Annotated in this window: 52 protein-coding genes (1 of these 52 running past the window's edge); 11 read left to right on the forward strand and 41 right to left on the reverse strand. The window is 43.8% G+C overall.

What is annotated here, in order from left to right:
• The 8 genes from hflC to citZ form a co-directional block, all read right to left on the reverse strand.
• Nucleotides 1–147 carry the 5' portion of a protease modulator HflC gene (gene hflC, locus ACUXV2_RS14435; RefSeq protein ID WP_446243879.1) on the reverse strand. Its footprint begins 789 nt before the window's first position, so 147 of the gene's 936 nt are visible here — the first part of the coding sequence; it begins with the start codon at nucleotides 145–147; its stop codon lies beyond the left edge, outside the window.
• Entirely contained in the window at nucleotides 147–1,103 is a 957-nt protein-coding gene (hflK, locus tag ACUXV2_RS14440) for an FtsH protease activity modulator HflK (RefSeq protein WP_446243880.1), read from the reverse strand. The genes hflC and hflK overlap by 1 nt, the downstream gene beginning before the upstream one ends.
• Before the next feature lie 286 nt (nucleotides 1,104–1,389).
• The gene (gene pnpS / locus ACUXV2_RS14445) at nucleotides 1,390–3,177 is read right to left on the reverse strand and encodes a two-component system histidine kinase PnpS (RefSeq protein ID WP_446243881.1); all 1,788 of its coding nucleotides are present in this window, start codon (nucleotides 3,175–3,177) and stop codon (nucleotides 1,390–1,392) included.
• The gene (locus ACUXV2_RS14450; RefSeq protein WP_446243882.1) at nucleotides 3,174–3,890 is read right to left on the reverse strand and encodes a response regulator transcription factor; all 717 of its coding nucleotides are present in this window, start codon (nucleotides 3,888–3,890) and stop codon (nucleotides 3,174–3,176) included. Before ACUXV2_RS14450 ends, pnpS begins: the two co-directional genes overlap by 4 nt.
• 176 nt (nucleotides 3,891–4,066) lie before the next feature.
• Entirely contained in the window at nucleotides 4,067–4,543 is a 477-nt protein-coding gene (locus ACUXV2_RS14455) for a MaoC/PaaZ C-terminal domain-containing protein (protein ID WP_446243883.1), read from the reverse strand.
• 489 nt (nucleotides 4,544–5,032) lie between these two features.
• Nucleotides 5,033–5,971 carry a malate dehydrogenase gene (gene mdh / locus ACUXV2_RS14460; protein WP_446243884.1) on the reverse strand — a complete coding sequence of 313 codons (939 nt, stop codon included), beginning with the start codon at nucleotides 5,969–5,971 and terminating at the stop codon, nucleotides 5,033–5,035.
• 70 nt (nucleotides 5,972–6,041) lie between these two features.
• On the reverse strand, nucleotides 6,042–7,313 hold the full coding sequence (icd, locus tag ACUXV2_RS14465; RefSeq protein WP_446243885.1) for an NADP-dependent isocitrate dehydrogenase: 1,272 nt from the start codon (nucleotides 7,311–7,313) through the stop codon (nucleotides 6,042–6,044).
• A 122-nt stretch (nucleotides 7,314–7,435) separates the two neighbouring features.
• Complete coding sequence (gene citZ, locus ACUXV2_RS14470; RefSeq protein WP_446243886.1) at nucleotides 7,436–8,554, reverse strand: citrate synthase; 1,119 nt, start codon at nucleotides 8,552–8,554, stop codon at nucleotides 7,436–7,438.
• A 468-nt stretch (nucleotides 8,555–9,022) separates the two neighbouring features.
• Between citZ and ytvI the strand changes: the two genes are divergently transcribed.
• Nucleotides 9,023–10,135, forward strand: a complete 1,113-nt coding sequence (gene ytvI, locus ACUXV2_RS14475; protein WP_446243887.1) for a sporulation integral membrane protein YtvI — start codon at nucleotides 9,023–9,025, stop codon at nucleotides 10,133–10,135.
• Between the two features lie 295 nt (nucleotides 10,136–10,430).
• Here ytvI and ACUXV2_RS14480 read toward each other — a convergent pair whose 3' ends face one another.
• The 8 genes from ACUXV2_RS14480 to dnaE all read right to left on the reverse strand — a co-directional run bounded on the left by ACUXV2_RS14480 (nucleotide 10,431) and on the right by dnaE (nucleotide 21,412).
• A complete protein-coding gene (locus ACUXV2_RS14480) occupies nucleotides 10,431–10,817 on the reverse strand; it encodes an FxsA family protein (protein ID WP_446243888.1) in 387 nt (128 codons plus the stop codon).
• A 134-nt stretch (nucleotides 10,818–10,951) separates the two neighbouring features.
• Nucleotides 10,952–12,712 carry a pyruvate kinase gene (gene pyk / locus ACUXV2_RS14485; RefSeq protein ID WP_446243889.1) on the reverse strand — a complete coding sequence of 587 codons (1,761 nt, stop codon included), beginning with the start codon at nucleotides 12,710–12,712 and terminating at the stop codon, nucleotides 10,952–10,954.
• Between the two features lie 31 nt (nucleotides 12,713–12,743).
• The gene (gene pfkA / locus ACUXV2_RS14490; RefSeq protein WP_446243890.1) at nucleotides 12,744–13,703 is read right to left on the reverse strand and encodes a 6-phosphofructokinase; all 960 of its coding nucleotides are present in this window, start codon (nucleotides 13,701–13,703) and stop codon (nucleotides 12,744–12,746) included.
• A 338-nt stretch (nucleotides 13,704–14,041) separates the two neighbouring features.
• Nucleotides 14,042–15,022, reverse strand: a complete 981-nt coding sequence (accA, locus tag ACUXV2_RS14495; protein ID WP_446243891.1) for an acetyl-CoA carboxylase carboxyl transferase subunit alpha — start codon at nucleotides 15,020–15,022, stop codon at nucleotides 14,042–14,044.
• Nucleotides 15,016–15,894 carry an acetyl-CoA carboxylase, carboxyltransferase subunit beta gene (accD, locus tag ACUXV2_RS14500; protein ID WP_446243892.1) on the reverse strand — a complete coding sequence of 293 codons (879 nt, stop codon included), beginning with the start codon at nucleotides 15,892–15,894 and terminating at the stop codon, nucleotides 15,016–15,018. The genes accA and accD overlap by 7 nt, the downstream gene beginning before the upstream one ends.
• 110 nt (nucleotides 15,895–16,004) lie before the next feature.
• On the reverse strand, nucleotides 16,005–16,670 hold the full coding sequence (locus ACUXV2_RS14505) for a FadR/GntR family transcriptional regulator (protein WP_446243893.1): 666 nt from the start codon (nucleotides 16,668–16,670) through the stop codon (nucleotides 16,005–16,007).
• Nucleotides 16,670–17,908 carry an NAD(P)-dependent malic enzyme gene (locus ACUXV2_RS14510; RefSeq protein ID WP_446243894.1) on the reverse strand — a complete coding sequence of 413 codons (1,239 nt, stop codon included), beginning with the start codon at nucleotides 17,906–17,908 and terminating at the stop codon, nucleotides 16,670–16,672. The genes ACUXV2_RS14505 and ACUXV2_RS14510 overlap by 1 nt, the downstream gene beginning before the upstream one ends.
• 150 nt (nucleotides 17,909–18,058) lie before the next feature.
• Entirely contained in the window at nucleotides 18,059–21,412 is a 3,354-nt protein-coding gene (gene dnaE / locus ACUXV2_RS14515) for a DNA polymerase III subunit alpha (protein WP_446243895.1), read from the reverse strand.
• 142 nt (nucleotides 21,413–21,554) lie between these two features.
• Between dnaE and ACUXV2_RS14520 the strand changes: the two genes are divergently transcribed.
• Together ACUXV2_RS14520 and ytrI are read left to right on the forward strand one after the other, a co-directional pair.
• Nucleotides 21,555–21,890 (forward strand): YtrH family sporulation protein, encoded by a 336-nt coding sequence (locus ACUXV2_RS14520; protein WP_446243896.1) that lies wholly within the window; start codon nucleotides 21,555–21,557, stop codon nucleotides 21,888–21,890.
• A complete protein-coding gene (ytrI, locus tag ACUXV2_RS14525) occupies nucleotides 21,887–22,390 on the forward strand; it encodes a sporulation membrane protein YtrI (RefSeq protein ID WP_446243897.1) in 504 nt (167 codons plus the stop codon). Before ACUXV2_RS14520 ends, ytrI begins: the two co-directional genes overlap by 4 nt.
• Before the next feature lie 339 nt (nucleotides 22,391–22,729).
• Here ytrI and ACUXV2_RS14530 read toward each other — a convergent pair whose 3' ends face one another.
• Nucleotides 22,730–23,668, reverse strand: coding sequence for a DHH family phosphoesterase (locus tag ACUXV2_RS14530; protein WP_446243898.1), 939 nt, complete (start codon nucleotides 23,666–23,668; stop codon nucleotides 22,730–22,732).
• Between the two features lie 94 nt (nucleotides 23,669–23,762).
• Here ACUXV2_RS14530 and ACUXV2_RS14535 point away from each other — a divergent pair, with 94 nt between their 5' ends.
• Entirely contained in the window at nucleotides 23,763–24,068 is a 306-nt protein-coding gene (locus ACUXV2_RS14535) for a YtpI family protein (RefSeq protein WP_446243899.1), read from the forward strand.
• 168 nt (nucleotides 24,069–24,236) lie between these two features.
• Here the strand turns inward: ACUXV2_RS14535 and ACUXV2_RS14540 are convergent, their stop codons facing one another.
• The 4 genes from ACUXV2_RS14540 to ald form a co-directional block, all read right to left on the reverse strand.
• Nucleotides 24,237–25,553 (reverse strand): DRTGG domain-containing protein, encoded by a 1,317-nt coding sequence (locus tag ACUXV2_RS14540; protein ID WP_446243900.1) that lies wholly within the window; start codon nucleotides 25,551–25,553, stop codon nucleotides 24,237–24,239.
• A 402-nt stretch (nucleotides 25,554–25,955) separates the two neighbouring features.
• The gene (locus ACUXV2_RS14545) at nucleotides 25,956–26,201 is read right to left on the reverse strand and encodes a hypothetical protein (protein WP_446243901.1); all 246 of its coding nucleotides are present in this window, start codon (nucleotides 26,199–26,201) and stop codon (nucleotides 25,956–25,958) included.
• Between the two features lie 123 nt (nucleotides 26,202–26,324).
• A complete protein-coding gene (locus ACUXV2_RS14550) occupies nucleotides 26,325–27,005 on the reverse strand; it encodes a metal-dependent hydrolase (RefSeq protein WP_446243902.1) in 681 nt (226 codons plus the stop codon).
• 215 nt (nucleotides 27,006–27,220) lie between these two features.
• The gene (gene ald / locus ACUXV2_RS14555) at nucleotides 27,221–28,339 is read right to left on the reverse strand and encodes an alanine dehydrogenase (RefSeq protein ID WP_446243903.1); all 1,119 of its coding nucleotides are present in this window, start codon (nucleotides 28,337–28,339) and stop codon (nucleotides 27,221–27,223) included.
• A 237-nt stretch (nucleotides 28,340–28,576) separates the two neighbouring features.
• Between ald and ACUXV2_RS14560 the strand changes: the two genes are divergently transcribed.
• Entirely contained in the window at nucleotides 28,577–29,920 is a 1,344-nt protein-coding gene (locus tag ACUXV2_RS14560; protein ID WP_446243904.1) for a purine-cytosine permease family protein, read from the forward strand.
• A gap of 43 nt (nucleotides 29,921–29,963) precedes the next feature.
• Here ACUXV2_RS14560 and ACUXV2_RS14565 read toward each other — a convergent pair whose 3' ends face one another.
• Complete coding sequence (locus ACUXV2_RS14565) at nucleotides 29,964–30,119, reverse strand: hypothetical protein (RefSeq protein WP_446243905.1); 156 nt, start codon at nucleotides 30,117–30,119, stop codon at nucleotides 29,964–29,966.
• A 106-nt stretch (nucleotides 30,120–30,225) separates the two neighbouring features.
• Here ACUXV2_RS14565 and ACUXV2_RS14570 point away from each other — a divergent pair, with 106 nt between their 5' ends.
• The gene (locus tag ACUXV2_RS14570; protein ID WP_446243906.1) at nucleotides 30,226–30,678 is read left to right on the forward strand and encodes a universal stress protein; all 453 of its coding nucleotides are present in this window, start codon (nucleotides 30,226–30,228) and stop codon (nucleotides 30,676–30,678) included.
• 62 nt (nucleotides 30,679–30,740) lie between these two features.
• Here ACUXV2_RS14570 and argH read toward each other — a convergent pair whose 3' ends face one another.
• Nucleotides 30,741–32,135, reverse strand: coding sequence for an argininosuccinate lyase (argH, locus tag ACUXV2_RS14575; RefSeq protein ID WP_446243907.1), 1,395 nt, complete (start codon nucleotides 32,133–32,135; stop codon nucleotides 30,741–30,743).
• Nucleotides 32,132–33,349: an argininosuccinate synthase gene (locus ACUXV2_RS14580; RefSeq protein ID WP_446247080.1), complete on the reverse strand. Its 1,218-nt coding sequence runs from the start codon at nucleotides 33,347–33,349 to the stop codon at nucleotides 32,132–32,134. Before ACUXV2_RS14580 ends, argH begins: the two co-directional genes overlap by 4 nt.
• Nucleotides 33,350–33,585: 236 nt before the next feature.
• Here ACUXV2_RS14580 and ACUXV2_RS14585 point away from each other — a divergent pair, with 236 nt between their 5' ends.
• Complete coding sequence (locus ACUXV2_RS14585) at nucleotides 33,586–33,891, forward strand: hypothetical protein (RefSeq protein WP_446243908.1); 306 nt, start codon at nucleotides 33,586–33,588, stop codon at nucleotides 33,889–33,891.
• A 64-nt stretch (nucleotides 33,892–33,955) separates the two neighbouring features.
• Here the strand turns inward: ACUXV2_RS14585 and ACUXV2_RS14590 are convergent, their stop codons facing one another.
• From ACUXV2_RS14590 to sppA, 8 genes are all read right to left on the reverse strand, one after another.
• Nucleotides 33,956–34,792, reverse strand: a complete 837-nt coding sequence (locus ACUXV2_RS14590; protein ID WP_446243909.1) for an EcsC family protein — start codon at nucleotides 34,790–34,792, stop codon at nucleotides 33,956–33,958.
• A gap of 167 nt (nucleotides 34,793–34,959) precedes the next feature.
• Nucleotides 34,960–36,153 carry an acetate kinase gene (locus ACUXV2_RS14595; protein WP_446243910.1) on the reverse strand — a complete coding sequence of 398 codons (1,194 nt, stop codon included), beginning with the start codon at nucleotides 36,151–36,153 and terminating at the stop codon, nucleotides 34,960–34,962.
• Between the two features lie 259 nt (nucleotides 36,154–36,412).
• Nucleotides 36,413–37,399, reverse strand: coding sequence for a class I SAM-dependent methyltransferase (locus tag ACUXV2_RS14600; RefSeq protein ID WP_446243911.1), 987 nt, complete (start codon nucleotides 37,397–37,399; stop codon nucleotides 36,413–36,415).
• A gap of 131 nt (nucleotides 37,400–37,530) precedes the next feature.
• On the reverse strand, nucleotides 37,531–38,031 hold the full coding sequence (gene tpx / locus ACUXV2_RS14605; RefSeq protein ID WP_446243912.1) for a thiol peroxidase: 501 nt from the start codon (nucleotides 38,029–38,031) through the stop codon (nucleotides 37,531–37,533).
• A gap of 314 nt (nucleotides 38,032–38,345) precedes the next feature.
• On the reverse strand, nucleotides 38,346–38,840 hold the full coding sequence (gene ytfJ / locus ACUXV2_RS14610) for a GerW family sporulation protein (RefSeq protein WP_446243913.1): 495 nt from the start codon (nucleotides 38,838–38,840) through the stop codon (nucleotides 38,346–38,348).
• Between the two features lie 15 nt (nucleotides 38,841–38,855).
• A complete protein-coding gene (locus ACUXV2_RS14615) occupies nucleotides 38,856–39,569 on the reverse strand; it encodes a DUF2953 domain-containing protein (protein WP_446243914.1) in 714 nt (237 codons plus the stop codon).
• Between the two features lie 168 nt (nucleotides 39,570–39,737).
• On the reverse strand, nucleotides 39,738–40,259 hold the full coding sequence (locus ACUXV2_RS14620; RefSeq protein WP_446247081.1) for an RDD family protein: 522 nt from the start codon (nucleotides 40,257–40,259) through the stop codon (nucleotides 39,738–39,740).
• 56 nt (nucleotides 40,260–40,315) lie between these two features.
• On the reverse strand, nucleotides 40,316–41,326 hold the full coding sequence (sppA, locus tag ACUXV2_RS14625) for a signal peptide peptidase SppA (RefSeq protein WP_446243915.1): 1,011 nt from the start codon (nucleotides 41,324–41,326) through the stop codon (nucleotides 40,316–40,318).
• A 151-nt stretch (nucleotides 41,327–41,477) separates the two neighbouring features.
• On the opposite strand from sppA, the gene ACUXV2_RS14630 reads away from it, so the two are divergent.
• Nucleotides 41,478–42,278 carry an NAD kinase gene (locus ACUXV2_RS14630; RefSeq protein WP_446243916.1) on the forward strand — a complete coding sequence of 267 codons (801 nt, stop codon included), beginning with the start codon at nucleotides 41,478–41,480 and terminating at the stop codon, nucleotides 42,276–42,278.
• A gap of 48 nt (nucleotides 42,279–42,326) precedes the next feature.
• Here ACUXV2_RS14630 and rarD read toward each other — a convergent pair whose 3' ends face one another.
• The 6 genes from rarD to ACUXV2_RS14660 all read right to left on the reverse strand — a co-directional run bounded on the left by rarD (nucleotide 42,327) and on the right by ACUXV2_RS14660 (nucleotide 50,393).
• Nucleotides 42,327–43,244: an EamA family transporter RarD gene (rarD, locus tag ACUXV2_RS14635; protein WP_446243917.1), complete on the reverse strand. Its 918-nt coding sequence runs from the start codon at nucleotides 43,242–43,244 to the stop codon at nucleotides 42,327–42,329.
• Nucleotides 43,245–43,319: 75 nt separating this feature from the next.
• A complete protein-coding gene (locus tag ACUXV2_RS14640) occupies nucleotides 43,320–44,912 on the reverse strand; it encodes an amidohydrolase (RefSeq protein WP_446243918.1) in 1,593 nt (530 codons plus the stop codon).
• A 231-nt stretch (nucleotides 44,913–45,143) separates the two neighbouring features.
• Nucleotides 45,144–46,727: an acyl-CoA synthetase MbcS gene (mbcS, locus tag ACUXV2_RS14645; protein WP_446243919.1), complete on the reverse strand. Its 1,584-nt coding sequence runs from the start codon at nucleotides 46,725–46,727 to the stop codon at nucleotides 45,144–45,146.
• 1,013 nt (nucleotides 46,728–47,740) lie between these two features.
• A complete protein-coding gene (locus ACUXV2_RS14650; RefSeq protein WP_224877682.1) occupies nucleotides 47,741–47,944 on the reverse strand; it encodes an alpha/beta-type small acid-soluble spore protein in 204 nt (67 codons plus the stop codon).
• A gap of 89 nt (nucleotides 47,945–48,033) precedes the next feature.
• Nucleotides 48,034–49,245 (reverse strand): tRNA uracil 4-sulfurtransferase ThiI, encoded by a 1,212-nt coding sequence (gene thiI, locus ACUXV2_RS14655; protein ID WP_446243920.1) that lies wholly within the window; start codon nucleotides 49,243–49,245, stop codon nucleotides 48,034–48,036.
• Nucleotides 49,242–50,393 (reverse strand): cysteine desulfurase family protein, encoded by a 1,152-nt coding sequence (locus ACUXV2_RS14660; protein ID WP_446243921.1) that lies wholly within the window; start codon nucleotides 50,391–50,393, stop codon nucleotides 49,242–49,244. Before ACUXV2_RS14660 ends, thiI begins: the two co-directional genes overlap by 4 nt.
• 317 nt (nucleotides 50,394–50,710) lie before the next feature.
• On the opposite strand from ACUXV2_RS14660, the gene brnQ reads away from it, so the two are divergent.
• Complete coding sequence (gene brnQ / locus ACUXV2_RS14665; protein WP_446243922.1) at nucleotides 50,711–52,048, forward strand: branched-chain amino acid transport system II carrier protein; 1,338 nt, start codon at nucleotides 50,711–50,713, stop codon at nucleotides 52,046–52,048.
• A 112-nt stretch (nucleotides 52,049–52,160) separates the two neighbouring features.
• Here brnQ and ezrA read toward each other — a convergent pair whose 3' ends face one another.
• Nucleotides 52,161–53,849, reverse strand: a complete 1,689-nt coding sequence (gene ezrA, locus ACUXV2_RS14670; RefSeq protein ID WP_446243923.1) for a septation ring formation regulator EzrA — start codon at nucleotides 53,847–53,849, stop codon at nucleotides 52,161–52,163.
• Nucleotides 53,850–54,069: 220 nt separating this feature from the next.
• On the opposite strand from ezrA, the gene hisJ reads away from it, so the two are divergent.
• Nucleotides 54,070–54,864: a histidinol-phosphatase HisJ gene (gene hisJ, locus ACUXV2_RS14675; RefSeq protein ID WP_446243924.1), complete on the forward strand. Its 795-nt coding sequence runs from the start codon at nucleotides 54,070–54,072 to the stop codon at nucleotides 54,862–54,864.
• A gap of 51 nt (nucleotides 54,865–54,915) precedes the next feature.
• Here hisJ and refZ read toward each other — a convergent pair whose 3' ends face one another.
• A complete protein-coding gene (gene refZ, locus ACUXV2_RS14680; protein ID WP_446243925.1) occupies nucleotides 54,916–55,569 on the reverse strand; it encodes a forespore capture DNA-binding protein RefZ in 654 nt (217 codons plus the stop codon).
• A gap of 236 nt (nucleotides 55,570–55,805) precedes the next feature.
• Here refZ and ACUXV2_RS14685 point away from each other — a divergent pair, with 236 nt between their 5' ends.
• Nucleotides 55,806–56,291 (forward strand): GAF domain-containing protein, encoded by a 486-nt coding sequence (locus ACUXV2_RS14685; protein WP_446243926.1) that lies wholly within the window; start codon nucleotides 55,806–55,808, stop codon nucleotides 56,289–56,291.
• A 49-nt stretch (nucleotides 56,292–56,340) separates the two neighbouring features.
• Here ACUXV2_RS14685 and megL read toward each other — a convergent pair whose 3' ends face one another.
• A complete protein-coding gene (megL, locus tag ACUXV2_RS14690; protein WP_446243927.1) occupies nucleotides 56,341–57,543 on the reverse strand; it encodes a methionine gamma-lyase in 1,203 nt (400 codons plus the stop codon).
• Nucleotides 57,544–57,671 lie beyond the last annotated feature (128 nt).

Here is a 57,671-nt window from a genome sequence, read left to right on the forward strand (position 1 = left end):
ACTTTCTTTCACAATGTATAGACTCGTGAAAAGAAGAATAAGAACCGCAAGAAGAATGACCAGGAAAATGCCCAGCTTCCTATATCTTTTCCATTCAACCGGATCTTTCTGTTTTGAATTGATTTCAAAGACTTTTTGATCAGACATTATTCCTCACTCCCTTCCTGCTTCACTGGCGGTGTTTGATTTTCAAGCTGCCGGATAGGGAAATATTTGAGGGTATCCCCATCATCCTTCATGATATAAATTTCAGCGTCAGGCAGGACATTCTCGAGCGTTTCCAGGACTAGACGCTTTCGGGTGATTTCAGGATTGCTTTTATATTCCGTATACAGCTTATCGAAGACAGCCACATCACCGCGTGCTTGCTCCACGCGGGCAATTTTGTCACCTTTTGCCCTTGAGATAATGGCGTCTTTTTCACCCTGAGCTTCATTCGTCCGCTGATTGCGGTACTTTTTGGCTTCGTTGATTTTGGTGTTCATTGTTTCACGTGCATCGGTAACAGCGGTAAAAGCATTACGCACCTCTTCATTCGGCAGTTCTACATCCTGAAGCTTGACTGCCAGTATGGAAATACCGATATCATACTCATCGATCAGTTCCGTTAATAAACCCCTTACATTGGCTTCGATTTCTGCTTTACCCGAAGTCAATGCATCATCGATGAGTGAACTTCCGATAATACTTCTTAATGAAGCAGAAGTCGCATCATACAAGATTTCCTTGGGATCATCCGAGTTATAAAGATAACTTTCGGGATTAGTGATTTTCCATTGTACAACGAGGTCGGCAAGGACGATATATTCATCACCCGTGATCATTTTCGTTTCTTTCGGAAACTCCTTGATTTCCCCGTCCTTTTCTTCATAGCCGAATTGAAGACTGAATGTTTCTTTTGAAAGTACCTCTACCGATTGCATCGGCCAAGGCATTTTAAAATGCAGACCGGGTTCCACCACCGGTTCACCTGCTTCACCGAATGTCAATACGAGTGCTTGCTCGGATTCATCGACTGTGTACCAGGATGTGATTAATACGAGAATTAAAATGAGAGCGGCAACTACCATTCCGGTAATCATATAAATGCGTTTCAGACTCATTGACTTCCCTCCCCTTTCTTATAAATCAACCTATCTCTATATTATTGGCCGACTAACAATATATACGGTTGGAAGACAAAAAGGTTTCAGGAATATGACAAAAGGAGAAGATAAATGGGGATTCCGGCTCCAATGCGAAAAGACGAGAACGGGGTTGGTTCTCGTCTTTTCTTCACTCCTTGGATGAAGGGGTTTCATCTATTATAGTAGCACCGCTTTATTAAGTCTGGTTTAACTCATTGTAAATAGATTGTAAAAAATAAGTAAGAGGCTGGTTTATTTTCTACTATTTTCTCTGAAATGAGTGCTCAGGAAACTTTTTATGAAGGCAGACCGTGAATGTTGTGCCTTTGTTCACTTCACTCTCCACTTCGATTTTCCCTTCATGAGCTTCAATTATATGTTTAACAATGGCAAGACCGAGTCCGGTCCCCCCTGAATTACGGCTTCTTGCTTTATCTACCCGGTAGAAACGTTCAAAGATCCTCGGCAGCTCTTCTTCGCTGATTCCGATGCCATTATCACTAATCGAAACGTGCACTTTTTCATTATCTTCGGTAATGGAGATTGTGACATCTCCACCTTTTGGAGTGTACACAATGGCATTGGAAATCAGATTGATGAACACCTGCTTCAACCGGTAGGGATCAATCTCCGCTTCTCCACGAGATTCAAATCGGGTGTGGATTGTAATGTCCTTCTTCTCAGCCCTGTCTTTCAGGATCGGCAGAACCTCTCCCACAAGTTCTGAAATCTCTTGCTTTTCCAAAGAAAGCTCAAACCCATGTTTTTCGATTTTCGAAAGCTCCAATAAGTCCTGTATCAGGGATTGTAAACGATCGCTCTCTGTCAGGATGATTTCAAGGAAAGACTTCAGCGTGTCCTCATCCTTCATGGCACCATCCAACAATGTTTCCGAAAATCCCTTTATTGAAGTGATAGGCGTCTTCAGTTCATGGGATACGTTAGCTACAAAGTCTTTTCTCATTTGCTCCAGGTTCTTCAGTTCGGTAATATCATGAAAAACGACAACAATCCCTTTCCACTCATCATTCTGACCGATGATCGGCGCACCGTACACTTCATAATGCTTTCTTTCAATCCGATGGGGAAGGAGAATCTGCCTTCTCACGCGGTCTTCGGTCATAAAGATTTCTTCCACCAGCTTATTTACCTGCTGGTAGTGGATGACTTCATGATAGCGCACTTTCTTCAACTGACTTTCTTTCAAATTAAAGAATTCCCTGAATGTGCGGTTCGTCAAAACGACAAAGCCGCGCTGATCGATAAGCAGCAAAGCACTTCCCATGTTCTCGATCAGCGTGGTAAGCCGGTCCTGCTGCATCTCTTGGGAAGTGACCATTTCCTGCAGGTTACGAGCCAATATATTGATCGATGTACTCAGCATGCTGGTTTCATCCAGACGGTCCTCATAGGTCCTTGCCCTGAAATTCCCTTTTGCAAGTTCAATCGCCACGTTGGTTGCAGACTCGATTGGCCTGGTATAACGGACCGTGATCCTTGAACCGAGAATGATGATGAGTATTAATGCAAGACCGAGGGAAACTGTCAGGACAAGCCAGATTTGTCCTGTACCTTTTTCCAGGGCGTCCACTTCAGTACTCATGATCAGCAATCCATTAATCGTATCGTCTTGTTTTCTGAGCGGATACCAATAATAACGGTATTCGTTTCCGGAAACCACTAGCTTTTTATTTTTATCTTTTACATCCCAGTTCTCGCCGATTTCGTTGATCATTCGCTTCTGATGGGCGTCCAGCAATGAATCAGCCGACTCTGTATCATGAATGACCTTGCCCGTATCATTGAGGATCGTAATCCGGACATCCAATATATCACTCAGTTCTTCGATCATGGAAGGATTGATGTCGCTTAGGCTCCCATTCTCTTCAATTGAATTTGCCAATAAACGCGACTCCTTCTGGATCCTTGAATTAAAGGTGTCCATATAGAAGTTTTTGAAAATCTGGCCCAATACGAGGCCAAGACCGATCAAAACGAGGATGATCAATGTTATCAGTGCAAAAAGAAGCTTTGTCCTGAACTTCGTCATCGAACTTTTGGCTCCTCCAGCTTATAACCGAGTCCTCGGATCGTTTTGATATAGACGGGTTTCTTTGTATTGGATTCAATTTTTTCACGAAGATGGCTGATATGGACATCGACGATTCTTGTATCTCCCGCGAAATCATAATTCCAGACGGCACTAAGAAGCTGATCACGCGTCAGCACTCTCCCTTTGTTGTTCGTCAGATAAAGGAGGAGTTCGAATTCCTTCGGCGTCAATTCTAATAATTCACCTTGGAAATATGCTTCATATTGCTCCGGATATACTTTCAGTTCTCCGACTTCTTTATAATCAGCCGGTGCTTCTTCTACTTCCCCCGCATCCTGAATCGTTTGACTTCGACGCAGGATAGCTTTTACTCTCGCCACGACTTCTCTCGGGCTGAATGGTTTTGTCATATAATCATCAGCGCCAAGCTCCAAGCCAAGGACTTTATCGAATTCATCATCTTTTGCTGTCAGCATGAGGATGGGAATGTTCACTTTCCTCTGCCTTAATTCCTTACATACTTCGATTCCATCCATTTTAGGGAGCATAAGATCCAGGATCATTAAATCCGGGAGCTGCTCGACAGCCATATCCCTTCCCTCTTCACCATCATTTGCAGTGATGACCGAATAACCGGATTGCTCCAAGTTGTACTTTAACAAAGTGGCGATCGATTGTTCATCTTCTACTACCAAGATTTTTTTAGTCATTTAAGTGCCTCCATAGAAAGAAATTTACCCCAACATCCAACGATATTATGTAATTATACTTTCATTATAATATAATTGTATGTCCTGACCATACCATAAAGATAGTATTAGTATATGCATATAAAAAAAAGCTATAAAATCCATAGGGATTTTATAGCTTTACGACCTTGTTGATATTAGAAATTTTCTAATGCATGACTGTTCATTTTCTCAAGCTTATGAGGCGGACATACTTTGATTAAACCGTTAATCACTTTTTCGTCTTCTTCATTTACTGCTGTCACTCTGATTGTGACAGTATGGGAAGCGGGGTCGACTTCAGTGACTTCAAAAAGGAATTGAATCGTTGCATAATGATAAACGGGCTTTGGAAAGTCGATATTCTGCTCGATGATGTGTGAACCTGGTCCAGGTAAATACTTGGAAACCGCTGATGTAATGATACCTGTCAGCATGATGGATGGAACGATCGGTTTTTTAAATGGGGTCTGGGACGCATAGTCGTGCTGGATATATAAAGGGTTGGCATCGTTCGTCAAGCCCAGATAAAGAAGCAGTTCATTATCTTCGATTTTTTCGGTTAACGTCAATTTTTCCCCGATCGTCATTTCCTCGATTTTTCTTCCTAGTTTTCTTTTCTTGCCTAATAACATAAGAAGCACCTCCGTATGTAAACGCATACAATTTATAATAATAGAAATAATCATTATTATCTGTATATTACTATAATATCACTTATAGGCTTTCCAATCAAAGGGATTTTACACATAATTATTCCACTTCTAACACCGCTGTTGATTTCCTTGCAAGACTTCGCTTTCCGCGGGCGGTTGGTGAGCCTCCTCGTCGCTGCGCTCCTGCGGGTCAGAAAAGCGGAGGCGGCTGCCCAGAGGCGACAAGCATAAGACAGGGCAGCCATAAAGGCGGTTTTTGCCTTTTTGGATGGCATGGCTAATGTCTCGAGCCTCTAGCCGCCGGAGCTGGACAGGTCTCACCTATCACGCTTCTCCCGCAGGAGTCTTCGTCTTGCACTCCAATCAACAGCTAGATCCGGTTTAAAATTACAAAACGCATTAAATTGTATCTTCATTAAAAAGTACAAAAAAAGCCGGTTCCTATTATAGGAACCGGCTAAATATAACTTACGCCAAAGATGACATGACGTTCTTAACAGAGTCAGCTGATTTTGCTAGCGCAGTTTGCTCTGCTTCTGTTAGTTCTAGTTCGATGATTTTTTCAAGACCGTTGCCTCCAAGGATAGTCGGGACTCCGAGGTAGATTCCTTCGAAGCCGTATTCGCCTTCAAGGTATGCGATCGCAGGGATGACGCGGCGTTGATCTTTTAAGATTGCTTCCACCATTTGAACCAGGGAAGCAGCCGGGGCGTAGTATGCAGATCCATTGCCTAATAGTCCGACAATTTCCCCTCCGCCTTTACGGGTTCTTTCAACGATGGCATCTAGACGGTCTTTCGGAATCAATGTTTCTAATGGGATCCCTCCTGCATAGGAGTATCGGATTAATGGAACCATGTCATCTCCGTGTCCGCCAAGAACAAAACCAGTGATGTCTTTGACAGACAGATTTAATTCCTGTGCAACGAATGTACGGAAACGCGCGGTGTCAAGGACACCCGATTGACCGATTACTCGTTCTTTCGGGAATCCTGATTCTTTGAAGACAGTGTATGTCATCGCATCAACGGGGTTAGTCAATACGATGATATAGCAGTTTGGAGAATATTTGACAATTTGCTCTGTCACAGATTTCATGACTTTTTGGTTTGTCTGAACCAAGTCGTCACGGCTCATTCCAGGCTTGCGTGCGATTCCTGCTGTAATGACGACAATATCAGAATCCTTTGTGTCTTCATAGTTTGAAGTACCGATGATGTTTGCATCAAACCCTTGAACCGGACTTGCTTCAAGCATATCCAAGGCTTTTCCTTTTGTTGGATCTTCCATTTGAGGAATATCAACGAGCACGACATCACCAAGTTCTTTTTGAGCCAGCATGAGTGCAGTCGTTGCACCTGTAAAACCTCCGCCGATCACTGAAACTTTTCTGCGCTTAATTGTCATCATGGTTCCCCCTGTTCATTAATTATGTAAGACAGAAGCACTCCTAAAAGGAATGCTTCTGCGGTTTAAATTATTCCATATTTTCGATTAAAGCTGTTCCGAATTCAGAACATTTCACTTCAGTCGCGCCTTCCATCAGACGGGCAAAGTCATACGTTACAACTTTAGAAGCGATGGTTTTTTCCATAGACTTCGTGATCATGTTTGCTGCTTCTGACCAGCCAAGGTGCTCAAGCATAAGCACTCCTGAAAGGATGACTGAAGATGGATTCACTTTATCCATACCTGCATATTTAGGAGCAGTACCGTGAGTTGCTTCGAAAATAGCATGTCCGGACTCATAGTTGATGTTCGCTCCAGGTGCGATACCGATTCCGCCTACTTGTGCAGCAAGCGCATCAGAAATATAATCACCGTTCAAGTTCATTGTTGCAACTACATCGAACTCAGCCGGACGAGTAAGGATTTGTTGAAGGAAGATATCAGCGATTGAATCTTTTACGATGATCTTGCCTGCAGCTTCTGCTTCTGATTGTGCTTTGTTCGCTGCTTCAGTGCCTTCAGCATCTTTGATTTTATCGTATTGAGCCCAAGTGAATACTTTATCGCCGAACTCTTTCTCAGCAAGCTCATAACCCCAGTTCTTGAACGCACCTTCAGTGAATTTCATGATGTTGCCTTTGTGTACAAGCGTCACTGATTTACGGCCTTCTGTGATGGCATAATTAATAGCCGCACGAACCAAGCGGGAAGTACCTTCTTCTGATACTGGCTTGATACCGATTCCTGACGTTTCAGGGAAGCGGATCTTGTTTACTCCCATTTCATCTTGAAGGAAGCTGATCAGCTTTTTGACTTCGTCAGAACCACTTGCATATTCGATACCTGCATAGATATCCTCAGTGTTCTCACGGAAGATGACCATGTCTGTATCTTCAGGACGCTTGACCGGAGAAGGAACACCTTCGAAGTAGCGTACTGGACGCAGACATGTGAATAGATCCAACTCTTGGCGAAGAGCCACGTTCAATGAACGGATTCCGCCGCCGACTGGAGTTGTCAGAGGTCCCTTAATGGCGATGAAATATTCACGGATTGCTTCAAGTGTTTCATTCGGAAGCCATTCACCTGTTTTGTTGAATGCTTTTTCACCGGCGTAAACTTCTTTCCATTCAATCTTACGCTCACCTTTATATGCTTTTTCAACTGATGCATCTAATACACGCTGAGCTGCAGCCCAGATATCAGGACCTGTACCGTCACCTTCGATAAATGGAACGATTGGATTGTTTGGCACATTCAGCTGGCCGTTTTGGTTTGTAATCTTTTCACCTTGTGTCATTATGTAACCTCCATTTTATTCATTATCAAAGGGGATGACCCATAAGTGCATACTGGCATTTTAGAGTCATTCCCCTTCTTATTTATTACACCAATATTTTTACTATTTGTAAATATTGATGATTAACCTCTTTGATCAACCGGCACATATTTCTGTTTGCCAGGTCCGATATAATCAGCACGAGGGCGGATTAAACGGTTATTTGAATATTGCTCAAGGATATGAGCCAGCCAGCCGGATACACGGCTTACAGCAAAGATCGGTGTAAACAGGTCATGATCGATGCCAAGGCTGTGGTACACAGATGCTGAATAGAAATCAACATTTGGCGGAAGACCTTTATTTGCTGTGAAGACTTCCTCAATCTTCGCAGACATTTCATAATATTTGCTTTCTCCTCTAAGCTCAGTCAGCTTTTTGGACATTTCCTTAAGATGCTTTGCACGCGGGTCACCTTGACGGTAAACACGGTGACCGAAGCCCATGATTTTCTCTTTCTTCTCAAGCTTATCCAAGATATAGGATTCTGCTTTATCAACAGAACCGACTTCAGTAAGCATCTTCATGACCTGCTCATTGGCTCCACCGTGAAGCGGCCCTTTCAGCGCTCCGATTGCAGCCGTGACACCAGAGTAAACGTCTGAAAGTGTCGCTACACATACACGTGCAGTGAACGTGGAAGCGTTTAACTCATGGTCCGCATGAAGGACAAGCGCTTTATTGAACGCTTCGATTTCGATAGGCTCCGGATCCTTACCTGTCAGCATGTACAGGAAGTTGGCAGCAAAGCCAAGATCCTTACGAGGGGCAATCGGCTCCTGTCCGTTACGGATTCTAGCAAAGCTTGTTACGATTGTAGGAATCTTCGCTTGCAGACGAACAGCTTTCATGTAATTGGCTTCTTCTTCCATTACATCTGCCTCTTCATCATATAAGCCGAGTAAAGATACTGCAGAACGCAATGCAGCCATCGGGTGTACTTCTTTGATATTGTACATCTTGAAGTGATCAAGAACTTCCTGAGGAAGAGCCATGTTTTCCGCTAGTTGGTCAGTCAGCTCCTGAAGTTCTGATTGAGTAGGTAATTTCAAATGCCATAGTAAATAAATTACCTCTTCAAATGTAGCATTGTTTGTTAAATCATCAATGTTGTAACCGACATATGTAAGAGTGTCATCAATGATTGAACTGATGGAAGATGTAGTAGCTACAACTCCTTCTAGTCCGCGAGTCGCTGTCATAATAATCTCTCCTTTGAATATATTTCCCTTTTACCCATTTTCATATGAGCAAAAACCCTGCACGAAAATTTGTAGCGGGCTTGTTTAATAGAAGCAAGTAGATTACTTGTCGAGGGCTTATAATCATTCAGAATCGTACGCTGAGCGATTGCTCAATCCCTGCACAAAAAATGATTCCCTGTACGATTAATTAATCAGCAGGGAAATAGAACTTGGGATGCGCTTACATTTTCTATTATAAACAATTATCTGACATTTGTGAATGAAAAGGCTCGAATTTATCTAAAATTATTTTACTAGAAAAATAAACCTGCCCTACTGAATGGTGCTTAAACTGCGTGATTATATGTGAATCGCCCCTACTAAAGTTCTGCTGCGAATAGAACAAATTTTATTAAAATTAGAACTTTCTTTCATTTCCAGTCTCTTATAAAATAGGTAGTAATAGACAGGTCAGGGGGAACTCAGTTGAACTTGGAATATGTGTATAGAACCATTCGCTTCCTAATTGTGATTGCCGCCATCTTTCTCTCTTTATTCGCACTGTATTACATATGGAAACTCGCATACCCCTTCGTCATAGCCGTCGGGATCGCTTTGCTCATCAATCCTCTCGTTAATTGGCTTGAATCTAAAGGTAGACTGCCGAGAGTGTGGGCAGTCGTCGTTTCGCTGTTTCTGATCGTAGGGATATTTGCCGGTTTGATCACTCTCTTGATTGCGGAAATTGTGTCAGGAGCAAACTATCTATCAGAAGTGCTGCCAGATCACGTCCGCACTCTTGTGACCTATGCAGAGAACTTCATTGTCGGACAAGTGATTCCTTTTTATCACCAGATTGCGGGACTTTTCAAAAATCTTGATGCAGGTCAGCAGAATACCATCCTGGAAAACATTGAGACAGCCGGGAGCAAGATCGCCCAATCGGCTGGTGATTTCCTTCAAAACTTCTTCCAGAGGCTGCCTCAGCTTATTTCATGGATACCGAATGCTGCATCTGTACTCATATTTTCTGCGTTAGCCACTTTTTTCATCAGTAAGGACTGGTATAAATTATCTGCAAAAGCAGAGAAAATCGTTCCTGGGAAAGCGATCTCAAGCGGAAGAACCGTGTTCATGGATCTCAAAAAAGCTCTGTTCGGTTTTATAAGAGCTCAATTTACATTGATTTCGATTACAGCCATCATCGTACTGATCGGTTTAATCATTCTGCGCGTTGATTACGCCATAACCATTGCCTTGGTAAGCGGCTTGGTTGACATCCTCCCTTATTTAGGGACAGGAGCGGTGTTCGTCCCTTGGATCGCTTACGAATTTATTACAGGAAATGTCGGGCTCGGCATCGGACTATCAGTGTTGTATCTAGTCGTCGTCGTTCAGCGTCAGATCATGGAACCTAAAGTGCTGTCTTCAAGCATCGGCTTGGATCCCCTTGCAACATTGATCGCTCTGTTCGTAGGGTTCAAATTGATAGGGTTCCTGGGATTGATCGTGGGGCCTGTCGTCCTTGTCATCCTGTCGACACTAAGGCGTGCAGGGGTATTCGAAGATACGTGGAGATTTATTATGGGGAACAAATAAGAAAAGCGCAGGCGGCTCGCTCAGCCCCGACAAGCATAAGATGAATGGGCCGGGAAGGCGCTCTTTGCCTTCTTGGACCATTTAGCTTATGACCTCGAGGGGCTAGCCGCCGGAGCTGGACAATAGAAAAGCGCAGGCGGCTCGTTCAGAGGCGACAAGCATAAGACAGGGCAGCCATAAAGGCGTTTTTTGCCTTTCTGGATGGCATGGCTTATGTCTCGAGCCATTAGCCGCCGGAGCTGGACAAATAGAAAAGCAGTGATTCGGGCTTCTTGACCGATTCACTGCTTTTTCATTATCGATAAATAATAAGGTTCCCTTTATTGAACCATCTCTTAAATAACTTGTAGATGAAAGGTTTGAATAGTTTCCGTGTCGGAGGCAGCAGCAATAAAAAGCCGGTTGCATCTGTAATGAATCCCGGTGTCAGTAGCAGCACGCCGCCAACCAAGATGCAGAGACCGTCGATGATGACATCACCAGGGAACTGGGCATATTGCATGTCCTGCTGAGCCCTCCTGATGGTTTCAAGACCCTGTTTCTTTGCCAAATACGCACCGGCAATCCCTGTTGCTATGATCATCAACACGGTCGGTATCACACCGATCGTTTGTCCAGCCAGAACAAGGATCCCAATTTCCAAAGCAGGCACTACAATTAAAAACGGCAGAATATATCTCACGAGGAATTCCTCCTGTAATGTATGACTTGCTTCTTTATTATAACATATAGGGGTTGGACTGGTATTATTCCTGTACTTCAATCACGACAAAAAACCGGAGCCCCATTCAGAGGCTCCGGTTTTTTACTTAATGATTAAAGCACACTCGCATGACCATTATAGATGACACCGCGAGTTGCATCCACTGTGATTTCCTGTCCATTTTCAAACAGGGAAGTTGCATTTTCCACTCCCACTACTACAGGGATTCCAAGGTTGATCCCTACCACAGCTGCGTGGCTTGTCAATCCGCCTTCCTCAACGATCAATGCGGAGCATTTTTCAAGGGCAGGCATCATATCTTTATCTGTGCCGATTGTCACAAGGACTGAGCCAGGCTGCACGTTCTTCACAGCTTCCTCAGCGTTTGAAGCTACGACAGCTTTTCCATAAGCAGATTTGCGTCCAATTCCTTGCCCTTTAGCGACGATGTCGCCCACGACATGGATCTTCATCAGGTTGGTTGTTCCAGATTCACCGATTGGAACACCTGCTGTGATCACAATCAGGTCTCCATGTTTTGTCATACCGGCATTCATGCTTTCTTCCACAGCCATATCCAGCATTTCATCAGTAGTAGATACTCTGCGTCCGACTGTAGGATACACTCCCCATACAAGAGCCAGTCTTCTGGATACAGATTCCGTTCCAGTAACGGCTACGATCGGAGCTTTTGGACGATATTTAGAAATCATGCGTGCTGTATGGCCGCTTTCCGTCGGTGCCACGATCGCATTTACATCAAGGTTGATTGCAGTGTGAGCCACTGACTGTCCGATGGCATCTGTCATATTATGATCGCTTTCTTTGCTGCGTGCTGAAAGGATCTCATTGAAATCCAGAGCAGTTTCCGCTCTTGAAGCAATGTTATGCATTGTTTGAACCGCTTCTACAGGGTACGTCCCTGCAGCTGTTTCACCCGATAGCATGATCGCATCCGTGCCGTCAAAAATGGCATTCGCCACGTCACTTGCTTCCGCTCTTGTCGGTCTTGGGTTGCGCTGCATGGAATCAAGCATTTGAGTAGCTGTGATGACAGGTTTCCCTTGTGAGTTACACTTCTTGATCAATTGCTTTTGTACAAGAGGTACTTCTTCTGCAGGAATTTCGACACCAAGGTCTCCACGGGCAACCATCAATCCATCGGATACTTCAAGGATTTCATCAATATTATCGACACCCTCTTGGTTTTCAATCTTAGGGATGATTTGAATGTGCGATGCATTATGTTCTTCCAATAGCTGACGGATTTCAAGTACATCTGATGCGCGGCGTACGAATGACGCTGCAATGAAATCCACTTCCTGTTCGATACCGAAAATGATATCTTTTGCATCCTTATCCGTGATTCCAGGCAGGTTTACAGAAACGCCAGGCACGTTTACACCTTTTTTATTTTTCAGCATTCCGCTGTTTGCAACAGTGGTATGGATTTCTCCGTTTGCTTTATCGATTTCAGTTACTTCCAGTCCAATCAATCCGTCATCCAAAAGGATTTTAGATCCGACATGAACGTCATCGATCAATCCTTCGTATGTAACGGAGAACTTCTCAGGTGTACCCAATACTTCTTTCATGGATACAATGACAGATGCTCCCTGCTGCAGTTCAAATCCATCATTCTCCATGTTATTCGTGCGGATTTCAGGACCTTTCGTGTCCAGAAGGATCCCTACGTTCTTGCCGGCTTTTGAAGCTGCTTCACGAATATTTTTGATTCGCTGGCCATGCTCCTGATGATCACCATGGGAGAAGTTCAGACGGGCAACATTCATTCCCGCATCGATCAGCTGAGATAACTTTTCTACACTTTCACTGGCAGGGCCAATAGTACATACAATTTTTGCTTTTCTCATAATTTTTACCTCCTGAATCTTTCAGCAATTATTAAATAGATAGCTCTTTTGAGAGTCGATACATATCCATGTCAATTTTGTGAGGCTTGGCAAGTGCTTCGATGATGTCGTAATCAACGAGATCATTCTTTTCAATCCCTACAGCCCTTCCACCTTTTCCAGCCATCAATAGTTCAACCGCACGTGCCCCCAGACGGCTTGCCAACACGCGGTCTGAAGCTGTCGGAGTTCCTCCGCGCTGTATATGTCCGAGAACTGAAACCCGGGTATCCATACCTGTTGCTTCGGTGAAGCGGTTCGCAAACTCATTTCCGGACATTACGCCTTCCGCTACAATGATGACACTGTGTTTTTTACCCCGTTCCTGCCCTTTATTCAGACGGCTGACTATGTCGTCCATGTCGAAGTTTTCTTCAGGGATAAGAACAGTCTCTGCTCCACCCGCCAGTCCTGACCACAGAGCAATATCCCCTGCATTACGGCCCATTACTTCGATGATGAATGTTCTCTCATGAGAAGTTGCAGTATCGCGGATTTTGTCAATCGCATCAATCACAGTGTTCAGCGCTGTATCAAAGCCGATCGTAAACTCTGTACCCGGAATATCATTATCGATCGTACCAGGCACACCCACACAAGGGTAGCCCCATTCAGTCAAGGCTTTGGCACCTTGATAAGAGCCGTCGCCGCCGATTACGACAAGACCTTCGATACCGTGCTTCTCCAGCTGCTCGATCCCTTTTTTCTGACCTTCTTTTGTTTTGAATTCTTCGCAGCGTGCCGTATACAGCATCGTTCCGCCCCGGTGGATGATGTCCCCTACAGAACCCAGCTCCAGCTTTTTGATGTTGCCATTGATCAAGCCGTTGTACCCCTGGTAAATACCGTACACTTCAACCCCATGAAAAATGGCTTTACGAACGACCGCACGTACAGCGGCATTCATGCCCGGAGAGTCTCCGCCACTAGTTAATACTCCAATCTTTTTCACTTTCATCACCTCATGAAGATAAATTAATATGTAAAGGAATAATTCGCCAAATTGTTAATGGTTTCACATATCATCGGATAACATTATCATGGAATATCATTATTCCCATTTATTATGGACCAATAGACTATCGATTATTTCTAAAATAACACGAAGAGTCAAGCTTCTCAACAAGTTATCCCTTGTAAATCCAATAGACGAAATAATTTTTTAATTGAAAGCGTTTCAATTGTTAAAACCTTCAAAAAACACTCTTTTTATTGGAGAACTTCCATCAACCGCTTCAAACAAAAGGACTGACAAAAGGCAGGTTCCTATTTGTCAGTCCAGTGGTTACATTATGATTGTACCCCAATATATTCATTTAAAACAGAATAATCACCCATCGCTTTGAATTTTTCATATCGATGCTGGATCAATTCTTCTTTACTCATCGGAATCAATTCTTTGAGAGACTGTTTTAAGACGTCTTTCATGAAATGAGCCTGTTCTTCCACATTCTTATGGGCCCCACCAGTCACTTCAGTAATGATTTCATCAATGATTCCAAGTTCTTTAAGATCCGGTGCCGTAATTTTCATGGATTCTGCCGCTCTTTTTGCTTGAGTGGAATCTTTCCATAAAAGGGCTGCAGCCCCTTCCGGCGAAATGACGGAATAAGTGGAGTTTTCAAGCATGTGAATATGGTTGCCGACACCCAGTGCCAGAGCTCCACCGCTTCCTCCTTCACCGATGACGATACACACGACTGGAACCGTAAGGCCGGCCATTTCAACCAGATTTCTGGCAATGGCTTCACTCTGCCCTCTTTCCTCAGCCGCTTTCCCCGGGTATGCGCCTTTTGTATCAATGAAACAAATGATCGGACGATTAAATTTCTCTGCTTGTTTCATCAATCTCAATGCTTTTCGATACCCTTCAGGATGAGGCATACCGAAGTTTCTGCGGATATTCTCTTTTGTATCCTTACCGCGCTGGTGTCCGATAATCGTGACCGGTACACCATCAAATTTGGCAAGCCCGGAAACAATCGCTTCATCATCACCGTATAAACGGTCCCCATGCATCTCCATGAAATCTGTAAACAGGTAGCGGATATAGTCCAGGGTTGTCGGCCGATTCGGATGACGGGCAACCTGTACTCTCTCCCACGGCTTCATGTTTTCATATATATCATTTTCAAGCTTTTGTAATCTAGCTTCCAATTTTTCAATTTCCTTTGATAAATCCACTTCCGAATTCTGAGTGAATTCTTTAAGCTCTGCAATTTTCTTTTTTAGTTCTACTACAGGCTTTTCAAACTCGAGCTCATTTACCATGGCAGATCACCATCCCACTGATGTATATCTAGTACTAGACCAATCTTCTCTTTCATTTCCATCCTGGAAATAACTCCATCAAGCTGACCGTGCTTGAGAAGGAATTCTGCTGTTTGAAAGTCTTCCGGAAGATCTTCCCGAATCGTTTGTTCAATGATTCTTCTTCCTGCAAAACCAATCAATGCACCCGGCTCTGCGAAATTGTAGTCCCCCACAGAAGCAAAGCTTGCAGATACTCCCCCTGTCGTCGGGTGAGTCATGATCGAAATGAAGAGACCTCCATTTTCACTGAATCGTTTAAGGGCGACACTGGTTTTGGCCATCTGCATCAGGGACAGCACACCCTCCTGCATTCTGGCACCGCCTGATGCTGTGAAAATGATGAACGGTACTTGTCGTTTGTCTGCTTCCTCGATGGCTCTCGTAATTTTCTCACCGACCACTGAGCCCATACTTCCCATCCGGAACCTGGAATCCATGATCGCAACGACTACGTCGATGCCATTCACTTTCCCCGATCCTGTAAGCACCGCTTCGTTCAAACCGGTTTTCTTTCGATCTTTCTCCACTTTTTCAAGGTAGTCAGGAAAGCCAAGCGGATTCACCGATACAAGGCCCGCATCGATTTCTTCAAATGTCCCTTCATCGATGAAACAGTCGACTCTTTCCGTCGAGCTCATCCCATGATGGTGTCCACAATGAATACAGACCTTCAGGTTCTTCTGTAATTCTTTTGTATACATGATTTTTTTGCATTCAGGACATTTGGTCATGATCCCTTCTGGAACATCCTGTTTGGCTGCTTCGGAAGGAATCGTTGCATATTTTTTCTTTTTGGGTTTATTGGATTTATTGAAAAGTTCCTTAAGCAAGGTTGAAACCTCCTTAACTAATTACAGTCGCTTTTGTATTCGTATTCTTTGGATGATAGAAATGTATAAGTGCTGGGTAAACTGCTTGTCTATCAGTTTAACGGAAAGCTTTATAAAAAGATGTTGGAATTTGTCAGCTCGAGATCACCGATTTCCGAAATCTGTTTATAAGCTGTCTGCACAGATTCTTTATCTTGATTTTCCAATCCTTGAAGCAGGCATAAAAGCTTTTCTTTTATCTCAGGGGTTATTTTCTTCTCTCCGATGATTAAAGTTTCGTAATCATTCAGGACGTTCCAAATTCTATGTGACAAGTAGTTGTTGCTTATGAGAATGATTTCTTCAAATACTTCTCTCCAGGTAAGAGTGTCATTGTCTTCAGCAACCTTAATGATCAATTTAGACACATCAAGCTTGTGGCAGAATATTGTACGCAGCGCTTCTTTTTCAATCATCGTTTTCGTACACTTGACATCCTCCTGGGCTTTTTGATCCTGGAGAATGAACATCCCGAGAAGATCAATCAGATGATGATCCCGGAAATCCCGCAGGAATGTTCCTTCCCCTCTTCTCGTTTCAATCAACCCTAATAATTCAAGGGCCCGGAGTGCTTCCCTTACAGAAGAGCGGCCGACATTAAGTCTTTCAGAAAGTTCTCTTTCAGAAGGGATTTTATCCCCCTTGTTAAGTCCATCCTTGGATATCATTTCTCTAAGTTGGTGAACAATTCCAATGTATACTTTTGATTGAGTATGGAGAGAGTTCACTTTCGTCATCATTCACTCTTCCCGATAACGGCTAATTCTTCCGTCTTTTTGCGGATTTCCTCGGGATCTACCTTCAATCGTGCTACCCCTGTTTCCATTGCCGTTTTCGCTACGGCGGCTGCAACTGCAGGTGCTACACGCTTATCAAATGGCCCGGGAATGACATAGTCTGCATTCAGTTCACTTTCACTGATCAAATCTGCAATCGCTTCAACGGCTGCTTGTTTCATCTTTTCATTGATATGGGTGGCACGTACGTCCAAAGCCCCTCTGAAAATACCAGGGAAGGCTAGTACGTTGTTCACTTGATTCGGGAAGTCAGAGCGGCCGGTACCCACTACTTTCGCCCCTGCGGCTTTTGCCAGGTCCGGCATGATTTCCGGAACAGGGTTCGCCATCGCAAAGATGATCGGGTCTTCTTTCATTGATGACACCATTTCCTCAGTCAATGACCCTGCTACAGACACTCCGATGAATACATCGGCATCTTTCAGAACGTCGCTGAGACCACCTTCAATACGGTCACGATTCGTGAATTTTGCCACTTCATCCTTGATCGCATTCATACCTTGTGAACGGCCCTCATAGATCGCCCCTTTAGAATCGCACATAATGATATCCCTTACACCATAACGATATAGTAATTTGATGATGGCAATACCAGCAGCTCCGGCACCATTGGCCACCACTTTGATTTCAGACATTTTCTTGCCGACGATCTTCAGTGCATTCACTAGGCCTGCAACCGTGACGATCGCAGTACCATGCTGATCATCGTGAAACACCGGTATATTCGTTTCTTTCTTAAGGCGTTCTTCGATTTCAAAGCAATTCGGAGCGGCAATGTCCTCTAGATTCACTCCACCGAAAGTCGGTTCAAGAAGCTTTACTGTTTCAACAATCTTGTCCACATCCGTTGTATTCAAACAGATAGGAAATGCATCTACACCTGCAAAACTCTTAAACAGGACAGCCTTCCCCTCCATGACAGGAAGGGAGGCTTCCGGACCGATATTTCCAAGACCAAGAACAGCCGTCCCGTCTGACACGACTGCTACCATATTGCCCTTCATCGTATAGTCATAGACCGTTTCAGGTTTGTCATAGATTACCTTACAAGGTTCTGCGACACCCGGAGAATATGCCAGGCTTAAATCATCAGCATTTCTTACCTCTACCTTCGATTTTGATTCCAATTTCCCTTTATTTACTCGATGCATATGCAAAGCTTCTTCGCGTAATGACAAAATCATTCACTCCTTATCTTTTTCCGTGCTATATTATCTCTTTTATCGATTCATCAATGGTTATGTCATCCTATAGCATGCCGAAACCCAGTGGTCAGACCACCTTTTTCTATTAAACAATAATATAAATATTGGTTGAAGTAAAGCATGTTATTTTAAAACGACATTGGCTTTCCCTAAAAATACTTGGAATTCATTCAGCACTTCCCGGGTCGGTGCGATTCTATAAAAATCAGAAAGTCTTATACTCTTTTTGTCTTTTTCAATATACACAATCACTGGGTGCGTCCCTTTGTTTCGCTGTATGATCTGTTGTAAATCCTTCATGACGGCATCCTCGTCCTTGTGTACAGGTATTTTCAAAAATAATTTCTTTTCATTCTTATCCACTCGTTCTTTTATTTCTTCGATGGTCTGCACCTTATTGATAATAAGCTGCAGCTTATTGTTCCTTTCTTCCATTTTTCCATCAAACCATAACACATTCCCTTCTTTTAAGTGTGTCATAATTTGGCGATAGACTGCAGGAAATACGACTGCTTCCAGTTCACCTGTTTCATCACTGATTTCGAGGAAAGCCATGACGTCCCCTTTTTTGGTTCGTATCGAGCGAATCGAGGTAATATAACCTCCTATTGCCGCTCGTATTCCTTGCCTCGAATCTGTAATCAATGTCACACCCATGTCTTCAAAAAGGGGCCGATAAGAAGATACAGGATGATTGGATAGATACAGCCCCAGCACTTGTTTTTCAAAGCTTAACTTCGTTTCCACATTCATGGCTTCCACTTCTACATACTTTGGTTTAAGCAGGAACGCTTCTTCTTCTTTAAACAAGTCATGGTCATCTTCAGGGTTGACGAGCTCTGCATGCTGAATGGCCACGTCAAGGCTTGCCAGGAGCGTTGCCCGGTCTATTTTGAATTCATCGAATGCACCGGCCAAAACGAGATTCTCCAAGATCTTTCTGTTGATGATTTTCGATGACACCCTCATGCAGAAATCGAATAAATCATGGAAGGGCTTATCATTCCTGACAGCGATGATTTCTTTCAAAGCCTGCGCCCCGATCCCTTTAATCGCCCCTAAACTGTATCGGATCCCTTCTTTCCCTTCTACCGAAAAAGCAAATTGGCTGCTGTTTACGGAAGGAGGCAGAATATCGATGCCATATTGCTTTGCTTCTCTAATGTACTGAGAGATTTTCGTTTCATTTCCAACGACCGACGTCAGAAGAGCGGATAAAAAGTAAGCAGGATAATGAGCCTTTAAGTATGCTAACTGATAAGCGATCATACTGTATGCGACAGCATGGGACCTGTTAAATCCATAATCCGCAAACCGGACGATCAGGTCATAAATGCCATCTGCCACTTCTTTGGTGTATCCTTTTTGAATGGACCCTTTCACAAAATGCTCCCTCTCCTGATCAAGAACGTCTTTTTTCTTTTTCGAAACCGCTCTTCTTAATAGATCGGCTTCGCCGAGGGAGAACCCTGCCATTTTTGAAGCGATTTGCATAATCTGCTCCTGGTAGACAATCACTCCGTGTGTCATATCAAGGATCTGTATTAAGTCTGGATGTGGGTACTCGACCTTTTCCTTTCCGTGCTTCCGACTAATATAGGTCGGGATATTTTCCATCGGGCCCGGCCTGTAGAGGGCATTGACCGCTACGATATCTTCAAATGAAGTTGGTTTCAATCTGGTCAAAACATTGCGCATTCCTTCTGATTCAAGTTGAAAGATACCACTGGTCTCCCCTTTACTCAGCAGTTCGAATGTCTTGGGATCATTAACCGGAATCTCTTCCAACGTAAAGCGTTTATTCCTTCCCCTCTTGACGTTCTTTACAATCCTCTCCAAAATGCTCAGATTCCTCAGTCCGAGAAAGTCCATTTTCAACAAGCCGATTTCTTCAAGGATATCCATCGAATACTGGGTCAGATGTATCCCCGATGCACTTCCCTGTATCGGGATCCACTGCACCAGGGGATCTTCGCTTATCACGACACCTGCGGCATGGGTCGATGTATGCCGCGGCAGCCCTTCAAGCTTCAGAGCAGTATCGAAAAGTCTCCTGTACAATTCATTGTTGTCTATGAGTTCACGCAGCTCATTCGATTTCCCATAAGCTTCTCTTAATGTAATGCCCAATTGATTCGGAATCAGTTTCGAAAGTTGCTCCTGCTCTTTCATATTCAAGCCGAAGACCCTTCCTGTATCCCTCAAGGCAGCCTTCGCTGCAAATGTACCGAATGTAATGATCTGGGCGACATGAAGGGACCCATATTTTGCTTCCACATATTCAATCACTTCATCCCGGCGGTGATCCGGGAAGTCGATATCAATATCAGGCATCGAAACTCTTTCAGGATTAAGAAAACGCTCAAACAATAAATGATGCTTGATCGGATCGACATCGGTGATACTGAGGGCATAGGAAACGAGTGAACCCGCTGCAGAGCCCCTTCCCGGCCCGGTCAGGATATCTCTTTCTCTCGCAAACTTCATGAAGTCCCAGACGATGAGAAAATAATCACTGAAACCCATCCTGCCGATTACTTCGAGTTCATAATCCAGCCGCTCGAGATACTCCTCGGTTACTTCATCAACCTTTTCACTCAACCCTTTTTCACAAAGATGGGTCAGTTCATGCTGCGCGGTCACACCATCAGGCAGAGGATATTTTGGGAGGAGCTTCTGATGGAATGGGATATGTATATTGCACTCGTCTGCGATCTTCAATGTGTTCTCAAGTACATCCACATCTTCTGAGAAAAGATCGACCATTTGCTCTTTTGCCTTGAAGTAGTACTCCTCTGTCTCAAGCACCACCCGTTCATCCTCTGAAAGCTTGACTCCATCACGGATCGCGCTCATGCATTCATGTGCAAAATGATCATCCTGATTCAAATATTGGACGTTATTTACCGCGACCATTTCGGTTCCGGTTTCCCTGGCTGTTTTTTTAAGGAGCGGGATGAGTGTTTCTTCTGTTTTCAATCCGTGTTTTTGCAGACTAATATAAAATGAATCCTGACCAAACATATGTTGATAGGTATGTATGGCTTCCTCAGCTTTGTCCACTTCATCGTTCAATAGATGCGTTTCTATCTCACCATGAGGACCGGGGGTGATGGCAATCAAGCCTTCACTATAAGAATTCAACCATTTCAGCGGGATTCCGTTTGAGGACTTTGCTCCGATCACACTCGATATCTTCAATAGATTCTGATATCCCCTATTATTCTTGCTTAACAGCACCAAAGGAAAGGACTGATCATCACTGACAGCGACGTCTGCCGTCAATCCGATGATCGGTTTGATCCCTTCCTTCAAGCACGCCTTATAAAAAGGAATAGCAGCATACATCATATTTTTATCAGTCAACGCCAAGGATTTATATCCGAGCGTCTTCGCTTTATGTACAAGTCCATTTATGGAGATTGTGCTGGAAAGTAAACTATAAGCGCTTGCTACCTGCAAATGAACAAACGACATATTATGCACACCCCTTTAGTTTCAATATACCTTTATTATAGGTAAGAAAGGCAAAAAAAGAAAATATGTTCTCCCTCATATCCTGTCCAAGAAACCCATATAGTTTATGTAAGAGAAGATTTGCTTATATGGAGTTGATAAAATGGCTGAAGCCTTTTTTCCTGAATTGATAAAAAGTTTCTTCATCGCTTTTGGCGTTTTATTGGGAGGGTCCCTAATGGGTGGTTTGGCTTCGTTCGCAATGGGGCAGCCTCTGTTCATCGAAATGTGGCGCCTCTCCAATTTTTTGCGGATCTGGGCAATCATTGCTGCAATCGGGGGAACGTTCGATACGGTATACAATGTTGAAAAGGGATTCTTGAACGGGGAAACAAAAGTAGTATTTAAACAATTCCTGTTGATTCTTTCTGCTTTAGGCGGAGCCAACACAGCCGCAATGATCATTTCCTGGCTGACGCAGGAGCATATTTCGTCATGAGGATCCCGCCATATTACAAACTGCCATCCTGGCAGCGTTTTTTCGTCGGCATGGTGGTAGGAGGCATCATAAGCTGGATGATCTTCATTTACATGTTCGGGGCTATGCACGAAAAGCAAACAAAATTGATTGAAGAGCAGAGAAATGAAATCAACAAATATAAAAATACTCTCTCCTACCTGCAAGAGGAATACAAACAATTGAATGAAGAAAATGAAGAACAATTGACCATCGGGGAAGTGAAGATCAAAATTTTGAACCCTACCAAAACAAAAGTTGAATTGCTCAGTATCCATGAAACCGAGGACCAATTGAGCGGGGATCTCAGAAGCCTGATCAATAAAGACCTGGAATCCGTCTACGGAAACCGGGACCTGATCAAGAAAATCATCGAGAATAAGACCGTGAAGCTTAATGAAAAGACCTTCACCTTCAAAGTGCGGGAGATGTATTTCTGGACGACCACCCAGATTACGCTGGAGCTAAAGTATGAGGATTAACGGAAAAGCGGAGGCGGCTCGCCCAGAGGCGACAAGCATAAGATGAGCCTGCCGGAAAGGCGTTTTTTGCCTTTTTGGCAGGTTTAGCTTATGACCTCGAGCCTCTAGCCGCCGGAGCTGGACATGAAGAAAAGCGGAGGCGGCTCGCCCAGAGGCGACAAGCATAAGATGAGCCTGCCGGAAAGGCGTTTTTTGCCTTTTTGGCAGGTTTAGCTTATGACCTCGAGCCTCTAGCCGCCGGAGCTGGACATGAAGAAAAGCAGAGGTGGAAAAGCATACATAAAGCTCCCCTTCACAGGGAGCTTTTTGAATTTAGTCCTATTTTTGCTTCTCCACAACTCAATGGCTTCTGCAAACCTCACGCAGGTCCCGAAGCACATCCTCTTTCTCTTCCCACGAATAAATCGAAGCGCCTGCCGCCAGCGGGTGTCCGCCGCCGTTATATTTTTTGGCGATGGTGTTGATGACCGGTCCCTTCGAACGCAGGCGTACACGTATCTGATCATCTTCTTCAATAAAGAATACCCATGCTTTGATTCCTTTTACATTCCCCAATGTACTTACCAACAGGGATGCTTCTGAAGGAACCACTCCATGCTCTTCAAGGATTTCTTTGGACATGACCATCTGGCCGCATCCATCTTCATCCATTTGGAAGTTTTGGAGGACGAATCCGTGAAGCTTCATTACATTCGGATCGACTTCATACATTTTGTTGAAAAGATCGTTCCGGTCAAAATCGAAACGGATCAATTCTCCCGCAATATCAAACGTTTTCTGAGTGGTGCTAGGATAAAGGAATCTTCCCGTGTCTCCGACGATGCCGGCAAACAATAGACGCGCTGCGCTATCCGGAAGAACCAGCCCTTTGTCTTTACCGAATTGGTAAAATTCATAAATCATCTCACTGACGGAACTGGCAGTCGTATCGATCCATAAATGATCACCATATGCATCTTCGTTTGGATGATGATCGATTTTCACCAGCTTTTCCCCAAGTTTGTAGCGGCTGTCGCAGATCCGTTCTTCGTTGGCAGTGTCGCAGACAATGATCAGGGCTCCCTCAAAGACTTCATCTTCTATCGGATCAAGACGGTTCAGATAATGAAGAGTTTCTTCCTCCAGTCCTACAGCATATACGTTCTTATCCGGGAAAGAAGCTTTCAGCATTTCAGCAAGGCCCCCCTGTGAACCGTATGCATCAGGATCGGGACGCACGTGTCTATGGATGATGATGGTTTCATATTGTTTGATTAATTCCAGGATCTGTTCTTTCATAAGTATCTCCTTTTTTCACGAAATTTTCATTTGGCAATCGGTTCTCTTACCTGTAAAATAGTAGCGAGAAAGCCAACACTGGAGGACAATGATTATGTATTTTCTCGCTTTTTTCATTACATTAGCTTTTACTTTTTATATCTTCTATAAAGTGAAGCAAGTCAGAAGCAACCGGCCGATGGAGAAGAAATGGCTTTCTGCAAAGGCAAGTATGGCTCTAGGCTTGTTTGTCGCTTTATTCGGTATCAATCAGCTTGTATTATTTCCAGGTACAGTGACATATATCGTAGGTGCCCTGTTCATCCTGATCGGACTCGCAAGCGGCTGGACAGGCTATAAATATTATAAGCATGTGCTGCCCTTTGCAGAGCGTGAAGCAAAGGAACTGGACGGCAACTAATGCCGTAACGGCCGGGATCGTCATCCCCGGTCTTTTTTATTGCCTGTTTTCCCGCTTCGGGGATATACTATGAACTTCCTTCGCTGCCGGCATCCCGCATTCCATGTTCCGATCATCACTGTCATTCAATCGTATTTCCGGTGGCATCCTTTAATAAGTTTTTATTGCTTAATGCCTGTCTATCAACTGACAAATCATAAGGGATTTACCTACAAGAACCCCTTCACTGTATACTTCAACATCCACTTTACCGAACTTTCTCCCAACATCAAGGACCTTCGGATGAATTTCAAGCATGCTTTCCATCTGTACCGGCTTGATGAAGTATATGGTCATGTTCTCAACAACGAGATCACCTTTTTTATAAGGCTTCAATACCCGGTTGGCAGCTTCTGTCATGAGTGTGGTGAAGACTCCGTAAGACATGGTGCCGAGCCCGGTCGTCATTTGCGGGGTGACCGCAAAGTGATAGATTTCTTTGTCACCTTTCTTCTCGCCAACTTCCACTCCATTGCTGATCAGATCATCGATTGTCTCTCCCACTTGAGGCTGCCTCTGGATCATCTGCAGTGCCTTCAGGACATCCTGGCGTGAAATGATTCCCTGCAGCTTGTTCTGTTCATTTACGACAGGAAGCACTTCGATACCTTCCCAAATCATCATATGTGCTGCTGAGGCAACACTTGTCTTTGAGCTGACTGTGATCGGCTGCTTTGTCATGATTTTGTCGATCCCGATATGCTTTTCCTGCCCCATTACATCCTTGGACGTCACCATCCCATGTACTTTCAGGTTTTGATCGACGACCGGGAATCGGCTGTGGAATGTGTATTGATTTTTTTCGTACCAATCTTCAAGTGTATCGTTTACATATAAATAAGCCGTGTTGTCCACTTTCGTCAAAATATCTTCTACGAGGACAATTTCTTTTTTGATGAGCTGGTCATAAATCGCCCTGTTGATCATTGCCGCCACAGTAAACGTGTCGTAGGATGTGGAAATGATCGGAAGTTCCAGTTCATCCGCAAGTTTCTTCACTTCATCTTCGGTGTCAAAGCCACCTGTGATCAGGACGGCAGCTCCCGCTCTCAATGCATGCTCATGCGCTTTTGTACGGTTTCCGACGATCAGCAGGTTGCCTGCTTCGGTATAACGCATCATCGCTTCCAGCTTCATCGCACCGATGACAAATTTATTGAGCATCTTATGAAGACCCGTTCTGCCGCCCAGTACTTGTCCATCGATGATATTTACCACTTCGGCATACGTCAGTTTTTCGATATTTTCTTTTTTCTTCTGCTCGATCCGGATCGTCCCGACACGTTCAATCGTACTGACATAGCCTTTTATTTCCGCATCTTTAATCGCTCTATAAGCTGTTCCTTCACTGACGCTCAATGCTTTTGCGATTTGGCGGACGGATATTTTTTCTCCGACAGGGAGGGAATCTATGTATTCTAAAATTTGTTCATGTTTGGTTGCCAAGCTTTTCACCCTTCTTTTGTACGTCCTGCTTAATAGTATCATTATAATGTGAAAAGCTTGGGGTTTCAATTTTATCAGGGGTTTACGGGCTGTCTCCTTATTGCTTCCCCTAAATACCGATTCCGTGGAAGACTTCGCTTTCCGCGGGCGGCCGGTGAGCCTCCTCGTCGCTCTGCTCCTGCGGGTTAGAAAAGCGGAAGGGCTTTGGTCAGAGGCGGGTGGCATAAGGCGAATCGGCCATGAAGGCGTTCTTTGCCTTCTTGGACGAGTTGACTTATGACATGTGCCTCTAAGCCCTGGAGCTGGACAAGTCTCACCTGTCTCGCTTTTCCCGCAGGAGTCTTCGTCTTCCACTCCAATCAACAGCTGGAAAAGAAAAAGTAATCTGGTTTTTCTCTGCCATTATCCAACAGAACGCACTCTTTTTTTACGTTGCGTTACAGCCTTTCCTTTAATTCCTTTAGATGCTTTTGCAGGGCTGAAAAGGAGTCCAGCAAGGTTGCCGGCAATCACAAAAGTGGCGAGGACAATCCATCCGATCGCGAATGCCCCCTCCAGTCCCCCGGCTTCGATCGATAGACGCGGGGCTGCATAATACAAGAGAGCCCCAGTCAATAACAAGCATAGAATGTAACGTTGTTTCTTCACATTATTCCTCCTCTCTGAGCATGTTTCATATATATGCAGAGTAGGACAGGATATTGTGTGAAAACTGAAAAGAGAGTGACGCATTGGTTACAACCAGCTCCTATACATCACTCTCTTCCAGCATTAATATTCGATTACGTCGCCTGCCGACATCACTTGTCCCTCGCAGCTATCCAGCATCTCGACAAATTGATGCGGATCCTGTTTGATCGGAGGGAAGGTATTGTAATGAATCGGAACGACCTTTTTCGGTTTCAGGAAACGTGCCGCTTCTGCAGCATCCTCAGGTCCCATCGTAAAGTTATCCCCGATTGGCAGGAATGCAAGATCAATCGGATGGCGTTCACCGATCAGCTTCATATCTGAAAATAAACCTGTGTCCCCTGCATGATAGATCGTTTTTCCTTCGATGAATAACAGGAGGCCAGCCGGCATGCCCATATAGATGATTTCATTTCCATCCGTCATAAGTCCTGAACCGTGGAATGCCTGAGTCATCTTCACTTTCCCGAAATCAAACTCATACGCTCCGCCAATGTGCATCGGGTGGGTCTTTACGAGCTGCCAGCTGAGGTATGTTGCGAGTTCATGGTTGGCAATCACAAGTGCATCGTTTTTCTTTGCAAGTTCCACTGTATCTCCCACGTGATCGTTATGACCGTGTGTCAGGATGATCACGTCAGGCTTTTCATCCTCAACCTTGAGGTCGGTCAGTTCATTCCCATTAATGAATGGATCGATTAAAATTGTTTTGCCATTCGTTTCAATTTTCACTACTGAATGTCCATGATAAGAAATCTTCATTGTATCTCCTCCTGCATGATCTTTTATTGTATATAGTTTGATATACCCTGATTTTCAAGTTTTTAAAAGTTGAATTACTAAATGGATTGTTGTTTGAATATCCTTGACCGTTCCTTTCCGCGGAAAGCGAAGTCTTGCACTCCAATCAACTGCGGTATTCTATGGATAAGCAAAAACCGGCCCAGAAAATTTTTTCTGCGGCCGGCTTGGGTGTATTAAAGCTGTTCTAATTGTGTTCTTGTATCTGAGTAATCAAGTCCGTGTGCTTCAGCAACAGCTTGATACGTTACATATCCGTTTAAGGTATTGATTCCTTTCAGAAGCGCTTCGTTATCAAGGCTTGCTTTCTTGTAGCCTTTAGAAGCGATTTGGATTGCATATGGCACAGTTACGTTCGTTAATGCAATCGTAGAAGTACGCGGTACAGCCCCAGGCATATTCGCAACGGCATAGTGAACGACACCATGTTTCTCATACGTTGGATCATCGTGAGTCGTGATACGGTCTGTCGTTTCGAAGATACCACCCTGATCAATCGCGATATCCACGACAACCGATCCAGGAGTCATTGATTTGATCATGTCTTCCGTAACTAGTTTAGGCGCCTTTGCTCCAGGGATCAGAACAGCACCGATCACAAGGTCTGCTTCTTTTACTGCCTGTTCGATATTTAAAGGATTAGACATAAGTGTAGTAACATCGCTGCCGAAGATATCATCAAGCTGACGCAGACGATCCGGGTTCAGGTCAAGGATGGTTACATTCGCTCCTAATCCTACAGCCATTTTTGCGGCATTCGTCCCGGCAACCCCTCCGCCGATGATTGTTACTTTACTGCGGCGTACACCTGGCACACCTGATAGAAGCACTCCTTTACCTCCATGAATCTTTTCAAGGAATTGAGCACCGATTTGAGTTGCCATGCGTCCTGCCACTTCACTCATCGGAGTCAGCAGTGGAAGTGCACGATTCACTTCGACAGTTTCGTAAGCGATCGCTACGACTTTGTTTTCGATAAGAGCCTTTGTAAGTTCCGGCTCTGGTGCAAGATGTAAATATGTAAATAAAATCAGCCCTTCACGGAAGTAAGAATATTCGCTTGGAAGAGGTTCTTTTACCTTCATGACCATATCCATCGACCATGCTTCTGAGGCAGTACTTACAATATGTCCTCCTGCAGCAGTGTAATCTTCATCTGTAAAGCCAGATCCCATCCCTGCTCCTGACTCGATGTAAACTTCATGTCCAAATTGAACAAGGTTTACGACACCAGCGGGAGTCATTGCTACACGGTTTTCATTATTCTTAATTTCCATTGGCACACCAATACGCATATATGCCTACCTCCTAATTCCACTATTGCTCCTTCAGAGCATCACTTCATAAATATAACATTTTCTTTATATAATAGCTAAGAGAATTTCGCATCCCTGTAAGCACTTACATTCTAACAAATAAACAACAAAATATCTCTACTTTTCCCTGAAATTATTAATGTTTATTTCTTCGCTTTTTTGCAAAAATTCTATAAAATAGGAAAGGCATGAAATAACCGTACAAAGGAGACTTCAATGACAAAACAACCAGTGATTGAACGGCTTGGATTGGAGCCGGTCCCAATAGATCAAAAAACAACGTCTTGGAAAGAATATTTCATCATCCAGCTTGCCTTTTCGGTCAATGCCGGCAACTTCCTGATCCCCGCTTTGGCCGTGCTCGAAGGCGGCCTTTCTTTTACAGCAGCCTTTACGTGTACTGTGATTGGGGCTCTTGCCGCGTTTCTATTTGTATCTTTTCTATCGCTTCCGGGCTCGAGATATGGACTGCCTGCACAATATGTACTCAGAACCGTGCTCGGCACAAAGCTTTCCATGCGTATCGCATCTCCGATCCGGTCACTGACCTCCCTCTACTGGTTCAGTGTGCAGACGATTGGAGGCACCTATGTCTTATTGTCGATCATCGAAAAGGTCGCAGGTGTGTCACTGCCTTTCATTCCCATCGCAGCTGGACTGGCGCTCATCATGACGCTGCTCGCCTTGGTAGGATTTCAAGCAGTAAAAAAAGCAACGAAATATTTCATTCCGGTCCTTGTACTCGGTCAGCTGGTCATCCTTTATCTATTTATAACGAAAGGGATGTCATCCGGCAGCCTGACTGTTTTGACAGTAGGCTCAAAAGAATCGGGTGCAGCTGAATTCTTTTTTTATTCCAGCTTAGTATTTGTTCAATATATATCCGGTGTCAGTGCCTCTGCTGATATTACACGCTACAGTAAAAGCAGTGCACACGGATTTTGGGGGCTTTATGGCGGAAATGTCACGGGGTTCATGATGACCGCTTTATTAGGCGGCTTAAGCGCCAGCTTGTTCGGAGAGCTGAACCCTTTTGTTGTGGCAAGTGATCTCACCTCTTCGCTTGTCCTTTTACTCATCATCACTTTATGTGCGATGGTGTCCATGATTTCAATCAACCTGAGCAATGCCTATACAGGAGGCTACAGCTTACTGAATGCATTGCCAAGGCTGTCACGTATTCAATGCGCCGCTGCCTTTGGGGCTGCTGGCATCCTATTAAGCTGTATTCCATCGCTCGTACTCAATGCGCAAGGATATATATCATTCCTTGGCATTTTAATTATTCCCATTTCAGCCATTGTGACGGCTGATTATCTATTCGTTAAAAAAGGAACACTAAGCGAAAGCTCCCTCCTGCAGCTTATGAATGGGACATTCACTGCCAATAATGAAGCTTTATGGGTTCTTATCACCGGAATGATCAGTTATATCCTGATTCCGGAAGCGTATTCCCCGGGCTTTCTGTCCTTCATACTAACATCAGCTGTTTATGCTCTGGTGAAACAGCGTTCTTTATCTGATGATCACTCTGCTTCACTTCAAAATAAGCTGGGATAGTAAAAGGCTGATCCATTCATTTGGATCAGCCTTTCTTAAGCGATTACTGTTCATCTTCACCATGATTTTCATAGGTGTTGTAGTGGCCATTCTCGGTATCGATGACACCGCTCGTATATGAATTCATAATCTGCTGGCTCACTTGCTGGCTTCCCTGCTCGTCGTACGTATACTGCTCTTGCGGATTCTTTTTCTTCATAGGAGATCCCCCTGTTATCAGATTTTTTTCTCCTTTATTGTTCGATTATCTGCCACAAGCTATAAGTGGAAAAATGTAGTATGATAAGGGTAAGGAGGGGATAACAATGAGTTTAAAATATCAGAACATATTAGTAGCCGTTGATGGATCTAAAGAAGCAGAATGGGCTTTCCAAAAAGCGATTGCCATCGCTAAGCGTAATGATGCAACACTTTCCTTGATTCATGTTATCGATACCCGCTCATTTGCAGCGATTGAGTCCTATGATCGTACTGTAGGAGAAAGAGCGATCCGTTATGCCGAAGAGCTTCTGCAGGAATATAAAGCAGAAGCGGCCGAAGCTGGAGTGACAAAGGTAAAAACGTATGTTGAATATGGTTCTCCAAAAGTTATCATCCCCAGAGAAGCGAACAAGAACATTGCAGCAGACCTGATCATTTGCGGGGCAACGGGATTAAATGCCGTTGAACGGTTTCTGATCGGAAGCGTTTCCGAACACATTACCCGTGCTGCACATTGTGATGTCCTTGTTGTACGGACAGAAGACAAAGAAGATTAACAACATTATGGACACTCATGAAGAGAGGCAGGAATCATTCCAGATCCTGCCTCTCTTCATCATTAATTATTTACCATTTCATCTGCTTTTAGTAGGGATTTACCTTTTTCGATTTGGTATTTTACTTGTTCAAACCCTGTCCCGCCGTAAGAGTTCCTTCTTTCGACGGCGGCATAAGGAGTTAAGATTGAATAGATATCCTCTTCTATTAATCCCGAAAATCGCTGATACTGCTCCAGAGAAACATCTTTTAAATAATATCCTTCCTGGATACAATGCAGGACTAACTTGCCTACTATTTCATGGGCCTGTCTGAAAGGAACACCTTTGGCTGCCAAATAATCGGCTAGCTCGGTTGCATTTGAAAAATCATTCGAGACGGATTCATTCATTCTCTGTTGTTTGACCTTCATCGTACGGACCATCCCATTAAAGATCTTCAAAGAACCTGTTACTGTCTTGACCGTGTCGAACATGCCTTCTTTGTCTTCCTGCATGTCTTTGTTATACGCGAGCGGCAGCCCCTTGAGTACGGTTAGCAGCGAGATGAGATTTCCGTTCACCCTTCCCGTTTTCCCTCTTACCAGCTCAGCCATATCAGGATTTTTCTTCTGGGGCATGATACTGCTTCCCGTCGTAAAGCTGTCATCCAACTCGATGAACTGAAACTCTTCCGTGGACCAGAGGATGAACTCTTCAGCCAATCGGGAAAGATGAGTCATCAGAAGGGAACCATTGCTTAAAAATTCCACGATGAAATCACGATCGCTCACCGCATCCAGGCTGTTTTCGTAATAGGATGAGAACCCCAGCTGCTCAGCTGAAAACGCTCTGTCGATCGGGAATGTCGTACCTGCAAGCGCACCGGCACCCAGAGGTGAAATATCGATTCGCTTCAATGAATCTGTTAATCGATCTTTATCGCGCTGCAGCATCCAGAAATAGCACATTAGATGATGAGCAAAAGAGATTGGCTGGGCACGCTGCAGATGAGTATAACCGGGAATGATCGTTTTCACATTTTTCTCTGATTGAAAGACGATCCCTTCCTGAAGATCAGTAATCAAATCAATGATTTCCTCTACTCTGCGTTTTAAAAATAAATGCATATCCGTAGCGATCTGGTCATTCCGGCTTCTGCCTGTGTGTAGTTTTCCGCCAACTTCACCGATTTCATCGATCAACAGTTTTTCAAGATTCAAATGGATGTCTTCATACTCCACTGAGAAATCGAGCTCTTGATCCGCAGCCTTTTGATACAGCGTTTTGAGCCCTTGAAGTATTTGATCGGCTTCTTTACCGGAAAGGATGCTGCATTTTTTCAGCATGGTTACATGGGCGATGCTGCCTTCGATATCCTCAAAGACCAATTCCTTGTCGAATGAGATGGATGCGTTGAACTCATCCACCCATTCTTCTGGCTTTTTCGTGAATCTTCCGCCCCACAGCTTACTCATATTGTCACTTTCTCCTTTTTCTCATTGTTAATGACAGAAGATACCTTTGTCGGCAGACCCCAAAGCTTGATGAAACCAACTGCAGCATCATGATCGAATTCATCAGCTTTTGTATAAGTAGCCAAATTTTCATCATATAGAGAATTAGGGGATTTTCTCCCTTCCACAATGGCATGGCCTTTGAACAATTTCACGCGAACGACTCCGTTTACATACACTTGAGTTTGATCAAGAAATGCTTTTAGTGCTTTATTTAATGGTGAAAACCACAGGCCTTCATAAATTAATTCAGTCATTTTTTTCTCTATGACCGGCTTGAAATGGGCTAGTTCTTTCACCAATGTAAGATCTTCAAGTTCTTTATGTGCCTTTAACAATGTAACAGCACCCGGGCACTCGTACACTTCACGCGACTTGATGCCGATCAAACGGTTTTCCACGTGGTCGATTCGCCCTACCCCGTGTTTACCGGCAATGATGTTCAGTTCTGAAATCAATTGATCCAATGGATACGCCTGACCGTCTAATTGAACAGGTACTCCTTGTTGGAAGGTGATTTCCACTACATCTGCCGTGTCCGGTGCATGTTCGATGCTGCTTGTGAGATCATAGGCATCTTCCGGCGGAGCCGTCCAAGGGTTTTCCAATACACCGCATTCGTTGCTTCTGCCCCATAAGTTCTGATCGATGGAATATGGTGAATCAAGGTTGATCGGAATCGGAATGCCCTTTTCTTTTGCATACTCGATTTCTTCTTCACGAGACCATTTCCACTCACGTACGGGGGCAATCACTTCAAGATCAGGATTTAAAGCCTGGATCGAAACTTCAAAACGGACCTGGTCATTACCTTTTCCGGTACATCCGTGCGCAACTGCAGCTGCTCCTTCTTTTTCAGCCACCTCGACAAGCTTGCTGGCAATCAAAGGTCTTGACAGGGCCGAAACCAACGGATATTTCCCTTCATATAAAGCATGACTCTGTAAAGCAAGCAGTGCATAGTCCTTTGCAAATTCTTCCTTTGCATCGATGACATAGCTTTTTGACGCACCGACCGTCAACGCTTTTTCTTTTACAAAATCCAAGTCCTTCCCTTCACCTACATCTAAACAGCATGCGATGACTTCATACCCTTTTTCCTTTAACCATTGCACCGCCACGGACGTATCCAATCCACCTGAATAAGCTAAAACCACTTTTTTATTCAATCGTATTCCCTCCAGTTGTTGTTTTATATGAATTGTATCTTCATGTATTAAAATGAATATTTATTCTTATGAATGAATTTATATTAACAACTTATCAAGCATTTATCAATACTTATTCATTAATTTGTATAAATATTTCATAAAGACAGAGCTGGAGTCATTGATATGAATGGATTTGGGCAGGCTTTTGATGTAGGATTTATGGTGTGGATACAACCTGCAAAGGAGAACGTTGAATTTAAATGTGCACAGTAAAAAGATATTTCACATTCGACCCCCGTCTGAAGATAGATGTGCCGTACTTGGCTGGGGAGTGGACCGCCTACCCTACTCAAACTCAGGAAGCCATTCTTCTTGAGTGGGAAAGGATAAGGGGAGCCATTCCTGACCGCATTGGGGAAATTGAAAAGGAAATTGAGGAGCTGCAGTCCTCCCTTGGACAAGAAGAGGATTTTGAAGAATCATGCAGACTGAATAGCGAGATATCTGAGAGAGCCTCGCAGATCAATGACTTATGGATTTGGTATAGGACAACCCTGGAAATGTAATGGACATCTTATGTTGAACTAAAAAAAGCGAAGGAGCACTTCCAGCTCCTTCGCTTTCCTTCATTTATTGATTCTTCTTCAAACGCAGATAACGATACTGATAATATTTCTCTGCAAAATCGGTGATTTTTCTGGAGAGCTGATAATTCACTCCTGCGCCGATCGCCATGCTGACAAGCGGAAGCCCGGACCACTTCTTCCCTTTGAACAAAGTGATTGCAAGACCTTTGAGCGCATGCTTCATCGGTCCTTCCAGCCATGTATAATCAGTCAGCTGTTCTGAACCGTCGTAAAAATAATTTGAATCCTTCTTATTTAAATCCTCCATCAGATCCTCCCATGCCAGCGCACGCAGCCTGGAAGGCAGGGTGGATGCATGGAACACTTTCAGAGCAGTCATCATTTCAAACGGTGTCTGTACGTCAAAACCGTATGTAATGGAAATCAGCTGCACGGAACGCAGATTGATCACGGCCATTGCCGGCAAATCAGAACCAAGTGCCACAATGCCTCCTGTTCCCGTGACCCCTCCTTGAAATAATGAATAGATGCGGTGGCGTCCTGCGTGCTGCTCTGCGATATAGTGAAGCTGATCAATCGTGAGGTATTGAAGATCTTCAATCGTCTGGATTTCCTGGTTGAATGCACGTGCTGTCACAAGAATTCGTTCGCGCGCATCGTTTTGCATCTGCGACCCTTGAATAAGGGAATGCATATGAAACAGCCATCCGTCCAGGCGCTGGAAGAACTGTTCCTGAACATCTTCCGGGATGGATTCAAATGCGTAATCCAGCCATTTAACATATGTATGTTCCAAATCATTGGCTTCATATTCATACAAGTCTTCTTTCCAAGCTTTGATTGACTGCCAAACTTGTTTATCCCGATCTGACCAGCTCATGACTTCCCACTCCTTACAGTTGTAAAATTAATTTTAGTATATCATAAAAAGTTCCCTGCTTTCCGTTCTATGGTTCTGTAATGTGAATTTTCTGTTATTTTCCTTTCTATATTAATGGACAAAAAAACAGGATCCCCACTAAGGCAACCCTGTTTTTGATAGTTATATTAAATGTTCCCTTTTTCGACTACGTCGCGCGCGATCATGACTTCTTCGTTTGTCGGTATGATCATGACTTTTACCGGGGAGTGCGGGTAATTGATGAATGCTTCTTCTCCGCGCACATTGTTGCGTGATGGATCCCAGTATACGCCCATGAATTCAAGGCCTTGAAGTACTTTTTCGCGGACAAGGCTGCTGTTTTCACCGATACCTGCAGTGAAGACGATCGCATCTACTCCGTACATGCGGGAAGCATACGAACCGATGTATTTGTGGATACGATTCGCGAATACTTCAAGGGCAAGCTCTGCACGTTCATTTCCTTCAGAAGCCTGCTGCTCGATATCACGAAGGTCACTTGAGAACCCGGATACACCCAGCATACCTGACTTTTTATTCAGGATGTTCAGTACTTCTTCAGCTGTTGAACCTGTTTTTTCCATGATGAACGGAATCAATGCAGGATCGATGTTTCCTGAACGTGTCCCCATCGCAACACCCGCAAGCGGTGTGAAGCCCATGGATGTGTCAATTGACTTTCCGCCTTCAATGGCAGCGATACTGGCACCATTACCGAGGTGACAAGAAATCAGGCGCACTTGCTCTTCCGGACGCCCAAGCAATTCTGCCGCTCTCTCGGATACGTATTTATGTGAAGTACCGTGGAATCCGTATTTACGGATACCGAAATCTTCATAATACTCATACGGAAGGCTGTATAAGAATGAACTCTCAGGCATGGACTGATGGAATGCTGTATCAAATACGGCTACTGCCGGTACGTTCGGAAGCACATTCTTGAATGCCTTGATACCTGTTAAGTTCGCTGGGTTGTGAAGTGGAGCCAAATCTGAAAGCTCCTCGATCTTTTCAATCACTTCATCTGTGATCTGGACCGATTCGTTGAATACTTCCCCACCGTGAACGACACGGTGGCCGATCCCTTGGATTTCATCAAGAGAATTGATGATACCAAAGCCAGTCAGCTTTTCAAGAAGCATTTTAACGGCTACCTCATGATCAGGGATATCTGTTACTTCTTCTTTCTTTTCACCGTTCACTGATATGTTGAAAACCGCATTGTCCAAGCCAATACGCTCAATTAGTCCCTTTGTGATGACTGTTTCTTCAGGCATATCGAATAGCTGAAACTTCAACGAAGAGCTTCCAGCATTGATAGCAATAATTTTGTTTGCCACGTTGTATCGCTCCTTTGATTTATAGGATCTTAACTATCTATATTGTGTTCATTGAATCACTTTTTATCTCTCAATTCCCCATTTAATCACTGTACACTATCGATTTCAAGATAAAGCTTGAAATGACATCGTTTTCATGTTAAATTAAATATTTTCACAAAATTCTAAAAGGAAACTCTTTCTCTTATTACCGCAAAATCCTGGCAGCTAAACAAACGAAAAAGACTGCTCCATTAATGGAGCAGTCTTTTTAACATTGTTATTTATTTTCAAGCAGCCATTGATCGATTTTGCCAAGGATATCTTCAAGGGCCCGTTGATTTGAAAGGCTCGGAAGATTCGCGAGCAAGACTTCTTTTGGCGCTTTCAGACCTTCTTTCTTCTTTTGGAGGATCAATATGCTTTTCGCCGAGTTCTTATTTTTAAAGAGTGAAAGGGGCAGCTGCAGGAAGCCCTGGATATTCACTTTTTCTTTTAAAAATAAATGCAGCTGGCTGCTGAGTGGTGATTCGAACAGTCCATTTGGAACGATGAAGAACAGGTATCCGCCTTCTTTCGTATGCTTCAAACTCTGCTCGATAAACAAGTGGTGAGCATATGAATGCCCTTCCTCTGCTTTCAACTCATAATCCTGTGCCCTCAGATCATTCGGATAGTATCCTACCGGAAGATCGCTAAGGACGATATCGACAGGGTCAATGAACAACGGCTCAAGTGCATCTTGATTGAAAAGCTGAAGCGGGTGTTTTTGAAGGTTCGCTCCAACATAAGCCAGTTTGATCAGTACATCATCGATTTCCACACCGACTGAATTGGACTCGATGTGAGGCATCTGATTCAACACGGTCGTCAGCAGATTCCCAGTGCCGATGGCAGGGTCTAAAACAGACAGCTTTTCACTGCCCTGGGTAAATTTATTGACGAGGAAACTGATAAATAACCCGAGGGAATCCGGAGTCATCTGATGATTCGGCTGAACATTTTCTTTCATGCCCTTCAATATGGCAAATTGAAAGGCTTTGCGGATATCTTCGTTTTCAATGCTGCCGATCTTTATTTCTTCGTATTTTTTATGTAGACGTTTTTTTGTCAGTTCGCTCAATTCATCTTGCAGGATATCATCTTGAAAAAGGTTTTCCCCTGTTTCTGCAACTGCTTCTAAATAGCTGCATGCCAGCTCTTCCTTAAGAAGCTGTGATGTTTCATCGATGATCCCGAAGAGAGATTCGACTGGCGAATTCATCATATGCATTCATTCCTTTACCAACGTTTTCTGTCCTCTATTTTACCCGTCGACGGGCACTTTGTAAAAAAACAATGCTGACCATACAGCAGTCGGCAGGTCAGCATGTCTCTTGTTTCTAGTAATGAGTCGTATTATTTTGCATTTTTCACTGCTTCTACAGCAGCATCGTAATCAGGATGGTCAGTTGCTTCGCTCACATATTCCACATATGTGACTTCGTCGCTAGAGTCCACAACGAATACAGCTCGGGCAAGGAGGCGCAGTTCCTGAATGTGCACACCGTATGCTTCACCGAATGAAAGGTCCCGGTGGTCGGAAAGTGTCTGGACATTTTCGATTCCATTCGCTCCGCACCAGCGCTTTTGTGCAAATGGCAGATCGACGGATACAGTCAGCACTTCAACATTATCGAACTCCGTTGCTTCTTCATTAAATTTTCTTGTTTGTGCATCACAAACGCCAGTATCAATTGAAGGAACGACACTGATCAAACGAACCTTACCCTTTGAGTCATTCAGAGTCACTTCTGATAAATCATTTGCCAGAACCGTGAAATCAGGTGCTTTATCCCCAACCTTCACTTCGTTGCCAAGCAGTGTTACAGGGTTGTTCTTAAATGTAATGTTTGCCATCATTTGTTCCTCCTCTATGAATAGTATGTACAGCTTTATACTACAGAAAATCGGATGGTCAACGCAAATGATAAGGGTCAACTTTAAATACCGCTGTTGATTTCCGTGCAAGACTTCGCTTTCCGCGGGTGACCCGTGAGCCTCCTCGTCGCTTCCGCTCCTGCGGGGTCTCACATTAGTCACTTTTCCCGCAGGAGTCTTCGTCTTGCACTCCAATCAACAGCTGGAATTGCCTAATAATACAGCAATTAACTTTCAACATTATAAAATTTAAAGAAGAGCTGACAACTGGAGTCAGCTCCTTTGATGAATTTTTAGAAATCCATATTTTGTTTTGTTCCGTTTCCTTGATTATGGTTTTGATTTTGATTACCCTGGTCATTCTTCTTCATCATGCCTTGGATTTTCTCGATCGCACCAGGTGCTAAATCAAGCAGACGGTCCAATAGATGAGTGCTTTCATCCAGGTGAAGCATTTTGATACCCCTTGAGCTGACAATCAGGAACGCAATCGGTGTGATGGATACTCCTCCACCGCTACCTCCGCCAAACGGCTGCTTCTTGGATGAACTTCCGCCTCCACTTTCACCGCCGCTTTTGCCGCCTTCTGAATCACTGTTCTTGCTTTTGCCATCGATAATGAATTCACTTCCGCCTGCAGCAAATCCAAAGCCTACTTTTGAAACAGTCAGGATGACACTTCCATCAGGTGTTTCTACGGGATCTCCGATGATGGTATTTACATCGATCATTTCTTTCAAGTTTTCCATTGCAGTGGTCATGAGACCTTCAATAGGATGTTCAGACATGAATAGTCCTCCTCATTATACTGATTGTTGTTCGTCTTCAGAGAAACGGGAAAGAGGCTTTGTCTTAAAGTCTGCTTTGCCGCCTCTCCAGTACCGAAGTATCTTGAAACCTACTAGGATAGCATTCCCTATCCGAAACTGGATAATACATGAAAAATGAGTCTGGATGATGGCTTTCTGGAAGGAGGGAATCACTTCGACCGAAGGCTGGGACTGCAGTCTTATATAACCGCTGATCAGTCCGATGATGCTTCCCTTCAGCCCCCAGATCGCCCCTGTCATCGTCCCTGTGGAAGCGGCGTCGCCAGTCCCGAATAACGTCTTCCAATGAATATGATCGATTTTAACTTTTTTCAAGAACCTGCGGATGATTTTATGCAATTCCCTCACATGGGTGAGAATTTCTTTCGTGTCATTTAAACTGTTCAGAAAATCTTTTGGTGTAACCTTCTTTTTAGACTCTTTTTGACTGGAAGGATTGTTTTCCTTCCCTCGGATATTTTTTTCTTCGACCACTATATTGGGACCATCGTCATCAAGCTTGACCAGTGGTACATCGATTGTATACCTTAACAACCCGAACCAAGCCCTCAGCTTGACCTTGAAATGATCATTGTCATTTCCGTGGTACAAAGATAGGGTAATGGTTAATTTCGTTATGAGAATAAGAATGATGATGACTAGTATAAATGCCAGAATAATGAGTAAAGCCCATACCCAACCACTCATTTTTTTCACAACCCTTCAACTTTTCAGTATGGCCGAAGGAGGAAAAAATAAACGGGACCGCGTAAATATTTCATCAGATTTTTTCAGAGTGACCATGTACGGACAGCCGGCTTTTGGTACTGAAAACAAAAAAGAACCCGCCCTAATAAAAGAGCGGGTCCCCGCTACCTATACGGCAGGTGCAAATTCTAGCTTCTTCTTTTCCTGAACGACTGTCGTATCGGCAAATAAATCATGGATTCCTTGTTTTTTAGTGGTGAATGCCACCACGATATATAAAATGAAGATGGTGGACGAGATGAAGCGGCCGATCAACTCCCTGAAGATGACGGTTCCCCAGGTTGGACGTCGGCCTTTCAAATCAATCACTTTGATTCCGAGTATCATCTTGCCGATCGTTTGACTGAAGAACTTCGTCATCAAGACGAAATAGCCGTAAAAGACGATCGCAGAAAGAATCGAAATCGGCGCAAACATCGAACCTTCCACCAAAGAAATATCGAGCACTTTGAAAACTGGCTTGACGATCAGGCGGGTAATGCTGCCGATGACGACTAAATCAATCAAATACGCCCATACCCTCAGCCAGAAACCTGCCAGAAAAAATCCTTCCGATTCTTTATAAGGAGGCGGCTGCTGAACATTGTCATGCTGTACAGTCCTTTCATCAACTGCCAATTGTTTTTCCATTACTTCCTCGTCAACACGAGGGGCATCTTGATTTTCACTCACTTCATTCACCTTCCTTACTCAGAATATAGATACATTAACCGTGGTGAATTCGGATTGGACAGAAGCTTCACGAGCGCTGCCGCTTCAAAGTCCTGGCCGATCATCTTCTTCGCACTCATGCTAAAGAAATCTGAGAAGGGATCACCGCTCGTATATTCAAATACTTGTGCACCTTTCAGTTTATGATCTTTTTTCAGAGCTGCAATGACATCTTCCACATAGCCGAAATCATCGATTAAATTTACTTCTTTTGCCTGCCTACCGTCATAGATTCTGCCATCAGCGATTTTTTTCACTTGCGCTTCAGACATGTCACGGCCGCTTGCGATGACATCAACGAATCCTTCATATGAATTATCGATCATCGTTTGAAGGATCTTTCTTTCTTCCTCTGTCATCTTTCTCGTCGGACTCATGATATCCTTATAAGGACCGCTCTTGATCGTGACGAAGTCGACACCATACTTTTCAGCAAGCTCGGAGTAATTGATGCTTTGCATGATTACCCCCAACGAGCCTGTCAGCGTCTCTTTGCTTGCAAAGATCTTTGTTGCCGGTGCCGATATGTAATATCCTCCTGAGGCCGCCATGCTTCCCATTGAAACGTAGACAGGTTTTTTTGACTTCTCTATGATTTCAACAAGCTTGGAATGGATTTGAGCACTCTCCACCACTCCTCCTCCAGGGGAATTCACTTTAAGGACAATCCCTTTCACAGTGTCATCTTCCCCAACGGCATCAAGCTTATCCATGAAAAGTTCGTGATTATATCCGGGACTCTGGAACATGGACGCTGCGTCACCCGTATCCTGAATGACCCCATCCACTTCAAGGACCGCTATTCTCTTTTGCATGTTACCATCTTCAATGATTTCTTCCCCGAAAGCCTGTTCCGTACTTCCAAGCACTTCATCGAATGCCTTGTTAAAATCCCCAGTCAATGCTGAAGTGGCAAAGTTCACCACGACAGAGACAAAGAACAAACCTGCGGCAATCGCAAGTGCGATCCATCTTTTCGCATTCATAAGTATATTCCTCCCTCGTTTATCCTATCTTATGTAAGGATATGAATATCATTCTCATGTCAAAACATGATAGAATATTCACAAAGTTATTTTAGCAGACTTTTGTTGGAATGGGAAAAATTATCCTACTAAATTTTGGGAGGTACATAGAATGAATAATCGTCGAAATATTTATTTTTACGTTTTAAAAGATGAAACCATCCAAACCAAACTTGAAAAATTATATGATCTGGCACAACGATATGATTTCAACATCGTGCAATCCCCTAAAGACGCCAATATTATTGTGAGTGTCGGCGGTGACGGCACATTCCTTCAGGCTGTCCGCAAGACGGGATTCAGACAGGATTGCCTTTACGCTGGAATCTCTACAGGCGGTACTCTCAGCATGTATTGCGATTTCCATATTGACGACACATCCAAAATGATCGATGCAATGACGAAAGAACAAATCGAAGTAAGAAAATATCCTACCATCGAGGTGACGGTGGACGAGCAGACATCTTTTCATTGTTTGAATGAATTCAGCATCCGCTCCGGAATCATCAAGACGTTCGTGATGGATGTCTTCATTGACGACATTCACTTTGAGACGTTCCGGGGAGATGGAATGATCATTGCCACTCCGACCGGAAGCACTGCCTATAACAAATCAGTCAACGGAGCAGTCGTCGATCCGATGATTCCATGCCTGCAGGTTAGTGAAATGGCTTCTCTCAACAACAACCGCTACCGTACACTCGGATCTTCTTTCATCCTCAGTGATAAACGCCGCCTCGAATTGAAAATCGTACAGGATGGCAATGACTATCCTGCGATGGGGATGGACAATGAAGCACTGAGCATCCAGCACGTCGAGAAAGTGGAAGCGAGATTAAGTGAAAAGACCATCAAAACAGTGAAACTGAAAGACAACTCTTTCTGGGAAAAAGTGAAGCGCTCGTTTTTATAATTTTAAAGCAAAAGCTCCAGCGAATGATTCGCTGGAGCTTTTGCTTTATTATGCTGACAACTTCGCTTCACGTCTTCGTTTTCTAGCAAACTGTATGCGGGATGCCGTAAAGATCGCCAGCGCCATCCAGATGCAAATAAACGATATCAAATGAGTTGTCGAGAACGTTTCACCGTATACCATGACACCGAGGATCAATGTGATGGTAGGGGCTATATATTGCAGGAATCCGACCATATAGAGTGGAATCTGCTGTGCACCTTTCGAGAAGAAAAGCAGCGGAATGGCCGTTGCCGCTCCCGCTCCCATTAAGAGAAGATCCGTGTCCCATGAAACGCTGAATAAAGAAAGAGTTCCCTCAGAGTACATATATCCCATATAAATCAACGAAATCGGTGCGATGGTCATTGTCTCGAGTGTCAACCCGATTGCTGAATCCACTTTGATCAGTTTCTTCGCGAGACCGTATAAACCGAATGAAAATGCGAGTCCCATTGCAATCCACGGGAATTCCCCGTACGACAGCGTGAGGATCAATACTCCTGCAGCCGCTAGAATAAAGGACACAATCTGCGCCTTTGACAGACTTTCCTTTAATATAAATACCCCTAAAAGGACACTAACAAGCGGGTTGATGTAATATCCTAAACTGGCTTCCACCATTTGGTCCGTGTTCACTGCCCAAATATAAATGAACCAGTTGGCACTGATCAATAAAGAGGCAATCAATAATGCAAGCATCTGTTTTTTCTTAGTCAATGAGGTCTTTATGTAGGAAGTGAATGCCTTCCATCTTTTCGTGAAAAATAAAAATAAAAGCATGAACCAGAAAGACCAAAAAATCCGATTTGCCAATATTTCGTCAGCTGACACATGGTTCAACCATTTCCAGTAAATCGGGAGTATTCCCCATAGAAAATAGGAAAATGCTGTATAAAATATTCCTGTCTGTTCATTCTGCTTCAAAAAAACACCCCCAAAACTATTTCTGTTTCCGAAATAACTTCATTATATCGGGGAAACGTTTTGGGGGCAATGTTTTTATTTTTTCTTAAATACAACTGTTTCGTCCACCACTGTCATGGACACAATTTTCTCAAGAAGTTCATCCGGATGGGAGTCGAATGGATCTTTTTCAAGGACAGTGAAGTCAGCTGTGTATCCTTCCTTGATCACTCCCCTGTCATCTTCATGGTGACATGCATACGCGCTTCCTTTCGTGAAAAGCGAAATTGCTTCGTACATCGACAGCTTCTCTTCAGGGATATGCACGATTCTTTCAGGATCAAGTGGATTCGTCCTTGTTACTGCGGCATGTATGCCCCATAAAGGGTTGACCGGTTCAATCGGTGCATCCGATCCGCCAGCACAGTGAATCCCGCTCTCCAGCAAGGTCTTCCATGCATAGTTGTACTTCATGTTTTCCTGGCCAAGCCGATCGATGACCCATGGGAAATCAGAAGCTACAAAACGTGGTTGAATATCCAAAATCAGAGGGAGACCCTTAATTTCTTGTATTAATTCTTCCCTGAGGATCTGTGCATGAATCAAGCGGTCACGTCTTGATTTCTCAGAAGGGTGTACCTTGATGGCATCCACTACATTTTGAAAGGCCTGATCTCCGATCGTATGCACCGCAATAGGCAGCTGCAGGCTTCTCGCTTTCTCCACAAGTTCAAGGAGCCTTTCTTGTGAGTGGATGCTGACACCCTCTGTGCTTGGATCGTCCGCATACGGATAGCTGAGCAGGGCAGTCCTGCCTCCCAACGCGCCATCCGCAAAAATCTTCATTGCTCCAAATTCAATATATTCATTCCCTCCTAGGAAATGGTGACCTTCGGCATGCCAGTCAGTGATGACCTCATGGTGGACAAGAAGATGTGCCCTGAATTTTTTATTATCTTCATTAATCGTTTGTTTGAACGCATTATACGTTTTGTTGAAATTACCGTAATAGCTTAAGTCTTCCGTATGTCCTCCGACCAAACCGTTTTCCCAGCAGCTTTCAATCCCTTTTGCAAGAGCTTCTTCTAAATAGGCCGATGAAATGGGCGGCAAAGCCTCCACCATGAGATCCTGGGCTTTATCCTTTAATAATCCATTCAGGTTTCCCTCAGCATCTTTTTCAATCAAACCTCCTGCAGGGTCGGGTGTACTCTCATCGATATCTGCCTGTATAAGTGCAAGGGAGTTTACAACCATGGCATGCCTGCAGATCCGCTTTAATAGGACGGGATGTTTGGGAACGGCCGCGTCTAATTCATCTTTCGTAATGACCTCGGCATCCTCCCAAAGATTTTCATTCCACCCTTCCCCGAAGATCCACTGACCCTCAGGAAGTTTCTCCGCTTTTTCAGCCACGGCATCCAGTACCTCTTTCTTACTGGTCATCTGTGACAGGTCGAGGCGGAGGAGCGTTTCCCCGTGACCAATCAAGTGCATATGGCTGTCCACGAAGCCCGGAAACATGACGCCATTATGTAGATCGATGGTTTCTTTGATCGTGTATTTGTTCTCTAATTGTTCGGCTGAACCCAAATCCTTAATAAATCCATTTTCCGTATATACAGCTTCGACCGTATGACCTTCCGACTGCATTGTATAGATCTTTCCATTTGTCCATAATGTACCCATCTTGGAAGCTCCTTTTCTACTTATAAAAATGATGTTTCAAATGTACCATATTATAGGAGGGAACGGGAAGTGGGAGGATGTTTGTAAGGGTTTATGGAACACTACTTATGATTTCCGTACAAGACTTCACTTTCCGTGGCGGGTGCGGAGCCTCCTGATATGCAGTGCTCCAACATACAAAAAGACAGGGAGCCCGGATCAATCAGGCTCCCTATCCCATGTTTACAATCTTTAGTTCTTAACGGAACTCATCTCTTTTTGGCGCAATTCAATTCTTCTGATTTTTCCTGAAGTTGTTTTCGGCAGCTCCTTGACGAATTCGATCTTCCGCGGATATTTGTATGGTGCTGTCAGCTCTTTTACATGTTCCTGAAGATTCGATACAAGTGCAGGGTCATTTTGGTCCACACCTTGACGCAATACAACGAAGGCTTTTACAATCAGTCCCCGTACTTCATCAGGGCTTCCGACTACCGCACACTCTTGGACCGATGGATGCTTGACAAGCGCATCTTCCACTTCGAACGGCCCGATTGTGTATCCTGAAGAGATGATGATGTCGTCTCCCCTACCTTCAAACCAGAAATAACCATCTTCATCCTTTTTCGCTTTGTCGCCGGTGATATAGTAGTCACCCCTGAACTGCATAGCCGTCCTTTCGGGATCTTTATAATAGTTTTTGAATAACGCAGGTGTTTCTACGTGAACAGCGATATCCCCTACTTCACCCACTTCACAAGGAACCCCTTCTTCATTGATTATTTCCACTCGGTTACCCGGTGTCGGCATGCCCATTGACCCAGGTTTCAGTTCCATGCCTTTCATGATACCGACGAGCAGCGTATTTTCTGTCTGCCCGTAGCCGTCCCGTACCTCGATGCCATGATGTTTTTTGAATGCATCGATGACTTCCCGGTTCAACGGTTCTCCTGCGGAGACGGCGCTATGCAATGGGGATAGGTCATAAGCTCCCAAATCCTCGACCTTGGCCATCAAGCGATATTCTGTCGGTGTACAGCAAAGGACGTTTACACCGTTATCCTGAAGTAATTGCAAATATTTATTCGGTTCGAACTTCCCTTGATAAACAAGACCGGTCGCTCCCGACCCAAGAACCGACATGAACGGACTCCAGATCCATTTCTGCCAGCCTGGACCAGCCGTTGCCCAAACCATATCTCCTTCTTCGATTCCCAGCCAGCCTTTAGCCGCCGTTCTCAGGTGGGCGAATGCCCATCCATGTGTATGTACTACCCCTTTAGGATTTCCTGTCGTTCCGGAAGTATAGGATAAGAAGGCCATATCATCCCTAGCCGTATCAGCAAATGCCATTTCCTCAGAAACAGACTTCATTTCTTCCTCTACTGTAATCCAGCCAGCTTGTTCATCGCCGATGACAAACTTTTTGAGCTTGTCCATTCCGCGGACATGTTCAAATTGCTCGATGAATGGAGAGTAAGCGACGATCCCTTTTACATCCCCATGTTCAATTCTATATTCAAGATCTTTTGTTCGCAGCATTTCAGAACTCGGAATGACAATCATTCCTGATTTTAAAGCAGCTAAATAAACTGCATACGCTTCGACTAATCTTGGAACCATCACCAGGATGACATCCCCTTTTTCCAGGCCGGAACCCAAGAAAACGTTTCCAATTTTATTGGTGTTCTTCATCAGGTTTTTGTAAGTGATTTCTTTCTTTTCCCCAGCTTCATTCTCCCATTTGATTGCAAGCTTACTTTCATCACTTGCAAACTTTTCCACTTCCTCAACCAAGTTGTACTTTTCAGGTGCAATTAGTTCATGTCTGTTCATCCGAATTCCCCCTTGTTTGTACTTACACCTCCATTATACAAAATAATTCAAATTTTTTAAATTGTTCATTTATAAAATACAAATCAGAATTTACTATCCGAGGTCTGAATAACGATTTGGATAAATCGCAGACCGTTCCTTTCCGCTCCAGGAACAAGATTCCCGGGGGAGGAAGTCGAGCCTCATGAGCGTTCCGCCTGCGGGTTAGAAAAGCTGAGGCGGTTAGATGAGTGGTCTGGGAAGGCGTTCTTTGCCTTCTTGGACTATTTAGCTTATGACCTCAAAGGGCTAACCGCCGGAGCTGGACAAGTCTCGACCTTTCCTCTATTTCCCGCCGGAGTCAAATGCCTTCTGCTACATTCCACTCTGCGTTTTCAAACGAGAAATAATAATTGTTTTCTTATTTCCTGTTTTCAAAACGGGGCGAAGAAAAAAATTTAAACCGGACCTTTATACGGAAAGTTAAAATGTGAAAACCCACGAATATCAGAGTGCTAACCGCAGTAGAGATTTTTGCCTTCATGCCGTGTTCTTATCTTCTGTTCCATCATTGAAACAGGAGGAAGCAGACGAACTAAGATAAAATACCACCCATATTTTCAATATTTACTTGTTTAGTCTTATCCCGATTCAATACCGATTCCAGCGGTTGATTGGAGTGCAAAACGAAGACTCCTGCGGGAAAAGCGTGTTAGGTGAGACCCCGCAGGAGCATCGCGACGAGGAGGCTCACCAACCGCCCGCGGAAAGCGAAGTTTTGCACGGAAATCAATAGCGGTGATGCATGGAATCAAATAAATTGAGAAGTCAAAACCAGCTTCTCTATTAGGGTTGCCTAAAAACCAAATCAAATCAGTGTGGGGTGTGTATCTTGACGGTTTCGTTCATATCAGGAGGCTCACGGGCTACCCGCGGAAAGCGAAGTCTTCTACGGAAATCAACAGCGATATTCAATTTCCAGGCAAAATTAAAAGGAGCGGGTAGGCCCCGCTCCTTGTAGCCATTGTATTTAATTATTTTTGGTATCCGCCACCGATTTGTTGTTCAGCCATTTGGACTAAACGCTTAGTGATTTCACCACCTACAGAACCGTTAGCGCGTGCAGTTGCATCTGGGCCAAGTTGAACTCCGAATTCAGAAGCGATTTCGTATTTCATTTGGTCGATAGCTTGTTGAGCTCCAGGAGCTACTAGTTGATTTGAACTTCTGTTTGCCATGTGTTTTCACCTCCTCGTTGCTTGTTGAGTATAGAATGTGCGAAAACACATGGCTTCATGCAACGATATCCGTTGGTAAATGTTCCTAGTTAGAGGAGGTCTTCAAAGTCTTCTTCCATTGCAGCATCCGCTGCTCCATTAATGATGATTGTCTCTGTATCTTTGACTGCATCATTTATCAATGAATCGAAATCAACGAAGCTTTCATAGTATTGAACTTTTTCTTTTTTCGGTCTTGTTTTCGGTGCCGGCGGTGTAAAGATGGTGCAGCAATCCTCATATGGAAGGATTGAGATATCATGTGTATCGATTCTTTGGGCGATATCGATGATCTCCAATTTATCCATGGCTATAAGCGGTCTCAGTACAGGAGTGTTGGTGACATCATTGATCGCCTGCATGCTTTCGAGCGTTTGACTAGCCACCTGCCCAAGACTTTCACCGGTGATTAATGCAAGACCTTCATTTTGCTGACGGATCAGATCGGTTATTTTCAACATCATCCGTCTGGTCGATGTCATGGTGTAGTTCTCCGGCACCTGATCGTGGATCGTTTGCTGGATTTTGGTGAACGGGACAACATGTAACTTGATGCTTCCGCTGAAAGCAGATAGCTTTTTGGAAAGATCAATTACTTTCTGCTTTGCCCTTTCGCTTGTGAAAGGAGGGCTGTGAAAATGGACCGCTTCGATTTCCACGCCCCGCTTCATGGTCAAGTAGCCCGCAACCGGGCTGTCGATTCCCCCTGACAGCATCAGCATCGCCTTTCCGCTCGCTCCCACAGGCATACCCGTTGAACCAGGATATATTTCGGAAGAAAGATAAACGCCTTCTTTCCTTACTTCTACATTTAATTTAATATCCGGATTCTTGACATCTACTCTCAGCCCTTCAGTATTCCTTAAAACGTATGAACCGACTTCATAATTGATTTCATTGGTTTCAAGCGGGAAATGCTTATCCGCTCGGCGGGCCGACACCTTGAAGGTTTTACCAGGTTCAAAACTCTTATGCACCAACGCTGCCCCCGCTTTGCAGATTTCTTCTATATCCCGTTCAACCTTCACCACTGGACTGAATGATTGAATACCGAAGATTTTCTGAAGACGCGGAATGATTTCATCCCCGTTTTCTTCCCCCAACAGGATGTGCAAGCGGTCTCGGCTCGCTGACACTGATATCCCCGGGAAATCCTTTAATGCCTGAACAATATTCTCCCTAAGCTTTGATGTAAATTTTTTGCGGTTTCTTCCTTTAGTTGAAATCTCACCGTATCGGACTAGAATTCGATTGTATTTCATCGTGATCTCCTCATTGTTTTCTGTAGTTGGTCTGTTTCTTTTTTCAGCAGCTGAATGAACCGCTCTGCCTCTTCCATTGTATTCTGATAGGACAAGCTTATCCTGATCGCCCGGTCAGCACGGTCTTCCCCGACTCCCATTGAAAGGAGGGTCTGACTCGGCTTGCTTTTCTTTGACGAACAAGCACTTGTAGTGGATACGTACACTTCATACTGATCCAGAGCATGTACGACGACCTCACTCTTGAAATCTTCAATTGAGAAATTAAGGATATGAGGTGCATGTCCCCCTTGAGGTGTATGGATGTTCACACCAGTTATTGTAACCAGTTCTTTCCTTAAATAGTGTTGAATATCCTTCATCCTGCCCAAGGATTCCCTGCTTTCTTCCATATATATCCTCATCGCCTTAGCAAATGAAACGATGCCCCCAGTATTCTCTGTGCCGCTCCTTATATTTCCTTCCTGTTCCCCTCCGGTAAGAAGCGGAGAGATGTTCACACCATCCCTTACAAAAAGCATACCTGAACCCTTAAGACCATGAATCTTATGGGCGGAGATACTATATAAATCAACCTGTCCGCCCTGCAGGGGTACTGGTACTTTCCCGCAAGCCTGTACACCATCCACATGAAAGAGGACCTTGGGGTGATGCTTTAAGATGGAACCGATCTCTTCGATTGGCTGAATGGTACCCACTTCATTATTCACGTGCATGATAGACACGAGAATCGTATCACTCTGAATCGCTTTTTCCACAGCATATGGATCGACTCTCCCGGATTCATTGACATCCAGGTAAGTAACAGAGTAACCGATTGATTCCAATTGCTTCATTGTATTAGTGACAGAAGGATGTTCGATTTTGCTCGTAATAATATGTTTCCCTCTATTTTGGTATTGCAAAGCCGTTCCTTTAATCGCCAGATTATTCGATTCGGTTCCACCTGAAGTGAAAAACACTTCTTTCTCTTTGATGTTCAACAGTCCGGCTATTTGTTTCCTGGACTGCGCGATTAACTTTTCAACCCGTCCTCCAAATGAATGAATGGAAGAAGGGTTGGCATAGTGGATTTCATTTACTTTTATAAAAGCATCCAAAGCTTCCTTATATGGTCTTGTGGTTGCTGCGTTATCAAAATATATCACGATATGCACCTTCTTTAGTTCTATCCAATCATTAATCTTATCACAAAATCATTTTTTCCCAAATGAAATTGAAAAAATGTACACCTGATATTATTATGACAATAATGTTATTAGAGAAAAACTTTCAAATTTTTATTATTTTATAAAAATAACCATTGATAACTCTAATGAAATTTGCGACAATCATTTAGGTGATAGAGCAGGGAAGTTATTTAAATATACTAAATTGTAAGACTATTTAGTTTTTCGACATTCTTCTACATGAATATGATAAGATGGTTTTGCTCATGATAACGTTTACAAACGGAGGGGTATATATGAATGAGAAAGCGCTGTCATTTAGTGGTGTTTTAACTGTAGGGCTCATGCTATTCGCTCTTTTCCTCGGAGCTGGGAATATGATTTTCCCTCCATTCCTTGGTCAGCAGGCAGGCGATCAAGTGTGGACAGGGATTATCGGATTTTTGATCACAGGAGTGGGACTTCCTTTAATGGGGGTAATCGCCATCGCCAAATCCGGCGGAGATCTTCAATCTCTTGCAAACCGTGTACATCCATTATTCGGATTAATTTTTACTATTATTATGTATCTTGCAATTGGGCCGTTTTTCGGAATACCAAGAACCGGCACTGTTGCATATGAAATTGGCGTCATTCCTTTCTTATCTGAAGATGCAGCAAAATACGGGGTTTCCCTTCTTATCTATTCGATTGTCTTTTTTGCACTTACAGCTTGGCTTGCAATGAATCCTTCCAAGCTGGTTGATAGGATCGGAAAGATCTTGACACCTTCCCTGCTTATCATTTTGACCATCTTAGTAGTGAAAAGCATTGTTACTCCGATGGGGAGTTTCGGTGAACCGAATCCTGCTTATCAGGATGGTGCGCTCTTTAAAGGATTCATCGAAGGCTATCTGACGATGGATACAATTGCAGCGTTAGTCTTCGGGATCGTAGTCATCAATGCAATAAAGGACCGCGGCATCACGAGCAGGACAAGTCTGACTAGGATCACGATCATTGCGGGCGTCATCGCTGCGGCGGGACTGGCACTCGTGTACCTTTCCCTTAGCTATATTGGAGCCACGAGCACGGATTCGATCGGTGTCCAGGCTAACGGAGGAGCGATTCTTTCCGCAGCAGCTGACCACTTGTTTGGTTCTTTAGGTGCAGTGATTCTCGGACTTGCCATCACATTTGCCTGCATCACGACATCCGTTGGATTGGTATCGGCTTGCGCCCAATATTTCACAAAGATTTTACCAGTATCTTATCCAAAACTTGTCATAATATTGTCTGCGTTCAGCATGCTGATTGCAAATATCGGGTTGACTCAGCTGATTGCCGTTTCATTGCCGGTACTCATCATCATTTATCCATTGGCAATTGTATTGATTCTGCTTTCGTTCATGCATAATTGGTTCAATGGCTATTCATTGGTTTACATTGGTGCCTTGGTTCCGACAGGCCTGATCAGTCTGGTTGATGGTCTTAAGACAGCTGGTATGGACGTAAGTGCAATAAGCAGCGCTTTGAGCTTCCTTCCTTTCTATGCGGAAGGAATTGGCTGGCTCGTTCCTGCATTAGCTGGGGCTGTCGTAGGATATGTCATAGCTGTTCTGGCCGGTGCATCAAAACGTACTATTGAAGCTTGATTTTATTGAAAAGAAGGACCGTTGAAGAAGTTTATACTTTTTCAACGGTCCTTTTTGTCATCTACTAAAATAAAAAAAGCCAGTACACCAAATGGCATACTGACTTACATGATTATTGATCATTGATCATCTTTTCAATTTTTTTCAGTGCACCAGGCTCCACTTTTTCAATCGTGGTGGCTGCTTCCTCCAATGCTTTACGGTAGTCATAATGCCTGAAGGCTTCTTCTGCCACCCGCAGCCCTTCCTGTACTGATTGATATCTGCTTCTGTAACGATTTCCGTACTGAATGATCTTCTCTGAGAGCAGGACATTCTCGATCAGTTCTTGCGTCTTGTTATAGAAGTGATCGACTGTATCGGCCGCTTCCAACAGTGTTTCCTGGATGAATTTCATATTCAACGGCTTCTCTGTCAGACTCGCGTTCACTTGTTCAATCTTTCGGTGAACTTCAGTCAGAAGGTCATCGTAATCTGCCGGAAGGCCCGGCACATTGCTTTTAGCAATCATCCGGCTTGCTTCAGCCGTCTTTTTCTTGAGCTCCGCAATTTTTTCACGGGTCGTCAATTCATCTTTTCTTAGATTTTGCAGGTGTAAGCCGAATTCCGACTGTTCCCCGTTAAGTGCTTCGAGTCCGCTTCTGATTTCCTTGAGTTCTTCACCCAGCGCTGAGTAAGCCGTCTGATTGTTTTCAATTTTATTGATGATCAGTTCATGACGCTTCGATAATTGAATGATTTTCTTCTGAAGCTCCTGAGGTGTCCGAAGATCGGATTCATGTAAATGGTATCCTTGCTGGACAAGGTTCACTTCATACTGTATGTCATCATTTTCTTCTTTTGCTTTTATCAAACCTTCTGTCGTCTCATCCTTGTACTGCAGGACGAAATGTCTTGCATGTACCTCTTTTTCCAGTACATCATACAGCATTTCAACCTTATTCTTGATTTCTTGTAATCCTTGTTCCACTTCTTCGACTTCGAGTGACTGAAGACGCTCAGTGAAACCGGCAAGCGTTTCATTTAAATCCTTCACTTCTTTTTCCACTTCTACATGCTCTAGTATGTAGCCTTGCTCTTTCATTTCCACATAACCGGCTTCCAGTTCGGATAACTGTGAAGGCAGGATATTCTCGCAGTCTGCAGTCAGCTTTGGAATGCTTTCCATCTTGTAGGCGATCGCCTTCATTTCCTGACCCAGGTTTAAGACGATTTCTCGCGCATCTAGATAATTCCCCTGATCTGTCAATTCGTTAAATTGTTCGATTTCTTTCGCGAGCGTGTCCAGCACAGCTTCTATTTTCTTAGCCGCTTGGCCGTATGTATGACGATATGCAAGCAGCTGCTTCTTGCTGCCACGGTATTCTTCTTGTAAAAGTTCGATTTCTTCCCTGTTCTTTTCCTCACTGCCTACAAGTTCGTTCAGCTCTTGAAGGATCTTGTCGATCTTAGCTTCTGTGTCTGTCAGGACCGCATCGATTTTAGCAAGTGTCTCTTTTGATTTCTTGAAACGGAACTTATCTGTGTATTCTTCTGCATCGAATAGCAATTCTTCAATGTCAGGAAGCTGAACAGCCACGATTTCGTCCCATCCCTGTCTCCAGCCTTCAAAAAGCTTTTCCGTTTGACCAGTCATGTTAAGCTGTTTGACTTTAGACAGTTCTTCCGGGATCGGCCGGTTCATAATATCGACCTTCCATGCTTCGTAACGGTCGATTTCCGTGTAATATTTCTTTCTGGATAAGACTCCTATAAGGAATAAAATCAAGATTAGTATGATTCCAGCGATGACATATTGCATCTTAAGCCCCCTGTTCAACTATTCAGTAGACATCTATATCAATTTGAAAGTTTCATTAATAAATACTCATTGTTATAATGATACCATGAGAACGACATTTTTTGACTAATAAATTCTATTTTTTCAACTGTAAAAAGTTAAATTTTAGTGTTTTCTCTAAAAATAGTGAATGTTTCATAGAAAATCGCTGATGATTTTTGAAGAAGGAAGTGTTTTCTTGATGAAAAAAGTCGATGGACATATTCATACACCATTTTGTCCTCATGGAAGTTCGGACTCATTCCATCAATATATTGAAAAAGCCATCTCCCTTCAATATACCCACCTGACTTTTACCGAGCACGCCCCCCTTCCTGCCGGCTTTAAGGACACAACGCCGGACGGGGACAGCGGGATGGCTCTTGACGATGTTCCATTATACTTCGATGCAATAGAGGAACTGAAAGAGACATACAGAGGCCAGATTACAATCCTGTCCGGATTGGAAGTCGACTATATTGAAGGATTTGAAAATGAAACAACCGATTTTCTGAATAGATGGGGTTCCCGATTGGATGACAGTATTCTTTCTGTCCATTTCTTGCACCACAAAAATGAATGGGACTGCCTTGATTTCAGTCCTGATGTCTTTTTACGCATGATCGACCGGTACGGTTCCGTCGACGCTGTCTATGCTCATTACTACCAGACAGTGCTGAAATCCATCGACGCCGATCTTGGGGCTTTCAAGCCGAACCGCATCGGGCATATCACGCTTGTTAAAAAATTCCAAAAGATTCACCCTGCCTCTAAGCCTTTCACGGAAGAAATCCATCGCATTCTTAAGGCTGTGGCAGAAAAGGGGCTCGAACTCGATTACAATGGAGCTGGAGTCATCAAGCCCCACTGTGGTGAGTCATACCCTCCTGAGGATGTCATTAAATACGCACGGTCACTCGACATCAAAACCGTTTATGGGTCTGATGCTCATTCTGCGGCCGGCATCGATCAGGGAAGACATGAGATGGAGCTGTAAGACAGCAAAAAGAGATTGCCCATATTGGCGGCAATCTCTTTTAACGTATAATCAGATGATGAGTTCCTTCTTGTAATCCGTCGTACCTTCGGGTGTCATCAGCAGGTTGATCCATTGATCGATATTTTGATAATACTGATCGACAAAATAATATTCCTGCGGAAACATCTGCCATACTTCCCTCAAGTGCTGGCTGTTTAAAAACGGCATGGTCAGCATCGATTTCAATTGAATGACGAGGAAGCTGATCGGTTGTTTCTTAAATGACCGGTCAACCATACCCTGCTCGAAAAGGCATTTCATGTAAAATCTTTCTTTCATGAGATACGATGAAATGATTTCCCGTACGATTTGCGAATCGATGGATACCTCCCGCCAGATGAAACGGGATAACTGATGATTTTCACTTTGAAATTTCAGTATTTTAAATACTGCACGCTTCAAGCATAAATCCGCTCGGATATATTTGAGAGAATCCACCTCTTCTTGCAGGAAATGCAGATATTGTTCGAAAAAATGGGTAAAACACGCTTCTAACAGTCCCTGTTTACCTTTGAAATAATATGAAATGGTGGCCGGATTCACTTTCGCCTTCCCAGCGATATCCCTTACGGAGGTCCCGTCATATCCATGATCATAAAACAATGAAACAGCTGCTTGAAAAATGGATTCCTTTGGCGAAGTAGAGGTTTGTCCCTTTTTCATATTCTCCCTCTTTTCTCTTCTTTTAAATTGTCTCCAATGCAACGGATCAAAACGAATCTATTGAAGCTTCTTTGAAAGTATGCTAAAAATGTTCTAATAGAGTTATCACATAGTGTTTAACAATGATTTCGCTTTTACCTGAAGAATTCCTTTAAGTATTTCTCGACAGTTTTTCCCTACTCGGGACGACACTGCAAGGAATTCTCACTGATTTTGTAGAAATGGGGGAAATAATGATGTTTCAAGCAGAAAAATATCAAGGAGCAAAAAAAGATAACTACGGTCTTGTCACGAAGCAGCTTAAAGCACTGCTTGATGGTGAACCGAATGAAATTGCTAATTTAAGCAATGCCTCTGCCCTATTAAATCAATTTTTAGATCGGATCAATTGGGTAGGGTTTTATTTATACGAGGAAGAAAGCAACCAACTCGTATTGGGACCATTCCAGGGCCTTCCTGCATGTGTTCGCATCCCATTGGGGCGCGGAGTTTGCGGTACATCCGCCAGCGAAAGAAAAACGCTTGTCGTTGAAGACGTCCACAGCTTCCCTGGGCACATCGCATGTGACGCTGCTTCTCAATCAGAAATCGTCATCCCCCTTTTTAAAGATGGGAAACTACTGGGGGTACTTGATATCGACAGCCCTGAAAAAGCCCGTTTTGATGAAGAAGATCAGAAATATTTAGAAGCATTTACCGAGGAGCTTCTGAAACACCTATAATACAAAAAGAAGCGTGCAGAACTTACATCCTGCACGCTTCTTTTTTATTTTACATCACATCACTTGGGAACTTCACTTTATTCAATGCCTGTTCAAGATCATCCCAAATATCTTCCGATGATTCAAGACCGACAGAGAGTCTGAGAAGGGTATCGGTGATGCCCATCTTCTGTCTTGCTTCTTCCGGGACGACTGCATGTGTCATTGTAGCAGGGTGCTGAATCAATGTCTCTGCATCGCCAAGGCTTACCGCGATTTTAATCATTTGCAAATCATCCATGAACCTTTGGGCATCTTCCTTCGAACCTTTAATGAGGAAAGAAATCATGCCGCCGGGCTTTTTCATCTGCTTCTTCATGATCGCATGCTGCGGATGATCCGGGCGCCCTGGATAAATGACCTTTTCCACTGCTGGATGGGTAGCAAGCAGGCCAGAGAGTTTGTCGGCACTTTCACAGTGTCGGTCCAGACGCACGGCCAGAGTCTTTAAACCTCTCAATAATAGCCATGAATCAAATGGAGAAATGATTCCCCCGATATCCTTTTGTGTCGTCATCCTGATTTCAGCCATTTTCTCCTGTGAACCGACCACAATACCGGCAATGACATCCCCATGCCCGCCAATATACTTCGTCGCGCTATGAATCACAATGTCACAGCCAAGTTCCAATGGTCTTTGCAGGTAAGGAGAACAAAATGTATTGTCCACAACAACAGGGATCCCCTTTTCATGGGCTACCTTCACCACCATCTGCAAATCTATCAATTGCATCGTCGGATTAATCGGTGTTTCTACGTAAATGCAGGTTGTATTTTCTTGGATTTTCGCCCGAATTTCTTCTTCTGTATCCATTGCAGAGAAATCATGCCCAATCGCAAATTTCTCATGCATTAATTCGAGCAGGCCGAATGTACAGCCGTACACCCCTTGGGAACAAAGAACATGATCTCCTGATTTGGTCAACGAAAAGAGAACCGCTGAAACGGCAGCCATCCCTGAACCGAAAGCAAGGGCCGCTTCTCCCCCTTCAAGCGATGCCATTCTTTCTTCTAAAATGCCCACCGTCGGATTGCCGAGCCTTGAATAAATATATCCTTCTTCTTCACCAGCAAAGCGGTTTTCTCCCTGCTTGGCATTGGCAAAAGTATAAGTTGAAGTTTGATATAAAGGGGGCGCTAAACTATCAAAATGCTGAGAAGATTTATACCCCTCATGAATCACACGTGTCTCAAAATGTTTCTCATCTTTCATCAAGTATTCCTCCCACTGTGTTCCCTCTAAGATCTGTTACTCTTCTATTCTAGAATATGATAATCTTGCTAAAAAAGAAAGCGTTTACATTAACGTGTTAAAGGATCAGTAAATAAATGATCATTAAG

It is taken from the genome of Rossellomorea sp. NS-SX7 (assembly GCF_052828565.1).

Excerpts from the sequence above, each read along its gene's own strand:
- hflK (WP_446243880.1), bottom strand. The coding sequence starts at position 1,103 with ATGAGTCTGAAACGCATTTATATGATTACCGGAATGGTAGTTGCCGCT.
- pnpS (WP_446243881.1), bottom strand. The coding sequence starts at position 3,177 with ATGACGAAGTTCAGGACAAAGCTTCTTTTTGCACTGATAACATTGATC.
- ACUXV2_RS14450 (WP_446243882.1), bottom strand. The coding sequence starts at position 3,890 with ATGACTAAAAAAATCTTGGTAGTAGAAGATGAACAATCGATCGCCACT.
- ACUXV2_RS14455 (WP_446243883.1), bottom strand. The coding sequence starts at position 4,543 with ATGTTATTAGGCAAGAAAAGAAAACTAGGAAGAAAAATCGAGGAAATG.
- mdh (WP_446243884.1), bottom strand. The coding sequence starts at position 5,971 with ATGACAATTAAGCGCAGAAAAGTTTCAGTGATCGGCGGAGGTTTTACA.
- icd (WP_446243885.1), bottom strand. The coding sequence starts at position 7,313 with ATGACACAAGGTGAAAAGATTACAAACCAAAACGGCCAGCTGAATGTG.
- citZ (WP_446243886.1), bottom strand. The coding sequence starts at position 8,554 with ATGACAGCGACTCGCGGACTAGAAGGAGTTGTAGCTACTACATCTTCC.
- pyk (WP_446243889.1), bottom strand. The coding sequence starts at position 12,712 with ATGAGAAAAGCAAAAATTGTATGTACTATTGGCCCTGCCAGTGAAAGT.
- accA (WP_446243891.1), bottom strand. The coding sequence starts at position 15,022 with ATGGTAAATGAGCTCGAGTTTGAAAAGCCTGTAGTAGAACTAAAAAAG.
- ACUXV2_RS14505 (WP_446243893.1), bottom strand. The coding sequence starts at position 16,670 with ATGACGAAAGTGAACTCTCTCCATACTCAATCAAAAGTATACATTGGA.
- dnaE (WP_446243895.1), bottom strand. The coding sequence starts at position 21,412 with ATGTCGTTTGTTCATTTGCAGGTAGCAAGCGCTTATAGTTTACTTTCC.
- ACUXV2_RS14520 (WP_446243896.1), top strand. The coding sequence starts at position 21,555 with ATGGCTGAAGCCTTTTTTCCTGAATTGATAAAAAGTTTCTTCATCGCT.
- ytrI (WP_446243897.1), top strand. The coding sequence starts at position 21,887 with ATGAGGATCCCGCCATATTACAAACTGCCATCCTGGCAGCGTTTTTTC.
- ACUXV2_RS14530 (WP_446243898.1), bottom strand. The coding sequence starts at position 23,668 with ATGAAAGAACAGATCCTGGAATTAATCAAACAATATGAAACCATCATC.
- ACUXV2_RS14535 (WP_446243899.1), top strand. The coding sequence starts at position 23,763 with ATGTATTTTCTCGCTTTTTTCATTACATTAGCTTTTACTTTTTATATC.
- ACUXV2_RS14550 (WP_446243902.1), bottom strand. The coding sequence starts at position 27,005 with ATGAAGATTTCTTATCATGGACATTCAGTAGTGAAAATTGAAACGAAT.
- ald (WP_446243903.1), bottom strand. The coding sequence starts at position 28,339 with ATGCGTATTGGTGTGCCAATGGAAATTAAGAATAATGAAAACCGTGTA.
- ACUXV2_RS14560 (WP_446243904.1), top strand. The coding sequence starts at position 28,577 with ATGACAAAACAACCAGTGATTGAACGGCTTGGATTGGAGCCGGTCCCA.
- ACUXV2_RS14565 (WP_446243905.1), bottom strand. The coding sequence starts at position 30,119 with ATGAAGAAAAAGAATCCGCAAGAGCAGTATACGTACGACGAGCAGGGA.
- ACUXV2_RS14570 (WP_446243906.1), top strand. The coding sequence starts at position 30,226 with ATGAGTTTAAAATATCAGAACATATTAGTAGCCGTTGATGGATCTAAA.
- argH (WP_446243907.1), bottom strand. The coding sequence starts at position 32,135 with ATGAGTAAGCTGTGGGGCGGAAGATTCACGAAAAAGCCAGAAGAATGG.
- ACUXV2_RS14585 (WP_446243908.1), top strand. The coding sequence starts at position 33,586 with ATGTGCACAGTAAAAAGATATTTCACATTCGACCCCCGTCTGAAGATA.
- ACUXV2_RS14590 (WP_446243909.1), bottom strand. The coding sequence starts at position 34,792 with ATGAGCTGGTCAGATCGGGATAAACAAGTTTGGCAGTCAATCAAAGCT.
- ACUXV2_RS14600 (WP_446243911.1), bottom strand. The coding sequence starts at position 37,399 with ATGATGAATTCGCCAGTCGAATCTCTCTTCGGGATCATCGATGAAACA.
- tpx (WP_446243912.1), bottom strand. The coding sequence starts at position 38,031 with ATGGCAAACATTACATTTAAGAACAACCCTGTAACACTGCTTGGCAAC.
- ytfJ (WP_446243913.1), bottom strand. The coding sequence starts at position 38,840 with ATGTCTGAACATCCTATTGAAGGTCTCATGACCACTGCAATGGAAAAC.
- ACUXV2_RS14615 (WP_446243914.1), bottom strand. The coding sequence starts at position 39,569 with ATGAGTGGTTGGGTATGGGCTTTACTCATTATTCTGGCATTTATACTA.
- ACUXV2_RS14620 (WP_446247081.1), bottom strand. The coding sequence starts at position 40,259 with ATGGAAAAACAATTGGCAGTTGATGAAAGGACTGTACAGCATGACAAT.
- sppA (WP_446243915.1), bottom strand. The coding sequence starts at position 41,326 with ATGAATGCGAAAAGATGGATCGCACTTGCGATTGCCGCAGGTTTGTTC.
- ACUXV2_RS14630 (WP_446243916.1), top strand. The coding sequence starts at position 41,478 with ATGAATAATCGTCGAAATATTTATTTTTACGTTTTAAAAGATGAAACC.
- ACUXV2_RS14640 (WP_446243918.1), bottom strand. The coding sequence starts at position 44,912 with ATGGGTACATTATGGACAAATGGAAAGATCTATACAATGCAGTCGGAA.
- mbcS (WP_446243919.1), bottom strand. The coding sequence starts at position 46,727 with ATGAACAGACATGAACTAATTGCACCTGAAAAGTACAACTTGGTTGAG.
- ACUXV2_RS14650 (WP_224877682.1), bottom strand. The coding sequence starts at position 47,944 with ATGGCAAACAGAAGTTCAAATCAACTAGTAGCTCCTGGAGCTCAACAA.
- thiI (WP_446243920.1), bottom strand. The coding sequence starts at position 49,245 with ATGAAATACAATCGAATTCTAGTCCGATACGGTGAGATTTCAACTAAA.
- brnQ (WP_446243922.1), top strand. The coding sequence starts at position 50,711 with ATGAATGAGAAAGCGCTGTCATTTAGTGGTGTTTTAACTGTAGGGCTC.
- ezrA (WP_446243923.1), bottom strand. The coding sequence starts at position 53,849 with ATGCAATATGTCATCGCTGGAATCATACTAATCTTGATTTTATTCCTT.
- hisJ (WP_446243924.1), top strand. The coding sequence starts at position 54,070 with ATGAAAAAAGTCGATGGACATATTCATACACCATTTTGTCCTCATGGA.
- refZ (WP_446243925.1), bottom strand. The coding sequence starts at position 55,569 with ATGAAAAAGGGACAAACCTCTACTTCGCCAAAGGAATCCATTTTTCAA.
- ACUXV2_RS14685 (WP_446243926.1), top strand. The coding sequence starts at position 55,806 with ATGTTTCAAGCAGAAAAATATCAAGGAGCAAAAAAAGATAACTACGGT.
- megL (WP_446243927.1), bottom strand. The coding sequence starts at position 57,543 with ATGAAAGATGAGAAACATTTTGAGACACGTGTGATTCATGAGGGGTAT.